Source organism: Kitasatospora sp. P5_F3 (genome assembly GCF_054049135.1).
The window spans coordinates 113,501-169,095 of sequence record NZ_JBFUMY010000004.1; the positions used below are offsets into that span (position 1 = coordinate 113,501).

The 55,595-nt window shown below is 70.3% G+C and carries 53 protein-coding genes and 1 pseudogene (2 of these 54 running past the window's edge); 31 read left to right on the plus strand and 23 right to left on the minus strand.

Features of this window, described 5'->3' with window-relative positions; genetic code table 11:
* The 12 genes and pseudogenes from ACXJMZ_RS03025 to ACXJMZ_RS03080 form a co-directional block, all read left to right on the plus strand.
* Positions 1 to 911, plus strand: partial view of an ABC transporter family substrate-binding protein gene (locus ACXJMZ_RS03025; RefSeq protein WP_457028396.1) — the 3' portion only. 814 nt of this gene lie to the left of the window's left edge; only the last 911 of its 1,725 coding nucleotides appear in the window; its start codon lies beyond the left edge, outside the window; it ends in the stop codon at positions 909 to 911.
* A gap of 233 nt (positions 912 to 1,144) precedes the next feature.
* Positions 1,145 to 3,013: a translational GTPase TypA gene (gene typA, locus ACXJMZ_RS03030; protein WP_457028397.1), complete on the plus strand. Its 1,869-nt coding sequence runs from the start codon at positions 1,145 to 1,147 to the stop codon at positions 3,011 to 3,013.
* Between the two features lie 412 nt (positions 3,014 to 3,425).
* Entirely contained in the window at positions 3,426 to 5,048 is a 1,623-nt protein-coding gene (locus tag ACXJMZ_RS03035) for a peptide ABC transporter substrate-binding protein (RefSeq protein WP_457028398.1), read from the plus strand.
* 139 nt (positions 5,049 to 5,187) lie between these two features.
* Positions 5,188 to 6,114, plus strand: a complete 927-nt coding sequence (locus ACXJMZ_RS03040; protein ID WP_457028399.1) for an ABC transporter permease — start codon at positions 5,188 to 5,190, stop codon at positions 6,112 to 6,114.
* On the plus strand, positions 6,107 to 7,048 hold the full coding sequence (locus ACXJMZ_RS03045) for an ABC transporter permease (protein ID WP_457028400.1): 942 nt from the start codon (positions 6,107 to 6,109) through the stop codon (positions 7,046 to 7,048). The genes ACXJMZ_RS03040 and ACXJMZ_RS03045 overlap by 8 nt, the downstream gene beginning before the upstream one ends.
* Before the next feature lie 15 nt (positions 7,049 to 7,063).
* Positions 7,064 to 8,113, plus strand: coding sequence for an ABC transporter ATP-binding protein (locus ACXJMZ_RS03050; RefSeq protein ID WP_457028401.1), 1,050 nt, complete (start codon positions 7,064 to 7,066; stop codon positions 8,111 to 8,113).
* Positions 8,106 to 9,119, plus strand: a complete 1,014-nt coding sequence (locus tag ACXJMZ_RS03055) for an ABC transporter ATP-binding protein (protein ID WP_457028402.1) — start codon at positions 8,106 to 8,108, stop codon at positions 9,117 to 9,119. Before ACXJMZ_RS03050 ends, ACXJMZ_RS03055 begins: the two co-directional genes overlap by 8 nt.
* Before the next feature lie 152 nt (positions 9,120 to 9,271).
* Positions 9,272 to 10,903: a peptide ABC transporter substrate-binding protein gene (locus ACXJMZ_RS03060; RefSeq protein ID WP_457028403.1), complete on the plus strand. Its 1,632-nt coding sequence runs from the start codon at positions 9,272 to 9,274 to the stop codon at positions 10,901 to 10,903.
* Positions 10,904 to 10,918: 15 nt separating this feature from the next.
* Positions 10,919 to 11,761, plus strand: a pseudogene (locus ACXJMZ_RS03065) (ABC transporter permease); the annotation flags it as partial.
* A gap of 28 nt (positions 11,762 to 11,789) precedes the next feature.
* Complete coding sequence (locus ACXJMZ_RS03070) at positions 11,790 to 12,782, plus strand: ABC transporter permease (RefSeq protein ID WP_457028447.1); 993 nt, start codon at positions 11,790 to 11,792, stop codon at positions 12,780 to 12,782.
* Between the two features lie 25 nt (positions 12,783 to 12,807).
* Complete coding sequence (locus ACXJMZ_RS03075) at positions 12,808 to 13,863, plus strand: ABC transporter ATP-binding protein (RefSeq protein ID WP_457028404.1); 1,056 nt, start codon at positions 12,808 to 12,810, stop codon at positions 13,861 to 13,863.
* Positions 13,850 to 14,944: an ABC transporter ATP-binding protein gene (locus ACXJMZ_RS03080; RefSeq protein ID WP_457028405.1), complete on the plus strand. Its 1,095-nt coding sequence runs from the start codon at positions 13,850 to 13,852 to the stop codon at positions 14,942 to 14,944. Before ACXJMZ_RS03075 ends, ACXJMZ_RS03080 begins: the two co-directional genes overlap by 14 nt.
* 43 nt (positions 14,945 to 14,987) lie before the next feature.
* On the opposite strand, the gene ACXJMZ_RS03085 is transcribed toward ACXJMZ_RS03080, so the two are convergent.
* From ACXJMZ_RS03085 to ACXJMZ_RS03125, 9 genes are all read right to left on the minus strand, one after another.
* A complete protein-coding gene (locus ACXJMZ_RS03085; RefSeq protein ID WP_457028406.1) occupies positions 14,988 to 16,052 on the minus strand; it encodes an ABC transporter ATP-binding protein in 1,065 nt (354 codons plus the stop codon).
* Between the two features lie 18 nt (positions 16,053 to 16,070).
* Positions 16,071 to 17,144, minus strand: a complete 1,074-nt coding sequence (locus tag ACXJMZ_RS03090) for an ABC transporter ATP-binding protein (RefSeq protein WP_457028407.1) — start codon at positions 17,142 to 17,144, stop codon at positions 16,071 to 16,073.
* A 64-nt stretch (positions 17,145 to 17,208) separates the two neighbouring features.
* Positions 17,209 to 18,186, minus strand: a complete 978-nt coding sequence (locus ACXJMZ_RS03095; protein WP_457028408.1) for an ABC transporter permease — start codon at positions 18,184 to 18,186, stop codon at positions 17,209 to 17,211.
* 140 nt (positions 18,187 to 18,326) lie between these two features.
* Complete coding sequence (locus tag ACXJMZ_RS03100) at positions 18,327 to 20,093, minus strand: ABC transporter substrate-binding protein (RefSeq protein WP_457028409.1); 1,767 nt, start codon at positions 20,091 to 20,093, stop codon at positions 18,327 to 18,329.
* Positions 20,094 to 20,206: 113 nt separating this feature from the next.
* On the minus strand, positions 20,207 to 21,232 hold the full coding sequence (locus ACXJMZ_RS03105; protein ID WP_457028410.1) for an ABC transporter permease: 1,026 nt from the start codon (positions 21,230 to 21,232) through the stop codon (positions 20,207 to 20,209).
* A 540-nt stretch (positions 21,233 to 21,772) separates the two neighbouring features.
* Entirely contained in the window at positions 21,773 to 23,878 is a 2,106-nt protein-coding gene (locus tag ACXJMZ_RS03110; RefSeq protein ID WP_457028411.1) for a peptidoglycan binding domain-containing protein, read from the minus strand.
* 260 nt (positions 23,879 to 24,138) lie between these two features.
* The gene (locus ACXJMZ_RS03115) at positions 24,139 to 24,567 is read right to left on the minus strand and encodes a DUF6113 family protein (RefSeq protein ID WP_457028412.1); all 429 of its coding nucleotides are present in this window, start codon (positions 24,565 to 24,567) and stop codon (positions 24,139 to 24,141) included.
* Positions 24,564 to 25,463, minus strand: coding sequence for an N-acetyl-1-D-myo-inositol-2-amino-2-deoxy-alpha-D-glucopyranoside deacetylase (gene mshB / locus ACXJMZ_RS03120; protein ID WP_457028413.1), 900 nt, complete (start codon positions 25,461 to 25,463; stop codon positions 24,564 to 24,566). The genes ACXJMZ_RS03115 and mshB overlap by 4 nt, the downstream gene beginning before the upstream one ends.
* Before the next feature lie 36 nt (positions 25,464 to 25,499).
* On the minus strand, positions 25,500 to 25,694 hold the full coding sequence (locus tag ACXJMZ_RS03125) for a DUF2304 domain-containing protein (protein ID WP_457028414.1): 195 nt from the start codon (positions 25,692 to 25,694) through the stop codon (positions 25,500 to 25,502).
* 230 nt (positions 25,695 to 25,924) lie between these two features.
* On the opposite strand from ACXJMZ_RS03125, the gene ACXJMZ_RS03130 reads away from it, so the two are divergent.
* The 5 genes from ACXJMZ_RS03130 (at position 25,925) to ACXJMZ_RS03150 (ending at position 31,676) form a co-directional block, all read left to right on the plus strand.
* Positions 25,925 to 28,030, plus strand: coding sequence for an alpha/beta fold hydrolase (locus ACXJMZ_RS03130; RefSeq protein WP_457028415.1), 2,106 nt, complete (start codon positions 25,925 to 25,927; stop codon positions 28,028 to 28,030).
* Between the two features lie 136 nt (positions 28,031 to 28,166).
* Positions 28,167 to 29,099, plus strand: coding sequence for an ABC transporter ATP-binding protein (locus tag ACXJMZ_RS03135; protein WP_457028416.1), 933 nt, complete (start codon positions 28,167 to 28,169; stop codon positions 29,097 to 29,099).
* Complete coding sequence (locus ACXJMZ_RS03140) at positions 29,096 to 29,821, plus strand: ABC transporter permease (protein ID WP_457028417.1); 726 nt, start codon at positions 29,096 to 29,098, stop codon at positions 29,819 to 29,821. Before ACXJMZ_RS03135 ends, ACXJMZ_RS03140 begins: the two co-directional genes overlap by 4 nt.
* 8 nt (positions 29,822 to 29,829) lie before the next feature.
* On the plus strand, positions 29,830 to 31,074 hold the full coding sequence (locus ACXJMZ_RS03145) for a histidine kinase (RefSeq protein ID WP_457028418.1): 1,245 nt from the start codon (positions 29,830 to 29,832) through the stop codon (positions 31,072 to 31,074).
* Positions 31,071 to 31,676 (plus strand): response regulator transcription factor, encoded by a 606-nt coding sequence (locus tag ACXJMZ_RS03150; RefSeq protein WP_057227157.1) that lies wholly within the window; start codon positions 31,071 to 31,073, stop codon positions 31,674 to 31,676. Before ACXJMZ_RS03145 ends, ACXJMZ_RS03150 begins: the two co-directional genes overlap by 4 nt.
* 95 nt (positions 31,677 to 31,771) lie before the next feature.
* On the opposite strand, the gene ACXJMZ_RS03155 is transcribed toward ACXJMZ_RS03150, so the two are convergent.
* Together ACXJMZ_RS03155 and ACXJMZ_RS03160 are read right to left on the minus strand one after the other, a co-directional pair.
* Positions 31,772 to 32,644: a transglutaminase family protein gene (locus ACXJMZ_RS03155; RefSeq protein WP_457028419.1), complete on the minus strand. Its 873-nt coding sequence runs from the start codon at positions 32,642 to 32,644 to the stop codon at positions 31,772 to 31,774.
* A 21-nt stretch (positions 32,645 to 32,665) separates the two neighbouring features.
* Entirely contained in the window at positions 32,666 to 33,676 is a 1,011-nt protein-coding gene (locus ACXJMZ_RS03160) for a GNAT family N-acetyltransferase (protein ID WP_457028448.1), read from the minus strand.
* Between the two features lie 134 nt (positions 33,677 to 33,810).
* On the opposite strand from ACXJMZ_RS03160, the gene fdxA reads away from it, so the two are divergent.
* Entirely contained in the window at positions 33,811 to 34,143 is a 333-nt protein-coding gene (gene fdxA / locus ACXJMZ_RS03165; protein WP_057227153.1) for a ferredoxin, read from the plus strand.
* A gap of 3 nt (positions 34,144 to 34,146) precedes the next feature.
* Positions 34,147 to 35,292, plus strand: coding sequence for a succinyldiaminopimelate transaminase (gene dapC, locus ACXJMZ_RS03170; RefSeq protein ID WP_457028420.1), 1,146 nt, complete (start codon positions 34,147 to 34,149; stop codon positions 35,290 to 35,292).
* Between the two features lie 209 nt (positions 35,293 to 35,501).
* Here the strand turns inward: dapC and ACXJMZ_RS03175 are convergent, their stop codons facing one another.
* On the minus strand, positions 35,502 to 36,242 hold the full coding sequence (locus tag ACXJMZ_RS03175) for a hypothetical protein (protein ID WP_457028421.1): 741 nt from the start codon (positions 36,240 to 36,242) through the stop codon (positions 35,502 to 35,504).
* A gap of 316 nt (positions 36,243 to 36,558) precedes the next feature.
* Positions 36,559 to 37,497: a hypothetical protein gene (locus ACXJMZ_RS03180; RefSeq protein ID WP_457028422.1), complete on the minus strand. Its 939-nt coding sequence runs from the start codon at positions 37,495 to 37,497 to the stop codon at positions 36,559 to 36,561.
* A gap of 99 nt (positions 37,498 to 37,596) precedes the next feature.
* Between ACXJMZ_RS03180 and dapE the strand changes: the two genes are divergently transcribed.
* On the plus strand, positions 37,597 to 38,685 hold the full coding sequence (gene dapE, locus ACXJMZ_RS03185) for a succinyl-diaminopimelate desuccinylase (protein WP_457028423.1): 1,089 nt from the start codon (positions 37,597 to 37,599) through the stop codon (positions 38,683 to 38,685).
* Between the two features lie 64 nt (positions 38,686 to 38,749).
* Positions 38,750 to 39,556 (plus strand): LOG family protein, encoded by an 807-nt coding sequence (locus tag ACXJMZ_RS03190; protein WP_457028424.1) that lies wholly within the window; start codon positions 38,750 to 38,752, stop codon positions 39,554 to 39,556.
* Between the two features lie 165 nt (positions 39,557 to 39,721).
* On the opposite strand, the gene folP is transcribed toward ACXJMZ_RS03190, so the two are convergent.
* Positions 39,722 to 40,534 (minus strand): dihydropteroate synthase, encoded by an 813-nt coding sequence (folP, locus tag ACXJMZ_RS03195; RefSeq protein ID WP_057227982.1) that lies wholly within the window; start codon positions 40,532 to 40,534, stop codon positions 39,722 to 39,724.
* A gap of 161 nt (positions 40,535 to 40,695) precedes the next feature.
* On the opposite strand from folP, the gene ACXJMZ_RS03200 reads away from it, so the two are divergent.
* A complete protein-coding gene (locus ACXJMZ_RS03200) occupies positions 40,696 to 41,115 on the plus strand; it encodes a DivIVA domain-containing protein (RefSeq protein ID WP_457028425.1) in 420 nt (139 codons plus the stop codon).
* Positions 41,112 to 41,681: a DNA-3-methyladenine glycosylase I gene (locus ACXJMZ_RS03205; protein WP_457028426.1), complete on the plus strand. Its 570-nt coding sequence runs from the start codon at positions 41,112 to 41,114 to the stop codon at positions 41,679 to 41,681. Before ACXJMZ_RS03200 ends, ACXJMZ_RS03205 begins: the two co-directional genes overlap by 4 nt.
* A 198-nt stretch (positions 41,682 to 41,879) precedes the next feature.
* Here the strand turns inward: ACXJMZ_RS03205 and ACXJMZ_RS03210 are convergent, their stop codons facing one another.
* Positions 41,880 to 42,668 (minus strand): enoyl-CoA hydratase-related protein, encoded by a 789-nt coding sequence (locus ACXJMZ_RS03210; protein ID WP_457028427.1) that lies wholly within the window; start codon positions 42,666 to 42,668, stop codon positions 41,880 to 41,882.
* A 292-nt stretch (positions 42,669 to 42,960) separates the two neighbouring features.
* On the opposite strand from ACXJMZ_RS03210, the gene ACXJMZ_RS03215 reads away from it, so the two are divergent.
* Complete coding sequence (locus ACXJMZ_RS03215; protein ID WP_082597987.1) at positions 42,961 to 43,128, plus strand: DUF3117 domain-containing protein; 168 nt, start codon at positions 42,961 to 42,963, stop codon at positions 43,126 to 43,128.
* A gap of 108 nt (positions 43,129 to 43,236) precedes the next feature.
* On the opposite strand, the gene ACXJMZ_RS03220 is transcribed toward ACXJMZ_RS03215, so the two are convergent.
* Positions 43,237 to 43,869 (minus strand): O-methyltransferase, encoded by a 633-nt coding sequence (locus ACXJMZ_RS03220; RefSeq protein WP_057227980.1) that lies wholly within the window; start codon positions 43,867 to 43,869, stop codon positions 43,237 to 43,239.
* Between the two features lie 291 nt (positions 43,870 to 44,160).
* Between ACXJMZ_RS03220 and sigE the strand changes: the two genes are divergently transcribed.
* The 4 genes from sigE to ACXJMZ_RS03240 all read left to right on the plus strand — a co-directional run bounded on the left by sigE (position 44,161) and on the right by ACXJMZ_RS03240 (position 47,051).
* Positions 44,161 to 44,865 carry an RNA polymerase sigma factor SigE gene (gene sigE / locus ACXJMZ_RS03225; RefSeq protein WP_457028449.1) on the plus strand — a complete coding sequence of 235 codons (705 nt, stop codon included), beginning with the start codon at positions 44,161 to 44,163 and terminating at the stop codon, positions 44,863 to 44,865.
* On the plus strand, positions 44,862 to 45,698 hold the full coding sequence (locus ACXJMZ_RS03230) for a zf-HC2 domain-containing protein (protein WP_457028428.1): 837 nt from the start codon (positions 44,862 to 44,864) through the stop codon (positions 45,696 to 45,698). The genes sigE and ACXJMZ_RS03230 overlap by 4 nt, the downstream gene beginning before the upstream one ends.
* A gap of 129 nt (positions 45,699 to 45,827) precedes the next feature.
* On the plus strand, positions 45,828 to 46,268 hold the full coding sequence (locus ACXJMZ_RS03235) for a sec-independent translocase (protein WP_457028429.1): 441 nt from the start codon (positions 45,828 to 45,830) through the stop codon (positions 46,266 to 46,268).
* 114 nt (positions 46,269 to 46,382) lie between these two features.
* Positions 46,383 to 47,051 (plus strand): hypothetical protein, encoded by a 669-nt coding sequence (locus ACXJMZ_RS03240; RefSeq protein WP_457028430.1) that lies wholly within the window; start codon positions 46,383 to 46,385, stop codon positions 47,049 to 47,051.
* A 1-nt stretch (position 47,052) separates the two neighbouring features.
* Here ACXJMZ_RS03240 and ACXJMZ_RS03245 read toward each other — a convergent pair whose 3' ends face one another.
* The 4 genes from ACXJMZ_RS03245 to ACXJMZ_RS03260 all read right to left on the minus strand — a co-directional run bounded on the left by ACXJMZ_RS03245 (position 47,053) and on the right by ACXJMZ_RS03260 (position 50,605).
* Complete coding sequence (locus ACXJMZ_RS03245; protein ID WP_457028431.1) at positions 47,053 to 47,403, minus strand: hypothetical protein; 351 nt, start codon at positions 47,401 to 47,403, stop codon at positions 47,053 to 47,055.
* 58 nt (positions 47,404 to 47,461) lie between these two features.
* Complete coding sequence (locus ACXJMZ_RS03250) at positions 47,462 to 48,622, minus strand: Mrp/NBP35 family ATP-binding protein (protein WP_057227126.1); 1,161 nt, start codon at positions 48,620 to 48,622, stop codon at positions 47,462 to 47,464.
* Positions 48,623 to 48,678: 56 nt separating this feature from the next.
* Complete coding sequence (locus ACXJMZ_RS03255) at positions 48,679 to 49,224, minus strand: DUF1003 domain-containing protein (RefSeq protein WP_457028450.1); 546 nt, start codon at positions 49,222 to 49,224, stop codon at positions 48,679 to 48,681.
* A gap of 94 nt (positions 49,225 to 49,318) precedes the next feature.
* Entirely contained in the window at positions 49,319 to 50,605 is a 1,287-nt protein-coding gene (locus ACXJMZ_RS03260; RefSeq protein ID WP_457028432.1) for a magnesium transporter MgtE N-terminal domain-containing protein, read from the minus strand.
* A 119-nt stretch (positions 50,606 to 50,724) separates the two neighbouring features.
* Here ACXJMZ_RS03260 and ACXJMZ_RS03265 point away from each other — a divergent pair, with 119 nt between their 5' ends.
* Positions 50,725 to 51,123 (plus strand): VOC family protein, encoded by a 399-nt coding sequence (locus ACXJMZ_RS03265; RefSeq protein ID WP_457028433.1) that lies wholly within the window; start codon positions 50,725 to 50,727, stop codon positions 51,121 to 51,123.
* Between the two features lie 39 nt (positions 51,124 to 51,162).
* On the opposite strand, the gene ACXJMZ_RS03270 is transcribed toward ACXJMZ_RS03265, so the two are convergent.
* Entirely contained in the window at positions 51,163 to 51,987 is an 825-nt protein-coding gene (locus ACXJMZ_RS03270) for a MerR family transcriptional regulator (RefSeq protein WP_457028434.1), read from the minus strand.
* 186 nt (positions 51,988 to 52,173) lie between these two features.
* On the minus strand, positions 52,174 to 52,722 hold the full coding sequence (locus ACXJMZ_RS03275) for a hypothetical protein (protein ID WP_457028435.1): 549 nt from the start codon (positions 52,720 to 52,722) through the stop codon (positions 52,174 to 52,176).
* Between the two features lie 130 nt (positions 52,723 to 52,852).
* Between ACXJMZ_RS03275 and ACXJMZ_RS03280 the strand changes: the two genes are divergently transcribed.
* The gene (locus ACXJMZ_RS03280; RefSeq protein ID WP_457028436.1) at positions 52,853 to 53,794 is read left to right on the plus strand and encodes a DMT family transporter; all 942 of its coding nucleotides are present in this window, start codon (positions 52,853 to 52,855) and stop codon (positions 53,792 to 53,794) included.
* Here ACXJMZ_RS03280 and ACXJMZ_RS03285 read toward each other — a convergent pair.
* Entirely contained in the window at positions 53,791 to 54,918 is a 1,128-nt protein-coding gene (locus ACXJMZ_RS03285; RefSeq protein ID WP_457028437.1) for a magnesium and cobalt transport protein CorA, read from the minus strand. The two genes, ACXJMZ_RS03280 and ACXJMZ_RS03285, sit on opposite strands and share 4 nt — an antisense overlap.
* A gap of 438 nt (positions 54,919 to 55,356) precedes the next feature.
* On the opposite strand from ACXJMZ_RS03285, the gene ACXJMZ_RS03290 reads away from it, so the two are divergent.
* On the plus strand, positions 55,357 to 55,595 hold the start of the coding sequence (locus ACXJMZ_RS03290) for a suppressor of fused domain protein (protein ID WP_457028438.1). It continues 379 nt past the right edge of the window; only the first 239 of its 618 coding nucleotides appear in the window; its start codon is at positions 55,357 to 55,359; its stop codon lies beyond the right edge, outside the window.

The window sequence follows — 55,595 nt, forward strand, 5'->3', positions numbered from 1 at the left end:
ACGCCACCCCGGCCACGAAGACCAACGCGGCCCCACCCGACGCGGCCGCCGTCGCCGAGGCGTCCGCCCAGGCGCTGCGCCGGGCCGAGGCGCTGCCGGGCCTGAAGCTGCACCGGGCCGCCGCCCCGGCCTTCGCCCAGCTCACCCTGAACGGCAGCCGGGGCCCGCTCGCCGACCCCGCCGTCCGCCGGGCGGTGGCCCGCGCGGTCGACCGGCAGCGGATCGCCGAGGCTGCGGTCACCCCGCTCGGTCTGACCGCGGTACCGCTCGGGCACCACCTGCTGATGGCGGGTCAGGACGGCTACCAGGACAACAGCACCGCCGTCGGCGCGACCTCCGCCGCCGAACTGCTCGACCGGGCCGGCTGGCACACCGGCGGCGCGGCCCGGGCCAAGGACGGCAAGGAGCTGGTCCTCGGCCTGCTGATCCCGGAGGGTTCGGCCGGGGCCCGCCGCGCGGCCGACGCGCTGACCGCCAACCTGGCCGAGGCGGGCATCACGCTGCGCCCGCAGGCCGTCCCGGCGGAGGGCTTCCTGCGCGACCACCTGGCCACCGGCGAGTACGACCTGGCCCTGTTCTCCTGGCCGGCCACCCCGGACGCCACCGGCGCGGCCGCCCGCTACAGCAAGCCCCGGCCAGGACCGGACGGTCTGCTGGTGGTCGGCCGCAACTACGCCAGGACCGGCAGCGAGGAGATCGACCAGCTGCTCGCCGAGGCGGACGCCGAGCTCGACCCGGCGGCCCGGCAGGTGGTGCTGCAGAAGGCCGACGCCCGGATCTGGCAGCTGGCCCACTCCGTCCCGCTCTACCAGCGCCCGGACCTGGTCGCGGTCCGTACCGGGGTGGCCAACGCGGGCGCCTTCGGCTTCGCCGCGCCGCGCTTCCAGGACCTCGGCTTCCGCCGCGGCTGACGCCCCAGCAGGGCGGCGAAACCCGTCCGGCCTGCCCGTTTCGGTGGCGCTGGGTGGTTCCACGTACCATAGGAGGAAGCCGTGGCATGTCGTGCCCGGCGGGTGGACCGGTAGTAGCAGGCGGAACGGGTGGCAGCGATCAATCGGATCGCAGGTCGCCCGCGGCGAAGACGCTGATCAACGCTGAACGCAGCCGGGCGCCGTAACCCACGATCCGGGAGATTTCGCTCAGCATGCCCACGCGCAGTGACATTCGTAACGTTGCCATCGTCGCCCACGTCGACCACGGCAAGACGACCCTCGTCGACGCCATGCTGAAGCAGGCCGGTGCTTTCGCCGCCCACCAGCACCTCGACGACCGGATGATGGACTCCAATGACCTGGAGCGCGAGAAGGGCATCACCATTCTCGCGAAGAACACGGCGGTGAAGTACCACCCCAAGGAGGGTGGCGCGCCGATCACCATCAACATCATCGACACCCCCGGCCACGCCGACTTCGGTGGCGAGGTCGAGCGCGGCCTGTCCATGGTCGACGCCGTCGTGCTGCTGGTCGACGCGTCCGAGGGTCCGCTTCCGCAGACCCGCTTCGTGCTCCGCAAGGCACTGACCGCCAAGCTTCCGGTCATCCTCTGCATCAACAAGACGGACCGCCCGGACTCCCGGATCGACGAGGTCATCAACGAGACCTACGACCTCTTCCTGGACCTGGACGCGACCGAGGACCAGATCGAGTTCCCGATCGTCTACGCCTGTGCGCGTGACGGTGTGGCCTCGATGACCAAGCCGGAGAACGGCACCGTGCCGCCGGACAGCGACTCGCTGGAGCCGTTCTTCTCCACCATCCTGGAGCACGTCCCGGCCCCGGTGTACGACGAGGCCGCCCCGCTCCAGGCGCACGTCACCAACCTGGACGCCGACAACTTCCTCGGCCGTATCGCGCTCTGCCGTGTCGAGCAGGGCGAGCTGCGCAAGGGCCAGCAGGTCGCGTGGATCAAGCGCGACGGCTCGATCCAGAACGTCAAGATCACCGAGCTGCTGATGACCGAGGCGCTCACCCGCAAGCCGGCCGAGGTGGCCGGCCCCGGCGACATCTGCGCCGTCGCGGGTATCCCGGACATCATGATCGGCGAGACCCTGGCCGACCCGGAGAACCCGATCGCGCTGCCGCTGATCACGGTGGACGAGCCGGCCATCTCGATGGTCATCGGCACCAACACCTCGCCGCTGGTCGGCAAGGGCGGCAAGGGCCACAAGGTCACCGCCCGCATGGTGAAGGACCGCCTGGACCGCGAGCTGATCGGTAACGTCTCGCTCCGCGTGCTGCCGACCGAGCGTCCGGACGCCTGGGAGGTCCAGGGCCGTGGTGAGCTGGCGCTCGCCATCCTGGTCGAGACCATGCGCCGGGAGCTGTTCGAGCTCACCGTCGGCAAGCCGCAGGTGGTCACCAAGATCGTCAACGGCAAGGTGCACGAGCCGGTCGAGCGGATGACCATCGACAGCCCCGAGGAGTACCTCGGCGCCATCACCCAGCTGATGGCGACCCGCAAGGGCCGCATGGAGACCATGACGAACCACGGCTCCGGCTGGGTCCGGATGGAGTTCATCGTCCCGGCGCGTGGCCTGATCGGCTTCCGTACCCAGTTCCTCACCGACACCCGTGGCACGGGTATCGCGCACTCCATCTTCGAGGGCCACGAGCCGTGGGTCGGCGAGCTCCGGATGCGCAACAACGGTTCGCTGGTGGCCGACCGCGCGGGCGTCGTGACGCCGTTCGCGATGATGGGCATCCAGGAGCGTGGCACGCTCTTCGTCGAGCCCACCACCGAGGTGTACGAGGGCATGATCGTCGGCGAGAACTCGCGCCAGGACGACATGGACATCAACATCACCAAGGAGAAGAAGCTCACCAACATGCGTGCCGCTTCCTCCGACACCACCGAGAACCTGGTGCCGCCGCGCAAGCTCTCGCTGGAGCAGAGCCTCGAGTTCTGCCGCGAGGACGAGTGCATCGAGGTGACCCCGGAGACCGTGCGTATCCGCAAGGTCGTCCTGGACGCCAAGGAGCGTGGCCGTACGGCCTCGCGTGCCAAGAAGAACTGACGCTGCACCACCGGCCCGGCCGGGCACCCTTCTTGGGGGTGCCCGGCCGGGCTTTTTCGTGACGCTGCGCAGTCAACGCGCGTAGCGAGCTCCTCGGGGAGATGTTCGTTAATCGGACGTGACGAGCTGTCATTCATGACAACTGTCCGTTTAGTACCTGTCTGGGTATGTCTGCTATGTCCGATTTTCGAAACTCAGCGTCCGTTCATGTGACCAAATTGAGATCAGTAATGGCCTGGTTCGTATCCGAGCGTGACGGATAGTGGGTGCATCGAGCTCGGGTCAAAGGTTTGCGCAGGGGTGCGCGCCGAACCTGAGCGAGGAAAGCACCGTCTGACCCACGGCGACGACGCCGGTCAGTCCCCCCCGCGGTGCGCTCCCCGTTTGCAACAGGAATTCAGGAGGCACACCCATGCGCGGTGCCAGCCAGGCCAAGTGGGTCGTCGCAGCTGTCGCGGTCGCCCTTGCGGCCACTGCTTGCGGTAGCGGTTCTTCGTCCAGCGAGGGCGGTGCGGCCAACGCAGCCGGGACGTTCAGCTACCAGAGCACCGAGCCGCAGAACCCGCTGCAGCCCGCGAACGCCATGGAGGTCGGTGGCGGTCGCATCATCAAGACCCTGTTCAAGGGTCTGGTCGACTACGACCCCGCCAACGGGCAGCTGCGCAACCAGGTCGCCGACAAGATCGAGACCACCGACGCGCAGAACTACACCGTCACCCTGAAGTCCGGCTGGACCTTCCACGACGGCACCCCGGTGACCGCCGCGTCCTTCGTCGACGCGTGGAACTGGGCCGCCAACACCAAGAACAACCAGATCAACTCCGACTGGTTCTCCGACATCGCCGGCTACGACGCGGTGCACCCGGAGAAGGGCGACCCGACCACGGACAAGATGTCCGGTCTGAAGGTCGTGGACGACACGCACTTCACCATCGCGCTGACCGGTCCGGTCTCGTACTTCCAGTACAAGCTCGGCTACACGGCCTTCTCGCCGCTGCCGAAGGCGTTCTTCACCGACCCGGCGGCCTTCGGCCAGAAGCCGGTCGGCAACGGCCCCTACAAGTTCGTCTCGTGGGAGCACAACCAGGCCATCACCGTGGCCTCGTTCGACAAGTACGCGGGGACGGACAAGCCGAAGAACGGCGGCATCGTCTTCAAGAACTACTCGCAGGCCGAGGCCGCTTACAAGGACCTGGTCTCCGACAACCTGGACGTGCTCGACCAGGTCGACCCGGCCGACCTGGCCTCGTACAAGAACGACCTGGGCGACCGCGCGGTCGACCAGGCCCAGGGCGCCATCCAGAACATCTCGTTCGCGATGTACCAGGACGGCTGGAAGGGCGTCGACAAGGCGAAGGTCCGTCAGGGCCTCTCCATGGCGATCGACCGCGACACCATCACCAAGACGGTGCTGAACGGTTCGCGCCAGGCCGCCGACAGCTGGGTCGCCCCGGGTGCCATGGGCTACAAGGCCGGCACCTGCGGCGAGTTCTGCAAGTACGACCCGGCCAAGGCCAAGCAGCTGGTGACCGAGGGCGGCGGCGTCCCGAACAACAAGGTGACCATCACGTACAACGCCGATGGCGGCCACAAGGAGTGGGTGGACGCGGTCTGCAACTCCATCCGCCAGGCCACCGGCGTGGAGTGTGTCGGTGACGCGAAGCCGGACTTCAAGACCGCTCGCGACGTCATCAAGAAGAAGCAGGTCCCGAGCATGATGCGGACCGGCTGGGTGCAGGACTACCCCCTGAACGCCAACTTCCTGCGTGACGTCTACGGCACCGGTGCCGCGGCCAACGACGCCGGCTACTCCAGCGCCGACTTCGACAAGTTCGCCGCCGAGGCGGACAAGGCGACCTCGGTCGAGAAGACCGCCGAGCTGTACCAGCAGGCCGAGGCCCAGCTGGCCAAGGACATGCCGGCCATCCCGCTCTGGTACTACAAGACGACCGCTGGCTTCTCGAAGAAGGTCCAGAACGTCAAGTACGACTCGTTCGGCGACCCGGTGTTCACCCAGGTCGAGGTCAAGAAGTAAGTCAAGCCCGCACCGCACGGCTTGAACCGACACGGCCGGTGCCCTGCCCGCCTCACAAGGGCGGATCGGCACCGGCCGTTGTCACGCCGAACCTCTGAAATCGGGATGACGGCCCGTCAGAGCACTAATTGGAGGCACGATGGGGCGCTTTGTCGCGAGGCGACTGCTCCAAATGATCCCGGTCTTCGTGGGCACGGTCACCCTGATCTTCTGCATGGTGCACCTGCTCCCCGGTGACCCGGTCGCCGCGATGTGGGGAGACAAGGCGCCGGACCCGGCCCAGCTCGCCGCGTTCAAGCACGAGCGGGGTCTCGACCAGCCGCTGATCAAGCAGTACATCGACTACATGGGCAACCTGTTCACAGGTGACTTCGGTAAGGCGATGGACGGCCGCCCGGTGATCGACAAGATCTCCGCAGCCATGCCGGTGACGATTCGCCTGGCGCTGCTGGCGTTCGCGATCGAGATCGTCGTCGGTGTGACGATCGGTCTGTTCGCGGGGCTCAAGCGCGGCAAGACCTTCGACAAGGGCTCGCTGGTCTTCACACTGCTGCTGATCTCCATCCCGGTGCCAGTGCTCGGTTTCATCGTCCAGAACTTCTTCGCCATCCAGTTGAACTGGACCACCGCGACCGTCCAGGACTCAATGAACCTGGGGCAGTTGCTGCTGCCCGCCATCGTGCTCGGCTCGCTCTCGCTGGCGTATGTCGCCCGGCTCAGCCGGACCTCGATCGTGGAGAACATCAAGGCCGACTACATGCGTACGGCGGTGGCCAAGGGCCTGCCGAAGCGCAGGGTGATCGGTACGCACCTGCTGCGGAACTCGATGATCCCGGTGGTCACGTTCCTGGGTACCGACCTCGGCGCCCTGATGGGCGGCGCGATCGTCACCGAGGGCATCTTCAACGTCAAGGGCGTCGGCAACGAGCTGTACCACGCGATCAACCTCAAGGAGGGCGCGACCGTCTCCGGTTTCGTCGTCGTCCTGGTGCTCGTGTACCTCGCCGCCAGCCTGATCGTCGACCTGCTCTACGCGGTCCTGGACCCGAGGATCCGGTATGCCTGACCTGATCGAGAAGAAGACCACCGAGATCCCCGCGCAGCGCGCGGCCGGTACGGCGGAGTCCAAGCCGGAGAAGGCTCGTAGCCTCGGTCTGGACGCTTGGCACGACCTGCGCAAGCGCCCGATCTTCGTGATCTCCGCGGTACTGATCGTGCTGCTGATCGCCATCGCCATCGCGCCGAGCCTGTTCACCTCGGTGGACCCGCGCGCCGGCGACCTGCGCAACCACTACCTGACCCCGCCGAACTACAGCCACCTCTTCCAGGTCGACTGGTTCGGCTACGACGGTCAGGGCCGCTCGATCTACGCCCGGGTGATCTACGGTGCCCGCGCCTCGGTCGTGGTCGGCATCTGTGTCACCACCGGTGTGACCCTCCTCGGTGGCGTGGCGGGCATGCTGGCCGGGTACTTCGGCGGCTGGGTGGACGCGGTGATCTCCCGGATCACCGACATCTTCTTCGGTATCCCGCTGCTGCTCGGCGCCCTGGTCGTGCTCAACGCCTTCTCGGTGCGCACCATCTGGAGCGTGGTCTTCGCGCTGGTCGCCCTCGGCTGGACCCAGATGACCCGCGTCATGCGCGGCGCGGTGATCACCGTGAAGCAGGCCGACTACGTCACCGCCGCCAAGGCGCTCGGCGCCGGTACCGGCCGGATCATGCTCAAGCACATCCTGCCGAACGCGATCGCCCCGGTGATCGTGGTCGCCACCATCGCGCTGGGCGGCTACATCGCCACCGAGGCGACGCTGAGCTTCCTGGGTATCGGTCTGCAGGACCCGACCATCTCCTGGGGCATCGACATCAACTCGGCCCAGAAGGTGATCCGCACCGCCCCGTTCGCGCTGTTCTTCCCGGCCGGGATGCTCAGCCTCACGGTGCTGGCCTTCATCATGATGGGCGACGCCGTGCGTGACGCCCTCGACCCGAAGCTGCGCTGAGAGGCGGTAGGCACCATGACCACTGTGATCGAGAAGGCTCAGGCGACCGACCGCCTCGTCCCGGGCACCCCGCTGCTCGAAGTCCGGGACCTGCACGTCGAGTTCAAGACCAAGGACGGCATCGCCAAGGCCGTCAACGGCGTCAACTACAGCGTCAGCGCGGGCGAGACGCTTGCTGTGCTGGGTGAGTCCGGCTCCGGCAAGTCCGTCACCGCGCAGACCATCATGGGCATCCTGGACATGCCGCCGGGCCGGATCACCTCCGGGGAGATCCTGTTCCGCGGCCAGGACATGCTCAAGATGAGCAACGAGGAGCGCCGGAAGCTGCGCGGCCGGAAGATCGCGATGATCTTCCAGGACGCGCTCTCCTCGCTCAACCCGGTGCTCAGCGTGGGCTACCAGCTCGGCGAGATGTTCCGGGTGCACGAGGGCGCCTCCCGCAAGGAGGCCAAGGCCAAGGCCATCGAGCTGATGGACCGGGTCCGGATCCCCGCCGCGAAGCAGCGGGTCGGCGACTACCCGCACCAGTTCTCCGGCGGTATGCGGCAGCGCATCATGATCGCGATGGCGCTGGCTCTCGAGCCCGACCTGATCATCGCGGACGAGCCCACCACCGCGCTGGACGTCACCGTCCAGGCCCAGGTGATGGACCTGCTGGCGGAGCTTCAGGCCGAGTACCACATGGGTCTGATCCTGATCACCCACGACCTCGGCGTGGTCGCCGACGTGGCGGACAAGATCGCCGTGATGTACGCCGGCCGGATCGTCGAGACCGCCCCGGTGCACGAGCTGTACGCCAACCCGGCGCACCCGTACACCGAGGGCCTGCTCCGCTCGATCCCGCGGTTGGACCAGAAGGGCCAGGAGCTCTACGCGATCCAGGGCCTGCCGCCCAACCTGCTGAAGGTGCCCGCCGGTTGCGCCTTCAACCCGCGCTGCGACAAGGCCACCGACCTGTGCCGCACCGAGATCCCCGCGCTGCACCAGGTGCTCGACCGGGACGGCGCCGAGCTCGCCGGCCGGAAGAGCGCCTGCCACCTCTGGAAGGAGACCCTCCATGGCTGAGCCCATCCTGGAGGTCAAGGACCTGGTCAAGCACTACCCGCTCAGCCAGGGCGTCCTCTTCAAGAAGCAGATCGGCGCGGTCAAGGCGGTCGACGGCATCTCCTTCGAGCTGATGCGCGGTGAGACCCTGGGCATCGTCGGCGAGTCGGGCTGTGGCAAGTCCACCCTGGCCAAGGTGCTGATGAACCTGGAGCGGGCCACCGCAGGCCAGGTGCTCTACAAGGGCGAGGACATCTCCAAGCTCTCGGGCGCCGCGCTGAAGGCCGTCCGCCGGAACATCCAGATGGTCTTCCAGGACCCGTACACCTCGCTGAACCCCCGGATGACGGTGGGCGACATCATCGGCGAGCCGTACGAGATCCACCCGGAGGTGGCGCCGAAGGGCGACCGCCGCAAGGCGGTTCAGGACCTGCTCGACGTCGTGGGTCTCAACCCGGAGTACATCAACCGGTACCCGCACCAGTTCTCCGGCGGCCAGCGCCAGCGGATCGGCATCGCCCGTGGCCTCGCGCTCAAGCCCGAGATCATCATCTGCGACGAGCCGGTCTCCGCGCTGGACGTCTCGGTGCAGGCCCAGGTGATCAACCTGCTGGAGCAGCTCCAGACCGACTTCGATCTGTCGTACATGTTCATCGCGCACGACCTCTCGATCGTCCGGCACATCTCCGACCGGGTCGGCGTGATGTACCTCGGCAAGATGGTCGAGATCGGCACCGACGAGGAGATCTACGAGCACGCCACCCACCCGTACACCCAGGCACTGCTCTCCGCGGTGCCGGTGCCCGACCCGACCGCGCGGGCGACCCGCGACCGGATCGTGCTGGTGGGCGACATCCCGTCGCCGGCCAACCCGCCGAGCGGCTGCCGCTTCCGCACCCGGTGCTGGAAGGCGGAGGAGCGCTGCTCCACCGAGCTCCCGCTGCTCGCGGTGCCGTCCCTGGACGGTGCGGCGGCGCACGAGTCGGCCTGTCACTTCGCTGCCGAGCGGGTGCTCAGCACGGTCTGACGCCACCTCAGTCTGACGGCCCCACAGCTTCGGCGGTGGGGCCGTCGGCGTTGTGGCCTCCACCCATCCGGCCGTACCACGGTCGCGCCGTCGGGCTGCTGCCCGTCGAATGGGGTGTGATGCGTCACAGACCTTCTGAGGAGGAGCCCTCGATGCCCGCAGCCACCAGAACCCGCTGGGCCCTGATTTTCGTGACAAGTGCGGCCCTCATGGCCACCGGGTGTGGCAGCGACGGGGGAGGAGGCGGGGGAGGAAGCTCGTCCGGCATCGTCACGGCATGGTGGGGCGACCCGCAGAACCCGCTCGAGCCGGTGAACACCAATGAGGTCAACGGTGGCGCCGTGCTCAACATGATCTTCACCGGTCTGGTCGTCTACGACCCCAAGACCAGCGCGCCCAGCAACGCCAACGCCCAGTCGATCACCTCGGACGACCAGCAGAACTGGACCGTCAAGCTCAACCCGGGCTGGAACTTCAGCGACGGTACCCAGGTGACCGCCAAGTCCTACGTCGATGCCTGGAACTACGGCGCGCTCTCCACCAACAAGCAGCTGAACAGCAGCTTCTTCTCGTACATCCAGGGCTACACCGACGTGGCGCCGTCTTCCGGCGCCCCGAAGGCGCAGACCATGTCCGGACTGAAGGTCGTCGACGACAACACCTTCACCGTCGCGCTGACCCAGAAGTTCTCCACCTGGCCGGCGACCCTCGGCTACTCGGCGTTCTACCCGCTGCCGGCGAGCTTCTTCTCCGACCACGCGGCGTACCTGAACAAGCCGATCGGCAACGGCCCGTACGCGATCAGCTCGTGGACGAAGAGCCAGTCGATGCAACTGCGGCCCTTCGCGAACTACAGCGGTTCCGACAAGCCCAAGAACGGCGGCATCGACCTCAAGGTCTACACCGACACCAACGCCGCCTACGCCGACCTCCAGGCGGGCAACCTGGACGTCGACAACGGCCTGCCGAACGCCGCGCTGAAGACCGTCGAGAGCGACCTGAGCGGCCGGTTCCTCAACACCCCCGCGGGCATCATCCAGACCGTCTCCTTCCCGCTGTACCAGGCGAACTGGAGCACCCCGGGCGCCCAGATGGTCCGGCAGGGGATCTCCATGGCGATCGACCGGCCCACCATCACCAAGGTGGTCTTCAACAACACCCGGACCCCCGCCACCGACTGGACCTCGCCGGTGCTCGGCGCCGCGGGCGGCTACAAGGAAGGCCTCTGCGGTGACGTCTGCACCTACAACCCGCAGAAGGCCAAGCAGCTGATCGAGCAGGGCGGCGGCATCCCCGGCGGCCAGCTGACCGTCAGCTACAACGCCGACGGTCCGCACAAGGAGTGGGTCGATGCGGTCTGCAACAGCATCAACAACGCGATGGGCAACACCACGGCCTGCGTCGGCAACCCGATCGGCACCTTCGCGGACTTCCGCAACCAGGTGACCACCAAGAAGATGACCGGCATGTTCCGCACCGGCTGGCAGATGGACTACCCGCTGATCCAGAACTTCCTCCAGCCCGTGTACTACACCGGCGCGTCCTCCAACGACTCCGGGTACAGCAGCTCGCAGTTCGACAACCTGGTGAATCAGGCCAACGGGAACGCGAACCAGTCCGCGGCGGTGGGCCAGTTCCAGGACGCGGAGAAACTGCTGGCGACGGACCTGCCGGCGATCCCGCTCTGGTACCAGAACGGCACCGTCGGCTGGTCCTCCAAGGTCGACAACGTGATGCTCAACCCGTTCAGCGTCCCGGTCTACACCCAGATCACCGTCAAGTAGCCGTCGTCGGCGGCAGACGCGCTCGGCGACCCGGTGAACGCGCTGTTCGGCGACCGGGCTCCGGACCCGACCGTCGCGGCGCAGATCCGTAAGCAGTACAACCTCGACGACCCCCTCTGGCTTCAGTACCTCAAGTACATGGGGAACCTGTTCCGGTGGGACTTCGGTACCACCTTCAACGGACAGCCGGTCACCTCGCTGCTCGCGACCGCCTACCCGGCGACGATCAAGCTCACCGCGGTGGCCTTCACCATCGAGGTGGTCTTCGGCGTCGGCTTCGGCCTGATCAGCGGACTCCGCCGCGGTGGCTGGTCGGACAGCACCGTGCTGATCTTCACCCTGGTGGTCATCTCCATCCCCACCTTCGTCACCGGCTTCGTGCTCCAGTACCTGGTCGGCGTGAAATGGGGAATCCTTCCCGCGACCGCCGGCACCGACCTGACCTTCGAGTCGCTGCTGCTGCCGGGCATGGTGCTGGCCTCGGTCTCACTCGCGTACGTCGCGCGGCTCACCAGAACCACCGTCGCCGAGAACTCCAAGGCCGACTACGTGCGAACCGCGGTGGCCAAGGGCCTCCCACGCCGCAGGGTGGTGATCAACCACCTGCTCCGCAACTCGCTCATCCCGGTCGTCACCTTCCTCGGCGCCGACCTGGGCGCGCTGATGGGAGGCGCGCTGGTGACCGAGCGGATCTTCAACATCCACGGGGTGGGCTACAGCCTGTACCAGGGCATCGTCCGTCAGAACACCGCCACCGTGGTCGGCTTCGTGACTGTCCTGATCATCATCTTTCTGGCGGCCAACCTTCTCGTCGACCTGCTCTACGCGGTCCTGGACCCGAGGATCCGTTATGCCTGACCAGGAGAAGTACAACAAGGCGGACCCGATGGCGGACGCCGGAACCGAAGAGGAGGAGATGCAGAGTGCCGTCGAGAGCCGCACCTTCGACCTCGGCACCATGGAAGCGCAAACTCTCATCAAGAACGAGCGGTTGGACGACGACCCCGAGACCACCGCGGCAGACGAACGGGTCGAACCCCGGAGCCTCTGGCAGGACGCCTGGCAGGATCTGCGCCGCAACCCGATCTTCATCGTCTCCGGGCTGCTGATCATCTTCCTGGTCGTCGTCGCGATCTGGCCGGGGCTGTTCACCTCGACGGACCCGCTGAAGTGCGATCTGTCGAAGTCCCAGCAGGGCGCTGAGTCCGGGCACCCCTTCGGCTTCGACGGCCAGGGCTGTGACGTCTACTCGCGCACGATCCACGGCGCCCGCGCGTCCATCACCGTGGGCGTCTGCGCCACCGTGGGCGCAGCCCTGCTCGGCACCGTGCTGGGCGGCCTGGCCGGCTTCTTCGGCGGCTGGGGCGACTCGGTCATCTCCCGGGTCGCCGACATCTTCTTCGGCATCCCGATCCTGCTCGGCGGTCTGGTCTTCCTGTCGGTGATCCCCACCCGGTCGATCTGGATCGTGGTGGCCTTCATCGTGATCCTCGGCTGGCCACAGATCGCGCGCATCGGCCGAGGCGCCGTGATCACCGCCAAACAGCAGGACTACGTGACCGCGGCCAGAGCCCTCGGCGCCGGCAACTCCCGGCTGATGCTGCGCCACATCCTGCCGAACGCCGTCGCACCGGTGATCGTGGTCGCCACCATCGCGTTGGGCACCTACATCGCGCTGGAGGCCACCCTGAGCTTCCTCGGCGTGGGTCTCAGGCCGCCGACGGTCTCCTGGGGCATCGACATCTCCTCGGCCTCCGCCAGCTTCCGCAACGCCCCACACATGCTGCTCTACCCGGCCGCCGCACTGAGCATCACCGTCCTGGCGTTCATCATGCTCGGCGACGCGGTCCGCGACGCTCTCGACCCCAAGCTGCGCTGAGAAAGGCGATCCATTGAGTACCAGCGTGAGCAGCAGCCAGACCGATCCCCTCGGGCTGGCCGAGCAGGTCCCGGAGGGGATCCTGCTCGACGTCCGCGGCCTGGAGGTGGAGTTCCGTACCCGGGACGGCGTGGCCAAGGCCGTGAACGGCGTGAACTACTCGGTCGCCGCCGGCGAGACCCTGGCGGTCCTCGGTGAGTCCGGATCCGGCAAGTCCGTCACCGCTCAGGCGATCATGGGCATCCTGGACAGCCCGCCCGGCCATGTCACCGGTGGCGAGATCATGTTCAAGGGCCAGGACCTGCTCAAGCTCGGCGCCGAGGACCGCCGGAAGGTCCGTGGCGAGCACATGGCCATGATCTTCCAGGACGCGCTGTCCTCGCTGAACCCGGTCCACACCGTCGGCGCCCAGCTGGGCGAGATGTACCGCGTGCACCGGGGCAGCTCGCGCAAGGACGCCAAGACGAAGGCCATCGAGCTGATGGACCGGGTCCGCATCCCGGCGGCGAAGGAGCGGGTGAACGACTACCCGCACCAGTTCTCCGGCGGTATGCGTCAGCGGATCATGATCGCGATGGCGCTGGCCCTGGAGCCCGACCTGATCATCGCGGACGAGCCGACCACCGCCCTGGACGTCACCGTCCAGGCCCAGGTGATGGAGCTGCTGGCGGAGCTTCAGGCCGAGTACCACATGGGTCTGATCCTGATCACCCACGACCTTGGCGTGGTCGCCGACGTCGCGGACAAGATCGCGGTGATGTACGCGGGCCGGATCGTCGAGACCGCGCCGGTGCACGAGCTGTACGCGCGCCCGGCGCACCCGTACACGCGCGGGCTGCTGGACTCCATCCCGCGCCTGGACCAGAAGGGCCGGGAGCTGTACGCGATCAAGGGCCTGCCGCCCAACCTGCTGCGGATCCCGTCCGGCTGTGCCTTCAACCCCCGCTGCCCCCGCGCCCAGGAGATCTGCCGGCAGGAGATCCCCAAGCTGTTCCAGGTCACCGAGAACGACGGGACGGAGCTCGCCGGGCGCGGCAGCGCCTGCTTCTTCTGGAAGGAGACCCTCCATGGCGACGAGTAACGGAGCCAGCGCACTGGGTGCCACCGTGCCGGAGGAGGCGGTCTTCGCCAAGGAGGTGGCGCCCGGCGAGCCGATCCTCCAGGTCCGTGACCTGGTCAAGCACTTCCCGCTGACCAAGGGCATCGTCTTCCGGAAGCAGATCGGCGCGGTCAAGGCGGTGGACGGCGTCTCCTTCGACCTGAGGCAGGGTGAGACGCTGGGCATCGTGGGGGAGTCGGGCTGCGGGAAGTCCACCCTGGCCAAGGTGCTGATGAACCTGGAGCCCGCGACCAGCGGTTCGGTGAAGTACAAGGGCGAGGAGATCTCACGGCTCTCCGGCGCCGGCCTCAAGGCGGTGCGCCGGAACATCCAGATGGTCTTCCAGGACCCGTACACCTCGCTGAACCCCCGGATGACGGTGGGCGACATCATCGGGGAGCCGTACGAGATCCACTCGGAGGTGGCGCCGAAGGGTGACCGCCGCAAGGCGGTTCAGGACCTGCTGGACGTGGTCGGGCTGAACCCGGAGTACATCAACCGGTACCCGCACCAGTTCTCCGGCGGTCAGCGGCAGCGGATCGGTATCGCGCGGGGTCTGGCGCTCAAGCCGGAGATCATCATCTGTGACGAGCCGGTCTCCGCGCTGGACGTCTCGGTGCAGGCCCAGGTGATCAACCTGCTGGAGCAGCTCCAGACCGACTTCAACCTCTCCTACATGTTCATCGCGCACGACCTCTCGATCGTCCGGCACATCTCCGACCGGGTCGGCGTGATGTACCTCGGCAAGATCGTGGAGATCGGCACCGATCTGGAGATCTACGACCACGCCACCCACCCGTACACCCAGGCACTGCTCTCCGCGGTGCCGGTGCCCGACCCGGCGGCCCGGGCCGACCGGGACCGGATCGTGCTGGTGGGTGACGTCCCGTCACCGGCCAATCCGCCGAGCGGCTGCCGGTTCCGCACCCGGTGCTGGAAGGCGCAGCCGAAGTGCGCGGAGGAGGTGCCGGCGCTGATGGCGCGGGACTGGCTACGGGACCTCGCGGTGCACGACTCGGCGTGTCACTTCGCTGCTGAACGAGAAGCGGATCTGGAGAAATGACGAAGGGCCGCCCCMGCGGGGCGGCCCTTTCGCCTTGCTACAGCTACTTCGCGGCCCGGGGCTCCGGCACCGCGGTGCTCGGGTCCTCCGGGAAGTGGCAGGCCGTCAGGTGGCCGTCCAGGTTGCCGGAGAGCTGCACCAGCGGCGGCTCCTCGGTCGCGCACTTGTCCTGCGCCTTCCAGCACCGGGTACGGAAGCGGCAGCCGGTCGGCGGGTTGATCGGCGACGGGACGTCACCGACCAGCCGGATCCGCTCGCGGACGTCGTCCGGGTCGGCCTCGGGCACGGCGGAGAGCAGCGCGTGGGTGTACGGGTGCCGGGGGCTCTCGTACAGCGACTTGCGGTCCGCGATCTCGACGATCTTGCCCAGGTACATCACCGCGACGCGCTGCGAGAAGTGCCGGACGATCGAGAGGTCGTGCGCGATGAACAGGAAGGCGATGCCCAGGTCCTTCTGCAGCTGCTGCAGAAGGTTGACCACCTGGGCCTGGATCGAGACGTCGAGCGCGGAGACCGGCTCGTCGGCCACGATCAGCTTCGGGCTCAGCGAGAGGGCGCGGGCCACGCCGATGCGCTGGCGCTGGCCGCCGGAGAACTCGTGCGGGAAGCGGTTGTAGTGCTCCGGGTTGAGACCGACGGTCTCCAGCAGCTCCTGCACCCGGTTCTGGACGCCGCCCTTGGGGTTGATCCCGTTGATCTCCATCGGCGCACCGATGATGGCGCCGACGGTGTGCCGCGGGTTCAGCGAGGAGTACGGGTCCTGGAAGATCATCTGGATCTCGGACCGGATCGGGGCCAGCTGCTTGCGCGAGGCGTGCGTGATGTCCTGGCCCGCGTAGGTGAGCTTGCCGTCGGTCGGCTCCAGCAGGCGGGTGACCACCCGGCCGAGGGTCGACTTGCCGCAGCCGGACTCGCCGACCAGGCCGACCGACTCGTTGGCGTGCACGTCGAGGTCGATGCCGTCCACCGCGTGGACGGCGCCGACCTGACGCTTGAACAGCAGACCGTCCATCACCGGGAAGTGCTTCTTCACTCCGGAGAGCTGGAGCAGCGGCTCACCGGTGGCCGGGGTCGCGGAGGGCTTGTCGAGGGTCAGTTCGTTGCTCATGGTGTGTAACCGTCCCTCTCAGCCGAGCCGCGGCTGGATCTGGTCAATGAAGATGCTCTGCTTCTGCCCGACGGACAGGTGGCAGGCGGTGGCGTGCCCGGTCTCCGGGGCGAGCGGCGGACGCTCGGTGGTGCACTTGCCGCCGACCACCTGCTCCCGGTGGTCGCAGCGCGGGTTGAACGGGCAGCCGGTGGGCAGGTTGATCAGGCTGGGCGGGGTGCCCCGGACCGGCCGGAGCGGGACGTCCACCGGGCCGGTGAGGCTGGGCATCGAGGACAGCAGGCCCCAGGTGTAGGGGTGCTGAGGGTTCTTCAGCACCTCGCGCACGGTGCCGCGCTCGACCGCCCGGCCCGCGTACATCACCATGATGTCCTGCGCCGTCTTGGCCACCACGCCGAGGTCGTGGGTGATCAGGATGATCGCCGTGCCCATCTCCTGCTGGAGGTCCTTGAGCAGGTCGAGGATCTGGGCCTGGACGGTGACGTCCAGCGCGGTGGTCGGCTCGTCCGCGATCACCAGCTTCGGGTTGCAGACCAGCGACATGGCGATCATCGCCCGCTGGCGCATACCGCCGGAGAACTGGTGCGGGTAGTCGTCCACCCGGGTGGTCGGCTGCGGGATGCCGACCTTGGTGAGCATCTCGATCGAGCGGTCCCGGGCTTCCTTCTTGCTGGCCCCGGTGTGCTTCTGGAAGACCTCGCCGATCTGCTTGCCGATGGTGTGGAACGGCGACAGCGCGGTCAGCGGGTCCTGGAAGATCATCGACATGGTGGCACCGCGGAGCTTCTCCAGCTCCTTGCTCGGGGCGCCCACCAGCTCCTGGCCGGCCAGCCGGATCGAGCCGGTGATCTCGGTGCTGTCCGGGTTGTGCAGACCGAGCACGGCCAGGTTGGTCACCGACTTCCCGGAGCCGGACTCGCCCACGATGCCGAGCGTGGTGCCCGGCTCGACCGAGAAGGACAGGTTGTCCACGGCCCGGACCACGCCGTCCTCGGTGCTGAAGCGGACCGAGAGGTCGCGGACGGAGAGGAAGGGCGTGCTGCTGCCGCCGCGGTCGGCGGCCGCCTCCTCGGGCTTGGCCAGGGTGCTCATGGACGGGGCTCCTCGGTGTGGTACGTGAGGTCGGGCGGGCTGGAACGGCCAGGGGTGTCGGCCGTCAGGCCAGACGGATGCGCGGGTCGATCAGGGCGTATGCGGCGTCCACGATGATGTTGAAGAGCACGATCAGGGTGGCGGCCACCATGGTGACACCGACCAGCATCGACAGGTCGGAGTCGATGTACGCGCCGATCGCGAGCTGGCCGAGGCCGTGCAGACCGAAGACGGACTCGGTGATGATCGCACCGCCGAGCAGGACGCCGAGGTCGATGCCGAAGACGGTGACGATGGTGCCCATCGCGCCGCGCCAGGCGAACCGGAGGAAGACCGAACGGCCCGACATGCCCTTGGCCCGCGCGGTCCGGACGAAGTCCTCGGACAGCTGCTCGACCATGGAGGAGCGCGTCATGCGGGTGTAGTTGGCGGTCCAGATCAGCGAGAGCACGATCCAGGGGACCAGCAGGCCGCTGAACCAGGCGATCGGGTCCTCGGTGATCGGGGTGTAGGACGGCTGCTTCAGCCAGTCGGTGGCGTAGACGAACACGTACAGGGCGAGCGGGCCTGCCACGTAGATCTGCATCGAGGAGGCGATCAGCGAGGCGGAGCTGGCGATCTTGTCGGCGGCCTTGCCCTGCTTGTGGGCGGCCAGCATGCCGGTGCCGATGCCGAAGATCAGGAAGACCAGGACCGAGCCGACGGTCAGCGAGAGCGTGGTGGGGAAGCGGTCCAGCAGGACGTCGGTGATCATCTCCTGCTTGACGAAGGAGTAGCCGAAGCAGGGGGCGTCGCAGTGGCCGGCGGAGTAGTCACGACCGGTGAAGATCCCGCTGAACCAGTGCCAGAACTGCATGATCGTCGACTCGTCGAGCCCCATGCTGTGCCTGATCATGGCGAGGTTCTCGGGGGTGCAGACCTTGCCGCAGGAGAGGCGGGCAGGGTCCTGCGGGATGGCGAAGAACAGCTCGAAGGTGACCATGCTGATGACCAGCAGGATGACGAGTGCGCCGAGGGAACGACGGACGAGGAAACGGAGCATGGGGTCGGGCTCTCCTGGTCGGGGCGCCGGCTGCGAGTGCGGTGGGCGGAGCAGGGCGGGTGGGGCGGTGGGCTGGACCACGGGGCGCCGGTACTCGGGTATCGAGACCGGCGCCCCACGGAACTACCGCTTGGTGCTGACTACTTGACGTAGATGTTCAGCGGGTACTGCAGGCCGAACAGGCTGTCGAACTTGACGCCGCCGAGGCCCGAGCCGTAGAGGCTGAGCGAGCGCTGGTAGACGTCCGGGATCGAGTAGGCCTTCTTCTGCAGCTCCTTGTCGATCGCGGCCCACGCCTTGCCCTGCGCGACCGGGTCGGCGATCTTGACCGCGTCGTCCATCATCTTGTTGATGGCCTCGTCGTTGGTGTGCGCGTAGTTCGACGCACCGTCAGCGATCGCGCGACCGTCCCAGACCGGCTGGAGCGAGGTGTAACCGGTCGGCCAGTCGGCACCCCAGCCACCCCAGTACAGGTCGTACTCGTTGTTGACGAGGCCGATGGCGTCGTAGTAGGTCTTGGCGTCGAGCGGCTTCGGGACGAACTTGAAGCCGGCCTTCTCCAGGGCGACGCGGATCGCCTCGGTGACCTTCTGCTGGGTCGGGGTGTTGTTGTACGCGTAGACGATCGTCTGACCGGTGGCGCCGGCGTCGGCGAGCAGCTTCTTGGCCGCCTCCGGGTCACCCTCGGGCTTCTTCATGATGTCGTACAGGTCGTTCGCCTCGTAGCCGAGGACGGTCGGGCTGGTGTAGCTGGTCGCGTAGTCGCCGTAGCTGGTGCCGCCCTGGAGCTGGCGGGTCTGCTGGTGCGGGAACGCGCGGACCAGCGCCTCGCGGACCTTCTGGTCCTTGATGCGGCTGTTGTTGATGTAGTAGTAGTCCACGTACGGGGTCAGGCCCTCGAGCGTACGGGGCTTGAGCGCCGCGTCGTTCTTCACCTTGTCGATGAAGGTGGGGTGGACCTGGTTGTGGAAGCTGAAGGTCGTCTTGTCAGCACCGTTGTCGGCGATGAAGCGCTCGGTCGACTGCTGCGACTGGACGCCGAACTCCATGTGCCACTTGTCCGGGTACGCGTTCCGGATCGGGTCGGTGGCCGGGTCCCAGTTGGGGTTGCGGACCAGGTCGAGCGACTTGTCGGTGACGTGCTCGGCGATCTGGTACGGACCGGAGGAGAACGGCTTCTTGTCGTACGCCTCCTTGGTGTCCTGGGCCTTCGGCACGACGCCGTAGCCGGTCATCGCCACGGTGAAGTTGGCGTCCGGGTGGACGTCCGTGAAGTTGAAGACGACGGTCTTGGCGTCCGGGGTCTGGATCGCGTCCAGCTCCTTGCCCTCGTACGGGCCCGGGTACGCCGCGCGGTAGTCGGTGGCGGTCAGCCAGGTCTGGATGTAGGTCGGACCGGACTTGATGAACGGCGCGAAGGTGCGCTCCACCGAGTACTTGACGTCCGCCGAGGTGATCGGGGTGCCGTCCTGCCACTTCACCCCGTCCTTCAGGGTGAACTTCCAGGTCTTGCCACCGTCGGCGGTGGTGCCGGTGTCGGTGGCGAGGTCACCGACCAGCTTGGAGGTGCCGTCGGCCTGGAGCTTGTAGCCCGTCAGCTGACGGGTGAGCAGCAGCGAGACCTCGCTGTTGTAGTTCATGTAGACGTTGCCCGGGTCAAGGTGCGAGAAGTCGTCGCGGTCGATCATGTTGACCGTGCCGCCCTTCTTCGCGCCGGGCTCAGCGATGGCCGGACCGGTCGAGTCGGCGGCGGTGCCGACCGTGATGGCGGTGGCGGCAACCTTGGACTTCGAAGCCTCCGGCTTGGAACCGCTGTTGCTGTTGCCGCTGGAGCATGCCGTGGTGACGGTGAGGGCCCCGACAACCATGACGGCCGCGGCGAGCTGCCGTGACTTACGAACGTTCATGTTCTTCCTGCCTGTTTGAGTGCCAGATAGGTGGTGGGTTGCCCGGGGCGGGCATGCCGATCCCCCCGGAGTCTGTGGGTCTTGGTGCGCGGCTCACCGACGACGGGCGACGGTCATCGCTTCGTCTTCGGGTCGAAGGCGTCGCGGACGGAGTCCCCGAGCAGGTTGAAGGCGAGGACGAACAGCACCATCGCCAGGCCGGGGAAGAGCAGGAAGGTCACGTCGGTGCGCAGGTACTCGGCCGCGAGCGCGATCATCCGGCCCCAGTCCGGGGTCGGCTCGCCGACGCCGACGCCCAGGTAGGACAGGCCGGCCTCGGCGGTCACGAAGGCCGGCAGCGCCAGGGTGGACTGCACCAGGATCGGCGTCCACAGGTTGGGCAGCAGCTCCTTGAAGATGATCCGGAGCGGCGAGGCCCCGGTCACCTTCGCGGCCTCGATGAACTCCCGCTCGCGCAGCGACAGCGTGGTTGCCCGGAGGATGCGGGCCAGGCCCATCCAACCCAGCAACGTGAGCACGATGGTCACCGCGACGAACGGCAGCCAGGCCGGCTGCGCCTCGTCGCTGGCCACCAGCAGGCTCACCACGATCGGCATGGTCGCGATCAGGAAGATCTGTGACGGGAACGACATCAGCACGTCGATGATCCGGCCGATGAAGTAGTCGATCTTGCCGCCGAGGTAGCCGGCCGCGATGCCGATCATCACGCCCAGCACGGTGGTCAGCACCGAGGTGAGGAAGGCGATGAACAGCGAGGTCCGCATGCCGTAGATCAGCTGCATGAACACGTCGCGCCCGAGCCCGGGCTCGACGCCGAACCAGAAGTCGGCGCTGATCCCGCCGTTGGGCCCGGTCGGCAGACCGGAGTCGGTCAGCAGGTCGACGCTGTCCTGGCCGTAGTGGGTGCCCGGGTCCTTGCCGTAGATCATCGAGATCAGCGGCGCACAGGCGGCGATCAGGATGAACAGCAGCACGATGGCGGCACTGACCACGCCGGTGCGGTCGCGCAGGAAGCGACGCCACATCAGCTTGCCGGGCGAGAGCCCGCGGAAGACCGGAGCCGACGTGGCGTCGGTCGGCGCGAGGGTGTCGGCCGTTCCGAGTTCGTCGGCCTCGGGGGCCTTGGTGGGGTTAGTCATGGTGCTGGAGCTCCCGCCCGGGGTGTAGCGGCTGCAAAAAGGTGATCGCACGGACTCTTGCAAGTCGTTTATCGAACGTCAAGAGTTCCTCAGTTGCTGGCCGTGCATTTCTTGGTTCGTGTTGGAATGTCAACCACTTCGTAGTTCTAGACATCTTGACAAGCGCCCAGCGATACCGTCATAAGCGGACATACTGCACCAAAGCGAGTTCACGCGTCCGTAACCCGAACTTGGTAACTCCGGTATCAGGACAGAACGTTCGCACGTTCGACAATGTGATGCGCGTAGACCCAGTGTCCGTTATGGCGGTTATCGCGGGTAATGTCCAGTGAAATTGCATGTCCGATAATCGGACGCTACCGCTTTGTTGAGCCCACCAGGGAATTTGGGGGCCATCGACCCAATTCAACCGGGGTAGTTGTCACGCACGGTTGCTGGCAATTTCACGCCACTGGCGAGTATTCGCCGCCCGAGGGGAGCGGAAAGCGCGGGCCGGGACCGTGATGGTCCCGACCCGCGCCGTGTGGAGCCGAGGGTGCGTCAGGCGAACTTGTAGGCCCTGGTGCCGGTCTTCTCCAGCATCGAGGCGATGCCGTCCGCGACGTCCTGGGTGGTGATCGGGACGAGGGCGGTGCCCTTCTTGGTCTTGCTCTTGGCGAAGGCGCCGTCCAGCTCGGCGGTCAGCTTGTCCAGGTCCCAGGTCAGCACGATCTTGCCGGAGGCATCCGGGGCCAGCGTGAGCACCTTGGCGGCGGTCGCCTTGGTGAAGTCCCAGCGCTTGGTGCCGGCGGTGACCGAGACCGGTCCGCTGGTCACCTGCTTGCCGAGCGACTCGGCGGCGGCCTTCAACGCCTCCTCGGAGACCTTCGGCTGAGCCGCCGTCACCGGGACGGCGAGCACCGCGTCCGGCTGCCCGGCGGCCCGGGCCCGGAAGGCCTGCTCGACCTGGTCCATCGCGGCGGCGGCGTCCACCCGCTGCCCGGCCCGGCCCGGCACCACCTCGGCCTTGCCGTCCGGGGTGAAGCGGACGAAGCCCTCCTGCAGGCCCATGCTGGACTTGGCGCTCAGGCCCTCCAGCGCGGCCTTCAGCTTGGCCCGGTCGACCCGTACCTCGGGGGCCACCGCCTTGCTGCCGCCGGCCAGCGAACCGATCACCTCGACCGGGTTGTAACTGTGCTGCGTCAGCCCGTCCACCGTCGCGGTGGTGTCGAAGCCGAGCCCGGCGGCGGTCGGGTCGAGGTCCACGGTCTGGTCGCCGAGCTTGAGCTTGAGCGGCTGCTGACCGGTCTTGGCCACCGTGCCGTCCAGCGTGGTGACCGCCTGGTCCCTGGTGTCGCCGCCGATGTCGGTGCCGAGCACCGTGGTGCCCTTGGGGATGTCGGCCTGATTGAGCATCAGGCCGGTGCCGTACGCGGCCGCGCCGACGAACAGCAGGCCGACCACGGCGTACGTGACCAGCTTGCGGCCCTTGCCGCGGCGCGCGGGGGCGGCCGGAGCCTTGGCGGCGGGCTTGGGGTCGGACTTGGGTGCGGGCTGCTCGGCCTCGGCGGCCGGCTTGGGTGCGGCGGTGCCGAACGGGTCGGCTGCGGCGGCGAACGGGTCGGCCACGGGCGGGCGGTTGCCGGCCGGGCGGGTGCCGGGGAACGGCTCGGCCGGCTCGTACGACACGTCCGCGAACCGGCCCGGTGCGGGGGACGGGCCGGAGCCGAACGGGTCGCTCGGCGGCTGCGGGGCGGCCGCCGGAGCGGAGCCGAACATCGCGGCACCGCCAGGTATGGCACCGGGTCGGGCGGAGTGGTCCTCGTAGTCGTCCTGGATCGGGTCGAAGCCGCCGATCTGGGTGTCCTCCGGCTCGCCGGGGCGCCTGACCGCGAACGGGTCGGCCACCGGCGGGGCCTGACGGACCGGCTCCTCGCGGAACGGGTCCGCTCCGTACGGATCCGCTCCGTACGGGGACGCCGCGTAAGGATCGTTGGCGAACGGGTCGTTGGCGGCCGGCGGCCGCTGGTCGGCGTACGGATCGTCGGACCGGCCCTTGGCCACCGGCGGCCCCGAGGGCGCGAACGGCGAGGCCGGGGCCCCGGAGGGGAGCGGCCCGGAGGGCATCCCGGGCCCACTCGGCCGGGGCTGCCGGTCGGCCGCCTCGGCCCGCGGCGCACCGGCGGTCACCGGGGCCTGCGGGCCCTTCTGGCGGGGGCGGAACCACTCGCCGGTGGACTCGCCCTCGGCCGGTGCCGCCGGGCTCTCCTGCTGCCACTCCGGCGGCAGGTTGGCCGGGGTGCTGCTCGGGGCGGTCGCGTCGACCACGCCGAGCACCGGGGAGGAGGGGGCGGCCGAGCGGTGCCGGGGCCCTGCGGGCTCGGCCGGTTCGGCGTTCTTCACCGGGCTGCGCATGACCACAGGCGGGATCGGCCGGGAGCCGGGGATGTTGATCCGGACCCGGGTGGTCAGGGTGGTCTCGGTCTTCGGGACCCCGTCGGCCTCGGCCGGCTGGGCGGCCGCTGGCTGACCGGCCGTCGGGCCGAACGGGTCGGCACCGGAGCCGTTCGGGATGCCCGTGCCGTACGGCGGGGTGCCCGACGGGTAGGCATCCGGCCCGGTACGTCGGGACGACGGATGCGCGCTGTCAGATTCGCGGCTGCTCAATGCTGCTCTGCTCCGGGTTCGCGGCCGCGCCGTGGGACGGCGGTCGCGGGTTGTGGGATGGCGGTCTGTTCGGCGGTGGCTGCTCCACCGGCGGACGGGACCGAACACCCCTCCGACACCAGCTCTTCACATAGCTTCGGCAGGCCAGCGGGCCTGTCGCGGCACCACCTTACTGGGCAAACGTGAGTGGCGAACTGGTTCGGATAGAACCCGTTACGTCCGGTTCCTCCGGGAAAGGTGGGGCGACCGCGCCGGATCCGTCAGCGCGTCAGAGTGCCGTAGCCGAAGCCGGACCTGGTCGGCAGGGTGGCGCAGATCACCCCGCCGACCGCACCCAGGAACAGGTAGGCGTACGAGGTGAACCCGGCCGCCAGCACGAAGTCACCCTCCGGGCGCGGGGCCATCAGGGCCAGCAGCAACAGGAACCAGCCGGCCAGCGGCACCCCGGCGCCGAGCTTGGTGCCGGTCACCCGCAGGCCGCCGTAGAACACCGCGAAGCTCGCGCCCAGGGCCAGCAGCAGGCCGACCGGCGGCCAGAGCGACTGGACGAAACAGCCGCAGATCGAGACCAGGCCGCCCAGCACGAACAGCAGCGGGTAGGCCACCAGCCGTCCGGTGCGGGACGGCTGACGCTCCGCCAGTCGTTCCTCGCGGCTGCCGAGTACCCGGGCGGGCAGGGTGCGGATCATCGGTGCGCCTCCAGCCCGAGACCGGCGAACAGGTCGGTCTCCGGCAGCTCGGGCCCGGGCTCGCCCCGGACCAGCTGGTAGTACTCGGTGGCCACCAGCGGCTGCCCGAGGTCGTTGCTCAGCGCGAAGTACTCGCCGGACACGGTGATCTGGGTGGCGTGCGCCGCCATCGCGGCCGCCTTCGCCCCGGCGTACGCCGCGCCGTCCAGCACGGTGGTGACCAGCTCGTCGGGCACCACCCCCGGCACGTCGGCCGGTACGGCGACCCCCGGGAAGGGCGCGGCGGCGGCGGTCGCGGCCAGGCCGGCCTCGATCACCGAGCGCGGCATCCGGTTCCAGTACACCTTGGCGATCCGCCAGGCCGGGCCGAGCTCAGGCCGCCAGGCCGGGTCGGCGGCCAGCTCGTGGGCCCGCATGGCGACCTGATGGGCCTTCACGTGGTCCGGGTGCCCGTAGCCGCCCTGCTCGTCGTAGCTGACCAGCACCTGCGGCCGCAGCTCGCGGACCACCGCCACCAGGTGCCCGGCGGCCTCGTCCAGCGGGGCCTGCCAGAAGCAGTCGGGGCGGTCGTTCTCCGGCAGGCCCATCATCCCGGAGTCCCGGTAGCGGCCCGGGCCGCCCAGGAAGCGGACGTCGGTGACGCCCAGCTCGCCCATCGCGGCGGTCAGTTCGCCGATCCGGTACTCGCCGAGGGTGTCGGTCCGGTCCGCGGTCAGCTCCGCCAGCTCCGGCGGGATCACCTCACCGCCCTCGCCGAGCGTGCAGGTCACCAGCGTGACGGCGGCACCCTCGGCGGCGTACCTGGCCATGGTCGCGCCGTTGCCGATCGACTCGTCGTCGGGGTGGGCGTGCACCAGCAGCAGCCGGCGCCGGGGCCGGTCGGAGGCAGCGGTCATACCGGGCAGCCTACCGACCGGCCGATGCCTGCTGACTCAGAGCTTGATGCCGTTGATCATGCCGGCCACGTTGCTGGTCACCTGCTGGATCGAGGGGGCGATCGAGCTGGACGCCAGGTAGAAGCCGAGCAACGCACAGATGACCGCGTGCGCCAGCTTCAGTCCGGAGCGGCGGATCAGTACCACCACGATGACCAGCATCAGCAGGGCTGCGGAGATGGAGAGAGCCATCAGGCTCACACCCTTTCTCGGGTGCACCGCCCTGGGTGGGCGGCGGGGGGACGTGATGGCTCAAGCAATACCCGATCGGTGAGCGGAGCATTACGGTCCGTGAGTCCTCCGGCCCGTTCGGAGCAGCCCGTCACCCGCCCGCCGGGCCGGTGGGAGAGGGCCCGAGGCCCCCGGCGACGCCGGTGACGAACCCTGCTCCGAACGAGTGATCACCATCTAGGGTTTGTGCCATGACCACCGACACTTTTCCCCGGCAGTACGCGCGCACCCAGCGCTTCACCGTCGGCGCACCCCGGTCGTTCGCCGTCGCACCCGACGGGTCCCGGGTCGTCTTCCTCCGTGCCAAGAGCAGCGAGGAGCGCGCCAATCTGCTCTGGACCCTCGACCCGGCCACCGGCCTGGAGCGGATCGCCGCCGACCCGGTGGCCCTGCTCGGCGGCGGCGAGGAGAGCCTGTCAGCGGCCGAGCGGGCCCGCCGCGAGCGCAGCCGTGAGGGCTCGGCCGGCATCGTCGGCTACACCCTGGACGGCTCCGGTGCGCTGGCCGCCTTCGCACTTTCGGGACGCCTGTTCGTCGCCGACCTGACGGGGGCCGGGCCGACCCGCGAGCTGCCCGCCGCCGGGCCGCTGGTCGACCCCCGGTTCTCGCCCGACGGGCAGTACGTGGCGTACGCGACCGTCGAGGGCGAGCTGCGGGTGACCCGGGCCGACGGCTCCGGGGACCGTGCGCTGGCCACCCCCGAGCAGGCCGGGGTGACGTGGGGCCAGGCCGAGTTCATCGCCCAGGAGGAGATGGACCGGGACCGCGGCCACTGGTGGGCCCCGGCCGGTGACCGGCTGCTGGTGGCGCGGGCGGACGACACCCCCGTGCAGCGCTGGTTCATCGCCGACCCGGCCAACCCCGGCACCGTGCCCGCCGAGGTGGCCTACCCCGCGGCCGGCACCGCCAACGCCGAGGTCGGCCTCTGGCTGCTCGGCTTGGACGGCTCCCGCACCGAGCTGGACTGGGACCGCGAGGCGTTCCCGTACCTGGCCCGGGTGCACTGGTCCGAGCAGGAGCTCACCCTGCTGGTGCAGGCCCGCGACCAGCGCAGCCAGCGGTACCTGACGGTCGACCAGGCCACCGGTGCCACCGGCACGGTGCTGGAGGAGAGCGACCCGGTCTGGCTGGACCTGTTCTCCGGTGTCCCGGCCAGGGCCGCCGACGGCCGGCTGGTCCGGATCGCCGACCAGGACGGCGCCCGGGTCCTGGTGGCCGGGGAGCAGCAGCTGACCGACCGTCGGCTGCACCTCAGGTCGGTGCTCTCGGTGGGCGCCTCGACCGTGCTGTTCACCGCGAGCGGCGGCACCGAGGAGACCGACCCCGTACCCGGCTGGATCGGCACCTTCGAGATCGGACTGGACGGCTCGGGCCTGAACCGGCTCGGCGCGGCCGGTGTGGTCTCCGCCGTCCGGGGCGGCGACGTCACGGTGCTGGTCAGCACGGACCCGTCCTGGACCGGGGCCCGGGTCGAGGTGCTGGTCGACGGCGAGCCGCTGGCCACCGTCGCCTCGTACGCCGAGACGCCGCTGATCACCGCCCGGCCGGAGTTCGTCTTCGCGGGCGAGCGCCGGATCCCGACCGCCGTCCTGCTGCCGACCGGCTACGACCGGGACCGGGACGGGCTGCTGCCGGTGCTGATGGACCCGTACGGCGGCCCGCACGGGCAGCGGGTGGTGCAGTCGCAGAACCCGCACCTGACCTCGCAGTGGTTCGCCGACCAGGGCTTCGCGGTGATCGTGGCGGACGGCCGGGGCACCCCCGGGCGGAGCCCGGAGTGGGAGAAGGCGATCGCCTTCGACTTCGCCGGGGCCACCCTGGAGGACCAGGTGGACGCGCTCCGGGCGCTGGCCGGGCAGTACCCGCTGGACCTGGAGAAGGTCGCCATCCGGGGCTGGTCGTACGGCGGTTACCTGGCCGCGCTCGCGGTGCTGCGCCGCCCGGACGTGTTCCACGCGGCCGTCTCGGGTGCGCCGGTCACCGACTGGCGGCTCTACGACACCCACTACACCGAGCGCTACCTCGGCCACCCGGACCAGCGTCCGGAGGTCTACGACGCCAACTCGCTGACCGCCGACGCCGCCAAGCTGGAGCGGCCGCTGATGCTGGTGCACGGTCTGGCCGACGACAACGTGGTGGCCGCGCACACCCTGCGGCTGTCCTCCGCGCTGCTCGCCGCCGGGCGCCCGCACACCGTGCTGCCGCTCTCCGGGGTCACCCACATGACTCCGCAGGAGCAGGTGGCGGAGAACCTGCTGCTGCTCCAGGTCTCCTTCCTGAAGGAACAGCTGGGCTAACTGACGCCCTGTCACGGGCCCCGTCATGCGGGGCCCGTGACATCCGTCATGCGGAGCACACGACGGTGCACACTGACGGCGAAACCCCCCTTCCCGGGATTCTTGAGGAGTCAGAACGACGGGGAGAGGGACACAGATGAGTACCGAGGTGGCTGCCTTCCGGCAGGTGAGCAAGAGCTACGGCGCGGTCCGGGCGGTGAACGGTCTCGACCTGGTGCTGCGGCCCGGTGAGACGGTCGCGCTGCTCGGCCCGAACGGGGCGGGCAAGTCCAGCAGCCTGGACCTGCTGCTCGGTCTGCGGGAGCCCGACCAGGGCACCGTCTCGCTGTTCGGTGGCAGCCCGCGGGCCGCGATCGAGGCCGGCCGGGTCGGCGCGATGCTGCAGAGCGGTGGCCTGCTGGGCGAGGTCAAGGTCCGCGAACTGGTCAGGTTCGCCTGCGACGTGCACCCCCGGGGCCACAGCCCGGCGAAGGTGATGGAGCAGGCCGGGATCACCGAGCTGGCCGAGCGCAAGGTCGACAAGCTCTCCGGCGGGCAGGAGCAGCGGGTCAGGTTCGCCCTGGCGATCGCCGGGGCGAACGACCTGATCGTGCTGGACGAGCCGACCACCGGTATGGACGTCTCGGTCCGCCGGCAGTTCTGGGCCGCGATGCGGGCCGAGGCGGACGCGGGCCGCACGGTGCTGTTCGCCACCCACTACCTGGAGGAGGCGGACTCGATCGCCGACCGGGTGCTGGTGCTGCACCGGGGCCGGCTGATCGCCGACGGCACCTCGGCCGAGATCAAGGCCAAGGCCGGCGCCCGCCGGATCTCCTTCGAGCTGCACCCCGCCGACGGGGCCGCCGAGGAGAGCGTGCTGCGCGCCCTGCCGGGCACCGTGGGGCTGGATCTGACGACCCGTCCGGACGGCGTACGCAGCGTCCGGATCCGCAGCACCGACGCCGACGCCGGGGTGGCCGGCCTGTACCGGGCCGGGCTCTACCCCCGGGCCCTGGAAGTCACCAGCCTGGGCCTGGAGCAGGCCTTCCTGACCATCACCGGCGAGGCCGACGAGGAGAACGCGCGATGAAGACCCTGGTGCAGCTCGAGATCCTGCGGACCCTCCGGAACAAGCGCTACCTGATGTTCACGGTGCTCTACCCGGCGCTGCTCTACGTCTTCTTCATCAACGCCTACGGCAGCTCCGACACGGTGGCCGGCGGGGTGTCGGTGAAGACGTACTTCATGGTCTCGATGGCCACCTTCGGTGCGGTCGGCGCGGTGCTCACCGGCAGCGCGCAGCGGATCTCGCTGGAGCGGAAGAGCGGCTGGGTCCGGCAGTTGAGGCTGACCGCACTGCCCGGACGGGCGTACACCATCGCCAAGATCGCCTCCTGTGCGGTCACCACGCTGCCCGCGATCGTGGTGGTCTTCGTGATCGGCGCGTTCGAGGGCGTCTCGCTCTCGGCCACCGAGTGGCTCGGCCTCGCCCTGGCGCTCTGGCTCGGCAGTTTCGTCTTCGCGGCGCTCGGGGTGGCGCTGGGCTACGCGGCCCAGCCCGACGCGGTGCAGCCGATCGTGATGATCGTCTACATGCTGATGGCGCTGCTCGGCGGCACCTGGTTCCCGGTCGGGGACTCGCTCAAGGCGGTGGCGCAGTTCAACCCGGTGTACCTGTACAACCAGTTGGCCACCTTCGTGCAGCCGGGCAAGTCGCTGGACCTCGGCGCGGTGGCCGGTCTGCTCGGTTTCCTGGTGGTCTTCGTCGCAGGGGCGGCCTTCCTCTACCGCAAGGACACCAAGCAGGCATGATGGCCGGCATGTCGAAGTTCCTCCCCGCCCGCTTCCGTCCCACCGGGACGGGGGCGGGCGGTGTCGCCGAGTCGTTCGCCGTGGTGCCCGGCGCCCGGGTCGAGAACGTCCGCCAACTGGTGGTCAAACTCGCCTGGATGCTGCTCTGGATGGTCTACCTCTACTACCCCGTGGAGGACCTGCTCGGCGACGAGCACACCCTGGCGGGCAAGATCGCCGGCTGGATCGCGCTGACCCTCTTCCTGGCCGCCTACCTGGGCATGGTGGCGGTCCGCTCGATGGCCTCCCCGCACTGGCACGGCGGGCTGGCGGTGGCGGCGGTGATGCTGCTGATCGCCCTGGTCACCTCGCTCTCCTTCGGGGTGCCCTGGCTGGTCCTCTTCACCTACACCTCGGTCTGCGTCGGAGCGGTGCTGCCACCCAGACTCGGTCTGATCGGGGTGGCCGGGATCACCGCGATCGCGGTCCTGATCGCCCTGCTGATCCACACCGAGCGGGACACCATGGCGGCGATCGTGCTGCCCTGCTTCCTCAGCGGGCTGGCCATGAACGGCCTGCAGCGGCTGATCAGCACCATGCGCGAACTCCGCGAGGCCCGGGCCACGGTGGCCCACCTGGCGGCCTCGGAGGAGCGGCTGCGACTCGCCCGCGACCTGCACGACCTGCTCGGCCACTCGCTCTCGCTGATCACCATCAAGGCCCAGTTGGCCGGCCGGCTGCTCGACCAGGAGAAGGGCGAGGCGGGCCGGGCCCAGGTGGACGACATCGAACAGGTCGCCCGGCAGGCCCTGACCGACGTCCGGGAGGCGATCGGCGGCTTCCGGCGCCCGACCCTGGCGGTCGAACTGGCCGCCGCCCGCAGCGCCCTGACAGCGGCTCAGATCACCGTCGAGGCCGACCCGGCGATCGCCGACCCGCAGCCCGGCCTGGAGGCCCCGGAGGCCGCCGTGCTGGCCTGGGCGCTCCGGGAGGCGGTCACCAACGTGGTCCGGCACGGCCAGGGCGCCACCAGGTGCGGCATCGGACTCGACCGCACCTGGGAGGAGGACGGCAGCCGGTTCGCCGTCCTGGAGGTCAGCGACAACGGCCGCGGGCCGGGCAAGTCGGCGGCGGGGAACGGACTTTCGGGCCTGCAGGAGCGGCTCGCCCTGGTCGGCGGCCGCCTCGAGACCGGCACCGGGGTGCGGGGGAGGGGATTCCGCTTGCGGGCCCTGGTCCCGGTCCGGGCGGTGGCCGATAGTGTGCCCGAATGATCAGGGTGCTGCTGGCCGAGGACCAGGGAATGGTGCGGGAGGCGCTGGCCGCGCTGCTCTCGCTCGAGGGCGATATCGAGGTGGTCGCCCAAGTGGCGCGTGGCGACGAGGTGGTGGCCGCGGTGCTGGACCATCAGGTCCAGGTCGCCGTACTGGACATCGAGATGCCCGGGATGACCGGCATCGAGGCGGCGGCGGAGCTCCGCCGGGCCGCCCCCGGGACCCGGGTGGTGATCGCCACCACCTTCGGACGACCCGGCTACCTGCGCCGGGCGATGGAGGCCGGGGCGGACGCCTTCCTGGTGAAGGACGCCCCCGCAGCGGAGCTCGCGGAGGCGGTCCGGCGGGTGCTCCGGGGTGAGCGGGTGATCGACCCGACGCTGGCCGCAGCCGCACTGGCCGAGGGCGCCAACCCGCTGACGGCGAGGGAGCGGGACGTGCTCGGGGCGGCGGCGGACGGGGCGGTGAACGCGGAGATCGCGGCGCGGCTGCACCTGTCGGAGGGGACGGTGCGGAACTACCTCTCGATGGCGATCCAGAAGACCTCGGCGCGGAACCGGGCCGAGGCGGTGCGGGTCGCGCGGGAGAAGGGGTGGCTCTAGGGAAAGCGAAAGTGCCTGACCGTTTACGTGCGGATCACCTGTTTCGAGGTCGGCGTCGCAGTTCCCCGAGCCCCTGACTCCGTAGCGGGCTGAGCTCAGTTGAGACGGTGCCTTGCGGCGCGGGCTTCGTGGCGGGTGCGGGTGGCGCCGTCGGGGTCGAAGGCGTCGAGGATCTCCGCGTAGGCGTCCATCTCGGCCGCGCCTGCGATGAAGTCTCCGGTGCGGACCAGGAGTTGGGCGCGTTCCAGGCGGAGCTGGGCGGGGTGGCGGGGGAGCAGCAGGGAGAGTTCGGTGGCCCAGAGCTGGGTGCGGGCGTGTTCGGGGCGGTCGGCGGCCCAGCTGCGGATGTTGCCGAGGATCCGCAGGACCACGTCCAACGGCTGTGCCGGGCTGAGCATTTCGGGGGAGAAGTGGTGCCCGGCGGCGGTGGCCAGCCGGGCCACGTCGGGCAGGTCGAGCAGCCGACCGCCGTGGTACGGGTCCGCCAGGACGTACTCCTCGCCGCCGGCCGGGTCTCCCACCGCGACGATGAAGTGGCCGGGCAGCGCCACGCCGTGGGCGGTCAGCCCGGCCCGGCGGGCCACGGTCTGCCAGACCAGCGAGAGCATGATCGGCAGGCCGCGCCGCCGCCGCAACACGTCCGGCAGCAGCGAGGACTCCAGCCGCCCGTAGTCGGCCGGCCGCCCGTGGAACCGTTCCCGGCCGCCGAGCACGGCCGCCAGCAGCGCGGCGACCTCGTCGGCCCCGGCCGGCGCCCGCTCGCGTACGGCCAGCCGGACGGCGGTGGCGTGCCGGTCGAGGGCGGCCTGACAGGCCGCCACCAGCTCGTCCAGGGTGGGCGGTTCGGAGCCGTCGGGGGGCGGCTCGGCCAGCGTGTGCTCGGCGGCGGCGAGCACACAGAGCAGCACCGGGTCGGGGTGGTCGGCCCTGGCCTCGGTGCGGAAACGTGTACGGCTCTGCTCGGTCACAGTCCACACTCTCCGGTGACGCTACCGCCGGGGCAGGCCGGCGTAGTGGTAAGTGTGACTGGTGGTGAAGCCCAGTCGATCGTAGAGCGCGATTGCGCCGGTATTCGTCACCTCGACCTGGAGGTAGGCGCCGGTGGCGCCCTCCTCGGCGGCGCGGGCCGCCAGCACGGCCATCATGGTGGAGGCCAGCCCGGTCCGGCGGGCGTGCGGGTCCACCTCGATCGCGCCGAAGCAGGCCCAGGGGCCGTCGATGACGCACCGTCCGATCGCGATCGGCGGCTGTCCCGGCAGGCCGGGCACGGTGCCGAACCAGACCGAGGGCCCGCCGTGCAGCACCTGGCGGGCGGCCAGTTCGACCTCGGGGTCGCCGGTGACCCGGCGGTACCGGGAGAGCCAGTCGGCGTCGGCGGTCCGGGAGAGCCGCACCCGGTCGTGCCCCGAGCCGAGCTTCACCAGCCCGGCCAGCGGTGCGGTGCGGACCGTGGTCGGCGCCTCCTCGGCACCGAGCCGGGCGAGTTCGGCGGCCAGCTCGGGCGGTGAGCCCGGAGTGGTCACCTCGAAGAAGGCGGGCAGGCCGCGCGCGGCGTACCAGTCCTGGACCGCGCGCAGTGCCTCGGGCAGCGGCAGGCCCGGATCGCCGAGCGTCTGGACCGAGTTGGCCCGCCGGGTGAAACCGGCGGAGGCACGCAGGGTCCACTCGCCGAGCGGCTCCTGCTCGACCGCGGGCCAGCCCCGGGCAGCGATCCGCTGGAGCTCGACCGGGGAACTGACGGGCAGTGGGGCGCGGCGGGCCGGGAACAGTGGCACCGGCTTGCCTGCCACCAGCAGCTTCTCCGGAAAGGAGACCTCAGGGCCGGTCCTGGGCACGACGGTGAGGCCGTGATCGTCCCAACGGGCGAGCACGCCGATCACATCGCGGAACACCGGACGGTCGTTCACGAGCTCCGAAATACGCCGTACGGAGACCCGTCGCCCCACGTCAGAGCGGTTGAGCCGGACCTCGGGACGGCCTCCGGCGACGGTTCCATCCATCATCAAGGGCACCTCCTGTGCATTTGCGGTCTCTGACCCGCGATACTAGGGGCGGGCATCGACGACGCCGCGCGTATCCGCGCACGCAAGCAATTAGTTTGGGCTGCCACGCCCAACCGAGGAGGAACGACAGCGTGACCTACGTCATCGCGCAGCCTTGTGTCGACGTCAAGGACAAGGCGTGTATCGAAGAGTGCCCTGTTGACTGCATCTACGAGGGTCAGCGTTCGCTCTACATCCACCCGGACGAGTGTGTCGACTGCGGCGCCTGCGAGCCGGTCTGCCCGGTCGAGGCGATCTTCTACGAGGACGACACCCCGGAGGAGTGGAAGGACTACTACAAGGCCAATGTGGAGTTCTTCGACGACCTGGGCTCCCCGGGCGGCGCCTCGAAGCTCGGCCTGATCGACTCGGACCACCCGTTCATCGCGGCCCTCCCGCCGCAGAACGCCGACAGCGGCCACTGAGCAGTGAGCACCGAAGACACCACGCACGCGCCGCTTCCGGGTCACCCGGGGGCGGCGCGCCGCGTCTCAGACCTGTTGCCCACGTTCCCCTGGGACAAGCTGGAGCCGTACAAGCGGACGGCCTCGGCGCACCCGGACGGACTCTGCGACTTCTCCGTCGGCACCCCGGTCGACCCGGTCCCCGACGTGATCCAGAAGGCGCTGGCGGCTTCCACCGACACGCCCGGCTATCCGACGGTCTGGGGCCCGGTGGAGCTCCGCGAGGCGATCGCCGGCTGGCTGCGCCGCCGGCTCGGGGCCGAGATCGGTCCGGACGCGATCCTGCCGACCATCGGCTCCAAGGAGCTGGTGGCCTGGCTGCCCGGCCAGTTGGGGCTCGGCCCCGGCGACCAGGTGGCCTACCCGACGCTGGCCTACCCGACCTACGAGGTGGGCGCCCGGCTGTGCGGGGCCGAGCCGGTCGCGTACGACTCGGTGGACGAGCTCGACCCTGCCCGGGTCCGGCTGCTCTGGCTCAACTCGCCGTCCAACCCGACCGGTCGGGTGCTGACGGCGGACCAGCTCCGGCACGCCGTGGCCTGGGCCCGGGAGCACCGGGTGCTGCTGGTCAGCGACGAGTGCTACCTGGAGCTCGGCTGGGAGGCCGACCCGGTCTCGGTGCTGAACCAGGACGTCTGCGGCGGCGACCACGAGGGCCTGCTCGTGGTGCACTCGCTCTCCAAGCGGTCCAACCTGGCCGGCTACCGCGCCTCCTTCGTGGCCGGAGACCCGGTGGTGGTCCGGGAGTTGCTGGAGATCCGCAAGCACGGCGGGATGATCGTGCCGGCCCCGGTGCAGGCCGCGACCGTCGCGGCGCTGGCCGACGACGCGCACGTGGCCGAGCAGCGCGAGCGGTACGCGGCTCGCCGGTCGGCGCTGCGGGCGGCGCTGGAGGCGTACGGCTTCCGGGTCGAGCACTCCGAGGCCAGCCTGTACCTGTGGGTGACCCAGGACCGGCCGTGCTGGGACACCGTGGCGGAACTGGCCGAACTGGGCATCCTGGTGGCGCCCGGGGACTTCTACGGCCCTGCGGGTGACCGCTTCGTCCGGGTGGCCTTCACCGCCACCGACGAACGCGTCGCATCCGCCGTGGCCCGCCTCAAGCACTAGGCACACGCTTCGGAAGACAGGGGCTCGGGGAACTGCGACGCCGACCTCGGAAAAGGTGATCGTCGCGTAGGTGGTCGGGCACTTTCGCCTGTGACCCCGGCGCCAGATCTCCTCGCAGTTCCCCGAGCCCCTGGGCCGTAGAACTGGAGCATCTGCAAAAAGTGAGGGGCCCCTACCGAAGTCGGTAGGGGCCCCTCGCTGATGGAGGGTCAGCCGCCGATCGGCAGGCCACCGAGCGGGAGGCCGCCGCCGAGCAGGCCGGTCACCGAGCCGAGCGGGTTGCCCGCGCCGCCGAGGCGGTTGCTGCCGTCGGTCGGGTCCTGGGTGTCGATCGGGAGCTTGCCGGTGTCGGGCAGGGCGTTGCCCAGGCCGGCCGGGAGGGCGCCGGTGATCTGGTGGGTGTCCGGCATGCCGCCGGTCGGCAGGGCGCTGGAGGCGAGGCCGGTGAGCGAGCCCGAGGTGAGCTGGCCGAGCGGCAGGCCGGGCATGGCAGCGCTGCGGGTGCCGGCCGCCGGGGAGCCCGGCAGGTGCGGCACCTTGTCGGTGACGGCGGGGGCGAGCCGGTCGACCAGGGCGGGGGCGGCCTTGCCCGCGACGGCGGCCAGGACGCCCGCGGTCTCGGTGGTCTTGGCGGCCGGGGCGGCCACCTTGCCGAGGGTCTGGTCGGCGTCCGGCAGAGCGCCCGCGACGGCCTTGCCCGCGACGTCCGCGGTGGCCGGGACGCCGGTCTGCACGGTGGCCGCGGTGGTGTCGGCGGCGGCGTGGCCGGCGTCGTGGGTGGCCCCCTGGAGCGTCGCGTTCGGGTTGTCGAGCTGGCTCAGCCCGGCCCCCAGGTCGGTCGGCGGCACCAGGTCGGCGGCGGACGCTGCGCCTGCTGCGGCCATCGGGGTCGCGACGGCGGCAACGAGCAGCGCGGCCTGGGCGATCCGGCGCGTGAGGGGGAGAGACATGGTGCTCCTAAGAGGTGAGGTCCCCCCGGCTGTGCACGTGCTCGGGCCAGGGGTGTCCGTCGGGCGGACGACGTTATTACCGCTGGAGCCGCCAGAAGGTTTCGCCACCCGAAGGTCAAGCGTCGGCAAAGATCGGACGATCCTCTTTGGGATATTCAGGACATTTCGTCCAGCTTGCACCGGGGTGGCGAAACGTCACACCTCTTGGCGCACAAGGAAAGTACGGAGTCGGCCGGTCAGGCCGCCAGGCTGCCCGGTACCGTCCACCGGGATTGACCGGAATCACCCGGTCGGCCGGTGGTAGCTCACCAGTGCGTCAACCGGCTTTCGGGGCACCCAGGGTGACCAGCACCCGGTCCGCGCCGACGCCCTCGGCCCCCTTCGACTGCCAGCCGTCGACGGGCTTGTCGACCTTCCAGACCTTGCCGTCGTAGGACACCTGACCGATCCCCAGGTCTCCGGCCTGGGCCACCGCCCACTGGGCCAGCGCCCAGCCGGTCTGCCGCTGCGCGGCACCGGTCTGCGGGGTCATCGCCAGCACCGTCCGGGTCTCCTTGCCGGCCGGCGGGACCGGCGTGGTGGTGACCAGCTTGCCGAACTCGCGGCGGGCCCGGTCGGCCAGACTCGGCTGCTGCTGCACCTCGTTGGCCGCCGCGGTGGTGGCCGCCAGGTCGTGCACCACGCAGTTCAGCGCGGCGGGCTCCCGGCCGGTCAGGGCCGAGGCGAGCAGGGTCGCGTTGGTCTCGTGCTTGGCGTACGCCTGCGGAAAGCCGCTGCGCTGCACCTCCTGGGCCGCGTCGGTGAGCGGCAGCCGGGCGTAGCCGTTCACCTTGACCAGGCCGTCCAGGAACTTGTTGGTGGCGTACACCGGGTCCTTGATCTGCTCGACGGTGCCCCAGCCCTGCGACGGGCGCTGCTGGAACAGGCCGATCGAGTCGCGGTCGCCGCCGTCCAGGTTGTGGATCTTCGACTCCTGCATCGCGGTGGCCAGTGCGATGGTGACGGCCCGCTCGGGCAGGCCGCGGGAGAGCGCCACGGCGGCGATGGTGGCCGCGTTGGCGGCCTGGGCGAGTTCGAGGTCGCCCTTGCCCGTTCCGGTGGCCACCGTGCAGCCTTCGGGAGGCGGCATCAGCTTGTCCCGGTTGAGGAAGAGCACGGTGCCCGCGAGCACCGCGAGCGCGGTGAGCCCGATCAGCACCCGGCCCACCGGCCGGCGCCGACGGCCCGTCGTCTCCTCTGCCGCAGTCTCGGTCACCACTACCCCTCTCGCTTCGCGTTCCCGCCCGGACACCGTACCCACTCGGACGGCTGTGCGGTGGCGGTGGTTGCAGCGGCGGATACTACGCTGGCCGCCATGACCAGCCCTGACATCTCCCTGCACCAGAGCCTCGACCTCGGCCTCGACGGCGGCACGCTGACCGCCAGGCTGGTCGACTTCCCCTCCGTGAGCGGGAGCGAGGGGCCGCTCGCCGATGCGGTGGAGGCGGCGCTCCGGGCGTACCCGCACCTGACCGTCGACCGGTTCGGCAACAACGTGGTGGCCCGGACGAACCTGGGCCGGGCCGAGCGGGTGCTGCTGGCCGGGCACCTGGACACCGTGCCGATCGCCGACAACGTGCCCTCGCACGTCGAGGGCGACCTGCTCTACGGCTGCGGCACCTCCGACATGAAGTCCGGCGTCGCCGTGCAGCTCCGGCTGGCCGCCACTCTGCCCGACCCGAACCGCGACCTCACCTTCGTGTTCTACGACTGCGAGGAGATCGAGGCGTCCCGGAACGGCCTCGGCCACCTGGTGGCCCGTCACCCCGACTGGCTGGCGGCCGACTTCGCGGTCCTGCTGGAGCCCAGTGGCGCGATGGTCGAGGGCGGTTGCCAGGGCACCCTGCGGGTGGACGTGAAGCTGACCGGCACCCGGGCCCACTCGGCCCGCAGCTGGCTCGGCGACAACGCCATCCACAAGGCCGGCGAGGTGCTGCGGCGGCTCTCCGAGTACCAGCCGCGCTCCGTCGAGATCGACGGCCTGGAGTACCGCGAGGGCCTGAACGCCAACCTGATCAGTGGCGGGGTGGCCGCCAACGTGATCCCGGACGAGTGCGTGGTGCACGTCAACTTCCGCTACGCGCCGGACCGTTCGGAGGAGCAGGCCGAAGCGCACGTCCGGGAGGTACTGGCGGGCTTCGACGTGGTGGTCGCCGACTCCGCCCCCGGCGCGCTGCCCGGTCTCGACCAGCCCGCCGCCCGGGCCTTCCTGGCGGCGGTCGGCGGCCAGGCCAGGGCCAAGTTCGGCTGGACCGACGTGGCCCGGTTCAGCGCTCTCGGCGTCCCGGCGGTCAACTACGGCCCCGGCGACCCGAATCTGGCGCACAAGCGCGAGGAGCACTGCTCGCTCACCGCCATCGCCGAGGTCGAGGACCGGCTGAGGGCCTGGCTGACGGCCAACTGACCGTCACCCGGCGTACCTTCCGTTGTTCCCCGAAAACGGGGAACAACGGGCGTAGGGTTTCGTCATGACAGGCACTGGAGACGAAAAGCACTACGGGGACAGCCCTGACCAGGGCCAGGACCCCGAGCGGAAGAACGTTCCGGAGAAGCGGAAGGGCCCGGTCCTGCTCCGCCGCGACCAGGTCGGCACCAGCACCACCGACCAGCGGCTGCTGGACACCACGGGCCCGACCGACTGGCTGCACACCGACCCCTGGCGGGTCTGGCGGATCACCTCCGAGTTCGTCGAAGGTTTCGGCGCGCTGGCCGAACTCCCGCCCGCGATCAGCGTGTTCGGCTCGGCCCGGACCGCAGTCGACTCCCCCGAGTACGCGGCCGGGGTGGCCATCGGCCGGGCCCTGGTGGACGCGGGCTACGCGGTGATCACCGGCGGCGGGCCCGGCGCCATGGAGGCGGCCAACCGAGGCGCGTCCGAGGCCGGCGGCCTCTCGGTCGGGCTCGGCATCGAGCTGCCCTTCGAGCAGGGGCTGAACGAGTTCGTCGACCTCGGGCTGAACTTCCGGTACTTCTTCGTCCGGAAGACGATGTTCGTGAAGTACGCGCAGGGGTTCGTGGTGCTGCCCGGCGGCCTCGGCACGCTGGACGAGCTCTTCGAGGCGCTCACCCTGGTGCAGACGAAGAAGGTCACCCGGTTCCCGGTGATCCTGTTCGGCTCGGCGTACTGGGGCGGGCTGGTCGACTGGCTGCGGGACACGTTGGTGGCGCAGGGCAAGGCGAGCGCGCACGACCTGGAGCTCTTCCAGGTGGTGGACGAGATCGACGAGGTCCTCAAGATCATCGCGGAGAACCGGCGGCCGGCGGACGAGATCTGAGGCCCTTGGCAGATGCTCAGCCGTCTACGGTCAGGGGCTCGGGGAACTGCGAGGAGATCTGGCGCCGGGGTCACGGACGAAAGTGCCTGACCACCTACGCACGGATCACCTTGCACGGGGCCGGCGTCGCAGTTCCCCGAGCCCCTGGTCGGCTCCGGCTGAGCGTCAGGCGAGGCCGCGGCGGGCGACGGCCGGGGGGCGGGTGCCCTGGATGGCGGCGACCATGTCGAGGACCTGGCGGGTCTCGGCCACCTGGTGGGCTCGGTAGATCCGGGCGCCGAGCCAGGCCGAGACCGCGGTGGTGGCCAGGGTGCCGAGCAGGCGTTCGTCGACCGGGCGGTCCAGGGTCTCGCCGACGAAGTCCTTGTTGGAGAGCGAGACCAGCACCGGGAAGCCGGTCGCGGTCATCTCCGGCAGGCGGCGGGTGGCCTCCAGCGAGTGCCGGGTGTTCTTGCCGAAGTCGTGCCCCGGGTCGATGATCAGCGCGTCCCGCCGCACCCCGAGCCCGGCGGCCCGCTCGGCCAGCCCGACGGTGACCCGCAGGATGTCGGCCATCACGTCCTCGTACCCGACCCGGTGCGGCCTGGTCCGGGGCTCCGCCCCGCCCGCGTGGGTGCAGACCAGCCCGACGTCGTACCGGGCCGCGACCTCGGCCAGCTTCGGGTCGACCCCGCCCCAGGCGTCGTTCAGCAGGTCGGCGCCGACCTCGCAGACCGCCTCGCCGACCTCGTGCCGCCAGGTGTCGACGCTGATCACGGCCTCGGGGTGACGCTTCCTCAGCTCGGCGACGAACGGGACGGTCCGGCGCAGTTCCTCCTCGACCGTCACCTCCTCGCCGGGCCCGGCCTTCACTCCGCCGATGTCCAGGATCGCCGCACCCTCGGCCACCGCCCGGTCCGCGGCGGCGAACGCGGCCTCGTCGGCGAAGGTCGCGCCGCGGTCGAAGAACGAGTCGGGAGTGCGGTTGACGATGGCCATGATCACCAGTTCGTCCTCGCCGAATTCGCGTGGGCCCAGACGGAGTGCCACCGGTGTCTCCTCCACAGCTCGCCCGGGTGCAATGATGGGCCCCGGTCTGTTCGGGGACCATGATCCCATCTCTCTGGCTAGGTCCACTGGAAGGTACTGGAGGACAGCTCGTGTTCTGGTTGGTCGTGGTGGCGATGGCCGTGGTGGTCGGTGGAACCGCACTGGTGGCGCTGGGTGGTGGCGGGACTCTTCCCGAGGCGGTGCACGACCGGATCGCGGCGCGGCTGCCGGAACGGCCGCTGAGCCGGACGGACGTGGACGAGATCCGGCTGCCGATGGCGGTGCGCGGCTACCGGATGGACGAGGTGGACGACGTGCTCGACCGGCTCGGCGCCGAGCTCGCGCTCCGCGACACCCGGATCTCCGAGCTGGAGGCCGCCGCGGTGCTGGTCGGCGCGGTGGTGGCGAACACGCCCGAGGGCGAAGAGCCGTTGCCCGGCCTGGAGGAGTTCGCCAAGGTGACGCACGGGACGCCCGCGACCGACGTGGTGGACGTGACGAAGCGCCAGGACGGCGAGGCCGGGCAGTGACCGGAGCGGTGCTGGGCGCCGACGGCCTGCTGCGCTGCGGCTGGGGCGACTCGACGGACGACTACCGGGTCTACCACGACACCGAGTGGGGCCGTCCGGTGCACGGCGACGACGCGCTGTTCGAACGGGTCGCCCTGGAGGCGTTCCAGTCCGGGCTGTCCTGGATCACCATCCTGCGCCGCCGGGAGGGCTTCCGGGCCGCGTTCGCCGGCTTCGAGATCGCCGAGGTGGCGGAGTTCGACGAGGCGGACGCCGAGCGGCTGCTCCAGGACCCCGGCATCATCCGGAACCGCGCCAAGATCGCGGCCACCATCGCCAACGCCCGGGTCGCCCGCGAGCTGGACGGCGGACTGGACGCGCTGATCTGGCAGTTCGCGGTCGAGCCCGGCTCCCGGCCGGCGCCGCGGATCCTTGCGGACGTACCGGCGGTGACGCCGGAGTCCACGGCGCTGGCCAAGGAGCTCAAGAAGCAGGGCTTCCGCTTCGTCGGGCCGACCACGGCGTACGCGCTGATGCAGGCCTGCGGGCTGGTCAACGACCACCTGATCGACTGTCACGCGCGCTGAACTTTTCGCAGGGCGTCCAGGAGGCACACGCCAGGGGCTCGGGGCTCTGCTGATGGGCGGCTCCGCCGCGGGGCGACGCCGACCCCTGGAGCGTTCAACGTGCGTACTGGGTCAGGCACTTTCGCAGTGACCCGCACGCCAGACCTCCTCGCAGTTCCCCGAGCCCCTGGACCGTAACCGGCTGAGCCCTTGCCGAAGTTAGCGGCCGAGGTAGACCGGCTGTTGCTTGGCGACGAAGGCGTTGACCGCGATGCGGTGGTCCTCGCTGGCGCCCGCCAGGGTCTGGAGTTCGTCCTCCTTGTCGAGGAGTTCGCTCAGCGTGTGGGTGGCCCCGTACGCCAGGGCGGTTTTGATCGCGCCGAGCGCGACCGTCGGCCCCTGGGCCAGCCGCTGGGCGAACTCCCGGGCGGTGGCGGCCAGTTCGGCGGACGGGACGACCTTGGTGGCCAGCCCGAGTTCGGCCGCCTCGGCCGCCTTCACGGTGCGCGGGAACATCAGCAGCTCGGTGGCCCGGGCGTGCCCGACCAGTCGGGGCAGGGTCCAGGAGGCGCCCGAGTCGGCGGTCAGCGCGACCCCGGCGAACGAGGTGTTGAAGCCCGCGGTGTCGGCCACGATCCGGAAGTCGCAGGCGAAGGCCAGCGAGGCCCCGGCGCCGGCGGCGACCCCGCCGACCGCCGCGACGGTCGGCTTGTTCATCCCGGCCAGCGCCCGGACCAGTGGGTTGTAGTGCTCGGCGACGGTCTTCAGCGGCGCGTCGCTGGTGCCCAGCAGCCCGAGGTGCTCCTTGAGGTCCTGGCCGACGCAGAAGGCCTTCTCGCCCGCACCGGTGAGCAGCACCGCCCGGACGGCACTGTCCTCGGCCGCCGCGATCACGGCGTCCCGGAGTGCCACCTTGGTGGCGATGTCCAGGGCGTTCATCGCCTCGGGCCGGTTGATGGTGATGACGGCCAGGCCGCCGTCGAGTTCGAACAGCACGGAGTCGGACATGGGCGAGGGCTCCCTGGGGGTCGAGGGTGGGACGAAGTCAGCATGCCCGAGCGCCACGGGTGCCGGGGAGTGTGAGGTCGGGCACCTTTTGGCGGTGTCGCCGGAGCAGTGCCGCCGGGGCTTCTGGCGGGTAATGCGGTGCTCTGGGCGGGTGTGGTCGGTGGTGCGGAGAGAGTGACGTTGGTCATCAAGCCATCTGATGCGGGATAATGGCTTCCGATCAATGCGTTCGATACCGGCGGTGGACGGACTGCCGGGACGTAGCTGAGCGGTTGCAGGAAGGGGAACGAGCATGGCGGCCATGAAGCCGCGGACGGGTGACGGCCCGCTCGAGGTCACCAAGGAGGGGCGGGGCATCATCATGCGAGTGCCGCTCGAAGGCGGCGGACGCCTCGTAGTGGAGCTCACGCCGGATGAGGCGAGCGCCCTGGGTGACGCCCTGAAGGCGGCCACCGGCTGACCCAGCGGGTGCCCTGCGTTCTCCCTGGAGACACGCGTACGACGCCGAGCCCGGCTCCGGATCACCGGAGCCGGGCTCGGTGCTTTCCGGGGCCGGATCGGGCCGGCGTCAGCGCTTCACGGCGCAGAGCAGGCCGTCGCTGACCGGCAGCAGGGCGGGCAGCAGCAGGTCGCTCTCCCGGACGTCCCGGACCAGTTCTCGGACGGCCCGGGTCTGCGGGTCGCGGTGGTTCGGTTCGGCCAACCGGCCCTCCTGGAACACTCCTTCGAAGCAGACCACGCCGCCCGGTCGGAGCAGGCGCAACGATTCTGCAAGGTACGACTGCGATTCAGCCGGGTCGCCGTCGCAGAAGACCAGGTCGTACTGACCGTCCGCCAGCCGGGGCAGCACGTCCAGGGCCCGGCCGGGGATGAAGCGCGCCCGGTTCGGGGCGAAGCCGGCCGCGTGGTACGCCTCCCGGGCGTACTGCTGGCGGACCGGCTCCAGGTCGACGGTGGTCAGCACGCCGTCAGGACGCATCCCGCGGAGCAGGTAGACCCCGGAGACGCCGGTGCCGGTGCCCACCTCGGCGATCGCCTTGGCGTCCACGGCGGCGGCCAGCAGCCGTAGCGTGGCGCCGCCACTCGGCCCGATCGCCCGGATGCCGGCCCGCGCGGACTGGGCCCTGGCGTAGGTCAACACCGCGTCCTCGCCGACGTAGGTGTCGGCGAGAGCCGCGTGCGCGGGCCCGAACTCGGTGATGGCTGCCTCTTCCGGAGCGCCTGATGTCGATATTTCCAGCCACAGATTACTGGCCGGGCGGGAACCGCGTTCGAAGACCGGCCGTTGACCCTGAAGGGAAGTGGTGATCGGCCCATGGAGCGGGTGCTCCGCGGGCGGGAATCGGTGCTTTATCCGGAGCTGACGGGTGAGGTGGATATGGTGGTGGCCCTGCTGGGCAGAAGAGCCGACCGAGGAGGTGTGGCTGAGGACGACGTCCTGACGCTGTGGCACCTGAGCGGCTCTACGTCGGCCCGTACGCCGAAGCCCGTGATGAACCAGCCTGTGCACTCCCCCCTGGACAAGTCGACCGCAGCCGACACCGTGGTGGCCGACGCCCCCGCCCCGCTCGCGACCTTCGCCGAGGGCCCCGATGCGCAGACCTGGACGCCGCCGAGTTGGGCGGAGATCGTCGAGGCGCACAGCGCTCGGGTGTACCGGCTCGCCTACCGCCTGACGGGCAATCAGCACGACGCCGAGGACCTGACCCAGGAGGTCTTCGTCCGGGTGTTCCGCTCGCTCTCCACCTACACCCCCGGCACCTTCGAGGGCTGGCTGCACCGGATCACCACCAATCTGTTCCTGGACATGGTGCGCCGCCGCCAGCGGATCCGGTTCGACGCGCTCGGCGACGACGCGGCCGAGCGGCTGCCCAGCCGTGAGCCGAGCCCGGCCCAGCACTTCAGCGACACCCACTTCGACGCCGACGTCCAGCAGGCGCTGGACACCCTGGCCCCCGAGTTCCGCGCTGCCGTGGTGCTCTGCGACATCGAGGGCCTCAGCTACGAGGAGATCGCCGCGACCCTGGGCGTCAAGCTCGGGACGGTGCGCAGCCGGATCCACCGCGGCCGTTCGCACCTGCGCGCCGCGCTCAAGCACCGCGCTCCGGGGTCCGCTCCGGGCCGGGTGCGCCGGGGCGGGGCCGAGCCGGTGGCGGTGGGTGCCGAGCCCGCCGGGGCCGATCGGGGGTCGGCGTGACCTCCGCCGAACCCACCGGCCGGGCCAGGCGAGGCACCGGCTGGGCCCAACTCGGCCGTCGGGCCGAGCCGGTGACGGAGCTTCGGGCGGTCCCGCTGCGGGCCGCCGCCGAGCCGCTCGCCGAGCAGCACCACCTCGGTGACCGGCTCTCCGCCTTCGTCGACGGCGAGCTGGACCACGACGCCCGCGAGCGGGTCCAGGCCCACCTGGCCACCTGCCCCGACTGCCTCGCCGAGGCGGACGAGAGCCGGGCCGCCAAGCAGCTGCTGACCCGCAGCGCCGCTCCCGACCCCTCCGCGCTGCTGATGGCCCGGCTGCTCGCGGTCGCCGCGCTGCCCGAGGACGACGAGCATCCCGGGGCCGGCGGCCCGGCCGTGCCCGGCGTCGGGACACTTGGCGGCTCCCGGCTGACCGGTGGTTCGTTCGGCCGGGGTGCCGGGTCCTCGTTCGGGGCCGGGGCACTTGGCGCCGGCGCCCCCCTGCCGGGGGTGGACCCGAGGGCCCGCCGCTCGTTCCGTCCGCTGGCGGCGGCGGCCGAGCCGCCGGTGGCCCGCTCCGCACCGCTCGGCCGGCGGTTCGTCTTCGCGGCGGCCGGGGCCTTCTCGGTCGCGGCGGTCACCCTGGGCGGGGTCTCCGCGGTCTCCGGCGAGGAACAGCACGGCACGGTCACCCCGGTGAGCGGTCCCGGCGGCGGCTCCGTGGTGCTTCCGGTGGACTTCCCCGCGGCGTACCCCGTGCGGACGCCCGGCGGGCTGATGGCGGCGCTGCCCAGTTGGCAGCCGAGCGCGGAGGCGGTCCGCAACCCCGTCGCGCCGCAGCACTACCTGCGCTGATCCACCGCGGCGGGCTGCCCGTGGCCTGCTTCTTTGCCACAGCTTCATCAAGCTGGGGCCCTGGGACACGCCGGTGGCCATTACTCTGTACTGACGCTGTCCAGATTTCATCAGGTGCCGGGAGCTCGGGTGTTCACAGACGTAGGCCCACTTGAGGTCGTGACACTGGTCATCCTGGCCATCGTGATCTTCGGCCCGGACAAACTGCCGAAGCTGATCCAGGACGTGATGGGCTTCGTCCGCAAGGTGCGTACCTTCGCGGACAGTGCCAAGGAGGACATCCGCTCGGAGCTGGGCCCGGACTTCAAGGACTTCGACTTCGAGGACCTGAACCCGAAGACCTTCGTCCGCAAGCAGCTGCTCGGCGGCAACGAGGACCCGCTGGGCTTCAAGGAGATCCGGGACGGCCTCGACATCAAGTCCGTGCTCAACGACGACCCGGCGCCGAGCCGGGCGGTCGCTGACCTGACCAAGTCGGCCTCGCCGCTCGCCTCCCCGATAGCCTCGCCGATCGCCGCTGATCCACTGCAGAAGGACGAGCGCCCGCCGTTCGACCCGGACGCCACCTGACCCCTGTTCGTCGCCCCGACGCCCCGCCCGGCCGCCACGCTGAGCGGGGCGTCGGCGTGTCCGCCGCTATTGTGCTGAGAGCCATTGATCAGTGCGGTACGAGGAGGCCCAGGGATGGACGCGAGTAGCCGTGCGGTGGGGACGGCCACGGTGGGCGCCACCGTGGGAGCGCAGACCCGGGCGGCGGTGGACCCGCTGGCGCCGTACCTGGCCGCCGACTTCCCCTGGTACGGCCTGGACGACGGCTGGACCGGGCGGCGCTGGCTGATGCAGGCCGGGGCGACGCCGGGCCGGGTCGAGCAGCCGATCGACTACGGCACCCTCGGGCACGGCGAGGAGCCCGCCAAGCACTACGAGGCCCGGGACCTCCGCAAGTTCGCCGTGGTGGTCACGGTGGCCCGCCGGGACAGCCGCCGCAGCGCCGACAACACCGGGATGCTCGAAGCCACCTCCGCCTCCTCCGCCGCCTGGCTGGCCGGCTCGGGACTACTCGCCGCCACCTGGCCCGGCCAGCTCGACCGCACCCTCCGCCAGGACTGGCTCGACCAGCAGAGCGCCCTCGCCTGGGACCTCGCCGACGACCTCGACGGCCCCGGCTGGTCCCCCCTCACCCTCCCCGTCAACGGCCTCCCGCAGCCCTTCCGCTACCGCGAGTCCGAATACGGCTGGGTGCTCGCGGGCGAGGCCCCCGGCGTCCTGCTCGGCGCCTACGGCCGCGGCATCAGCGCCTACGGCGCGGGCTTCGCCACCGTCCCCGACCTGACGGTCTACAACGGCCGCTGAGTCACCGATCGGCGCACCGGTAGGAGCCGTCCTCCTCGCGGCTGATCGCGGTGTGTCCCGAGCAGTGCAACATCGGAGCCAGCGTTACGGTGCGGCAGACCGCGCCGCCGAGCAGCAGCACGCCCATCACGCCCACCGAGATCAGCACCCACCGCGACCCCCGCACCGCCAGAGCCAAGGCCGCCACGGTGGCCAGCACCCCGACCACCAGCAGCACCAACACCAACGGCGCACGGTTCTCCCGCAGCCCGGGGAACAGCTCGGGCTGCTCGGCCTCGGTGGTGCCGGCCAGGCTCAGCAGCAGCGCCAGCGCCGCGATGGGTACCAGGCCGACGATCAGACATCCCCTCATGAGCCCGGGGACGCCGAAGGCCCCGGGAGTGGTTCCCGGGGCCTTCGGTGACGGTGCGTCAGAACTTGTTCTTCGGGGTCAGCCCCAGCGACAGGCCGGAGAGGCCGCGCTGGCGGCCGCCGAGCTTGCCCGCGATGGTGCGGAGGGCGGTGGCGGCGGGGGAGTCGGGGGCGGCCAGGACGACCGGGCGGCCGTCGTCGCCGCCCTCGCGGAGGCGGACGTCGATCGGGATGGAGCCGAGGACGGGGACGGTGGCGCCGACGGAGCGGGTGAGGGCGTCGGCGACGGTCTGGCCGCCGCCGGTGCCGAAGACGTCGATCATCTCGTCGCAGTGCGGGCAGGGCATGCCCGACATGTTCTCGATCACGCCGACGATCTTCTGGTGGGTCTGCAGCGCGATGGTGCCGGCCCGTTCGGCCACCTCGGCGGCGGCCATCTGCGGGGTGGTGACGATCAGGATCTCGGCGTTCGGGACCAGCTGGGCGACCGAGATGGCGATGTCGCCGGTGCCCGGCGGGAGGTCGAGCAGCAGGACGTCGAGGTCGCCCCAGTAGACGTCGGCCAGGAACTGCTGGAGGGCGCGGTGCAGCATCGGGCCGCGCCACACCACGGGGGCGTTGCCCGGGGTGAACATGCCGATCGAGATGACCTTCACGCCGTGCGAGGACGGCGGCATGATCATGTCCTCGACCTGGGTCGGGCGGCCCTCGACACCGAGCATCCGGGGGATGCTGTGGCCGTAGATGTCGGCGTCCACCACGGCGACCTTGAGGCCGTCGGCGGCCATCGCGGCGGCCAGGTTGACGGTCACCGAGGACTTGCCGACGCCGCCCTTGCCAGAGGCGACGGCGTAGACCCGGGTCAGCGTGCCGGGCTTGGCGAACGGGATCTCCCGCTCGGGGGCGCCGCCGCGGAGCAGGTGGGAGAGCTCCTTGCGCTGCTCCTCGCTCATCACGTCGAGCTCGACCTGAACCTCCGTCACCCCGGCGACGCCGGAGACGGCGGTGGTCACCCGTTCGGTGATGGTCTCGCGCATCGGGCAGCCCGAGACGGTCAGGTAGATCGCGACCCGGACGGCGCCGCCGTCACCGATCTCGACCGATTTCACCATGCCGATCTCGGTGATCGGACGGTTGATCTCCGGGTCGTTGACGGTCGCCAGCGCCTCGCGTACGGACTCCTCCGTGACGCCTGCCGCAACCTCTGTCTCGTTGGCCATGCCTTGATGGTACGGCGCGCCGAAACTCCGCCGACCCGGCGGTAACGTGCCGCCGGTCACAACCGGTCTGCGGCGCCCCGGCGTTCGTCCAGTTCCTTGAGCAGGGCCTGCAGTTCGGAGCGGACGAAGTCGCGGGTGGCGACCTCGCCGAGCCCGTGTCGCAGGGCCGCGACCTCGCGGGTCAGGTACTCGGTGTCGGCGATGTTGCGGTCGCTGCGGGCCCGGTCCTGCTCCATGTTGACCCGGTCCCGGTCGTCCTGGCGGTTCTGTGCCAGCAGGATCAGCGGGGCGGCGTAGGAGGCCTGTAGGGAGAGCATCAGGGTGAGGAAGATGAAGGGGTAGTCGTCGAACCGCCAGCTGACCGGACCGAGGGTGTTCCAGACCACCCAGGCGACGACCACCACCGTCATCCAGACGATGAACCGGCCGGTGCCGAGGAAGCGGGCGATCCGCTCCGAGAGCTTGCCGAACGCCTCCGGGTCGTACACGGGCAGCGTGATCAGACCGGGCCGGCTGGTCCGCGGCTGGTCCAGCCGGCTGCGGGCCGGGCCGCTCGGCTCGGGGCGGGCGGTGCGGCGCTGGGAGCCCTCGCGGGCGCGCAGTTCGCGCAGCTCCCGGAGCTCGCGCAGCTCGCCCTGGAGGCGCTGGCGCGGGGTCTCGTCCCGGCGGCCCTTCTCGTCCCGGCGCCCCTTGCGGTCAGCGTCCACCAGTCGCCTCGCTTTCGTGTGCGTCGCCCGTGTGCAGGGCGGCCTCGCGCCAGTCGTCCGGCAGCAGGTGGTCGAGCACGTCGTCGACGGTGACCGCGCCGAGCAGGTGGTCGGCCTCGTCCACCACCGGGGCCGCCACCATGTTGTACGCCGCCAGGTAGCTGGTGACCAGTTGCAGCGGGGTGTCCGGCGGCAGCGGGTCGAGGTCGTCGTCGACCAGCGAGCCGACCAGGGTGTACGGCGGTTCGCGGAGCAGCCGCTGGAAGTGGACGGTGCCGAGGTACTTGCCGGTTGGGGTCTCGTTCGGCGGGCGGCAGACGTACACCTGGGCGGCCAGCGCGGGCTTGTTGTCGGAGACCCGGACCCGGGCCAGCGCCTCGGCCACGGTGGCGTCCGGCTCCAGCACGATCGGCTCGGTGGTCATCAGACCGCCGGCGGTGTTCTCCTCGTAGCTGAGCAGGCGGCGGACCGAGGCGGCGTCCTCGGGCTCCATCAGGCGCAGCAGCCGTTCGGCCGCCTCCTCGGGGAGGTCGGAGAGCAGGTCGGCGGCGTCGTCCGGGTCCATCGCCTCCAGCACGTCGGCGGCGCGTTCGTCCTTGAGCTTGCCGATGATCTCGACCTGGTCGTCCTCCGGCAGCTCCTCCAGGACGTCGGCCAGCCGGTCGTCGTCGAGGGCGGCGGCCACCTCGGCGCGGCGCTTGGGGGAGAGGTGGTGCATCACGTTGGCCAGGTCGGCGGGGCGGAGCTGTTCGAAGGTGGCCAGCAGGTTGGCCGCGCCCTGGCCCTCCTCGACCAGTGCGAAACCGCTGACGGCGGACCAGTCCAGGGTGAGCGTCTCGCCCTTGGCCTTGCGCAGCCTGGAGACCTTGCCGGACTGGACGAAGACCTTGCTGATCTCCCACTCGCGGACCCGGGTCTGCACCATCGCCACGTCCAGCACGGTGACCTCGGCGCCGGTCTTGGTCCAGGTGACGGTGCGGTCCAGCAGCTCGGCCAGCACCAGGGTCTCGGACGGGCGTTGCTCGAACCGCCGCATGTTGATGACGCCGGTGGTGAGCACCTGGCCGGACTCCAGGCTGGTCACCCGGGTCATCGGCAGGAAGATCCGGCGGCGGCCGACCACCTCGACCACCAGGCCGAGTACCCGGGGCGGGCGTCCGCCGATCCGCAGCGAGACCACCACGTCGCGGACCCGGCCGACCTGGTCGCCGTTCGGGTCGAAGACCGCGATCCCGGAGAGGTGGGAGATGAAGACCCGGCTGCCTGGCCCTGCCATGGACTTCCTCTCTCGCGACGATCCGGGCCCAGGCTACCTGGCCGGGAACCGCGCAGCCCGCCGACCGGCGCCGGGTGGGTCGGCGGTACGGTCGGGGTTCGTCAACGGAGGGGAAAACCGTGAACGGGTCGTCACATGTCAGGATCGCCAGGCCGTCCGGGGACCTGGCGGCAGCGGAGCGGTTCTGGATCGACGGGCTCGGCCTGAGCGTGCTGTACCGCCACGAGGCCGACGGCACCACCGAGGAGCACTCGCTGCTGATGGCCGGCTGGCCGGACGCCGCCTGGCACCTGGAGCTGGTCGACGCCGGGGAGATCCGGCCCCGGCCGACCGTCGAGGACCTCTTCGTGGTCTACCTGGGCGAGGCCGTGCCGGAGGAGCTGGTGGCCCGGCTGGAGGCGCACGGCGGGCGCCGGGTGAAGGCGCACAACCCGTACTGGGACGAGTGGGGCGTGACGGTCGAGGACCCGGACGGCTACCGGCTGGTGCTCTCCACCCGGCAGTGGTCCAACGGCTGATGCCCAACGGCCGGTCGCCGTCCGGGTCCTGACCGTGGGTCAGCCTGTGGTGACCGGCTCCTGGAGCTCGGTCACCCAGGTGGACGGGTCGCCCTCGCACTGGATGTACAGCTCGCGGCTGTAGCCGAGCGAGCGGTGGCCGGTGGAGTCGATCCACCGGGCCAGGGTCTGCGAGGTCGGCAGGATGTCGTCCATCGCCCCGCGGTGCACGATGGTGGCCGCCACCGGCAGGGCGGGCAGGTCGGCGACCTCGAAGCCGTACGCCGGGTCGGGCTCGGCGTTGACCGGGATCGCCACGAACGCGCGGACCTGCTCGGTGCCGGGCCCGACCTCCTCGTAGTACGCCAGGCTCGGGCCGGCCGCGGTCAGCCCCGCCTCGGCGAGCAGGCCGCAGAGCCGCCCGAACAGCGGGCCGACCGCAGGGCCGATGTGCTCCGGTTCGAAGCTGTCCACCACGGTGGACAGTCGGGCCACCCGGACCGCCGGGATGCTCTTGACCACAACGTCGTCGGAAGGCATGTGCCCCTCACTCTCGATCGTCCGGAGCCTCGACTCGACCCGGGCCAGCCGGACGGCTGCCTCCTGCACTGCCGCCGCCAGTTCCGCCTGTCGCAGGCGGAGCATCCCGCGCAGCTCCTCCGCGCTCACCTGCTCGTCGACGATGGCGGTCACCTGCTGGAGGGTGAAGCCGAGGTCCTTGAGCGCGATGATGCGGTTGAGCCGGGCGAGTTGGGCCGCCTCGTAGCCCCGGTACCCGGTGAACGGGTCCACCCGGGCGGGGAGCAGCAGGCCGATGGCGTCGTAGTGGCGGAGCATCCGGACGGATACCCGGCCGTGCTTCGCGAAGTCTCCGATGTTGAACATGATGGGGCTACTCCAGAGCCTGACACGGTGTGAGGGTCAACCTGCGCACACGCTCAGCCATCAGGGGCTCGGGGAACTGCGAGGAGATCTGGCGTGCGGGTCACTGCGAAAGTGCCTGACCACACACGTACGTTGAACGCTTCCGAGGTCGGCGTCGCAGTTCCCCGAGCCCCTGACCGTAGCTGCTCAGCGCTTCTTGAAGAGCAGCTTCGGCAGCCCCGCCGGGATGGGCTTGCGGGTGGTGGCCGGGGTGGGCATCGGGGTGGTGGCGTGCGAGGCGTCGGGCATGCTGCCGGGCTGCTCGGTGAGCGGGCCGGTGGGCGTCAGCCGGAGGACACGGCACTCGCGGGCCCACCGCTCGGCGATGGTGTCGGTGTCGGGGGCGTTCAGGCGCTTGCCCTTGAGCTCCTCGACCGCGCCGAGCCAGGCGTCGCTGTCGGGGGCGAGCTCGGTGACGGTGGCGGGCCAGGCGGTGAGGCGGCCCCACTTGTCCTTGCTGCGGACGATGACCTCGGCGGGCTGACCGGCTGTCAGCCCGTGCAGGGGCTGTTCGATGCCGTCGCCGACCACCACCACCGCGCCGTCGTGCCAGGCGTGCCAGAGGGCCCGGCTCTGCGGCTGTCCCTCGGCCCGGACCCAGAGCAGACCGGACTTCTTCGCGGCCTCCTCCAGCAGTGCCCGGTCCAGCGTGGCCCGGTCGGGTCCGGTGGCGGCGTCGGTCGTCGTAGGCTCCATGGCCGACAGCGTAAGGCTTCACCGGCGGGTGCCGTCCGGGTGGTGTCTCACGGCTCAGGACGACAGTTTCATGGGTCTGTTACAGCCCTTACCGTGGTGTCCATCGGTATTCGACATCCTGAGGAGAGCTGTGCCCGCCGCCCGGCCCGACACCGCCACGCCCGCCCCGGCTGCGGCACCCGCGCTCACTGCCCAACCCACCACGCTGCCCAGGGTGGACCTGCTGCTGCTGGCGGTCTCGATCACCGGCATCTCGCTGTCCGCCCCGCTGATCAGTGCCACCGCTGCTCCGGCGCTGGCCATCGCGTTCTGGCGGAACGTCATGTCGGTCGGGGTACTCGGCCCGTACGCGCTGCTGCGGCACCGGGCCGAGCTGCGCGGGATCGGCCGCCGGGCGCTGCTGCTGGCGGTGGCGGCGGGGGTGCTGCTGGCGCTGCACTTCGCGCTCTGGATGCCGAGCCTGCGGATGACCTCGGTGGCGTCGGCGACCGCGCTGGTGACCACCACGCCGCTGTGGACGATCCTGCTGATGCGGCTGCTCGGGCACCGGCCGCCCCGGCTGGTCTGGATCGGTACGTGTGTGGCGTTCGCCGGTGTGCTGGTGCTGACCGGTGTCGACATGTCGCTCTCGCCGGACGCGCTGCTCGGTGACGCGCTGGCACTGGGCGCCGGGCTGGCCGCCGCCGGGTACATGCTGCTGGGCGCCGAGGTCCGACGGACCGTCAGCACCACCGCGTACACCCTGGTCTGCTACGCCACCACGGCCGTGGTGCTGCTGGCGGTCTGCCTGGTCGGCGGAGTGCAGATGGGCGGCTGGTCGGCCGGAGTCTGGTGGCAGATCGCGCTGCTGATGGTGGCCGCCCAACTGCTCGGCCACTCGCTCAGCAACCGGGTGGTGCGCACCCTCGGCCCGTCGGTCACCTCGACCGCGATCCTGCTGGAGACCCCCGGCGCCGCACTGATCGCGGCGCTCTGGCTCGGCCAGCTGCCGCCGGTCGCCGCGTACCCGGCGCTGGTGGTCATCCTGCTCGGTCTGGTCCTGGTCGCCCGGGGCGGCCGGAGCAACGGCTAGAGCCAGCCGTTGCGGCGGAAGCCCCGGTACATGCCGATACAGAGGACGGCGATGCCGGCCATCACGATCGGGTAGCCGTACCGGGAGTGCAGCTCCGGCATGAAGTCGAAGTTCATCCCGTAGACGCCGGTGACCATGGTGGAGACGGCGAAGATGGCCGCCCACGAGGTGATCTTGCGCATGTCCTCGTTCTGCGCGACCGAGACCTGCGCCAGGTTGGCCTGGAGCAGCGAGTTGAGCAGTTCGTCGAAGCCGTGCACCTGCTCGACCACCCGGGTCAGGTGGTCGGCGACGTCGCGGAAGTACTTGCGGATGTCCGGGTCGACCAGCCGCTGGCCGGGCTCGGAGAGCTGCTGCATCGGGCGGAGCAGCGGCGACACCGCGCGCTTGAACTCCAGCACCTCGCGCTTGAGCTGGTACACCCGGCCGACGTCCGCGCCCCGGCCGCCCTTGTTGGCGAAGACGTCGAACTCGATGTCGTCCACGTCGGTCTGCAGCCGGTCGGCGACCAGCAGGTAGTTGTCCACCACCTGGTCGGCGATGGCGTGCAGGACGGCGGACGGGCCCTTGGCCAGCAGGCCGGGGACGTCGCCGATCTCACCGGCGCTCTCCAGCCTGCGCCGCAGCTCGTGCAGTGAACTGTGCCCGCCGTGCCGGACGGTGATCACGAAGTCGGGCCCGACGAAGACCATCAGCTCGCCGGTCTCGACCACCTCGCTGGTCGGGGTGAGCTGGTCGTGCTCGACGTAGCGGATGGTCTTGAAGACCGCGAACAGCACGTCGTCGTAGCGCTCGACCTTGGGGCGCTGGTGCGCGTGCACCGCGTCCTCCACGGCCAGCGGGTGCAGCCCGAAGCGCTGCGCGATGCCCTCGAACTCGGCCTCGGTGGGCTCGTGCAGGCCGATCCAGCTGAACGATCCTGCATCCGTCTCCCGGGCCGCGCGGACCCGGCGGGCGGCCTCCCGGGGGCTGCACCGCTCACCGTTGCGCTTGCCGTCCTGGTAGACCGCGCAGTCCACCACGGCGGACGGGGTCTGGCTGTCGTGCGCCGGGTCGAAGCCGTTCAGCTCCGCCCGGCGGGGACGTGGACGGACGGCGGCACGCAGGTTGTTGATCATCGACATGACGGACTCCTCGGGCAGGAGGCGTCGCAGGACGGCACGTGGGTGACGGACCGTGGTGCGACGGCAAGGCGGCACGTTCATGGCCGGCCGTGGCCGGTGTTCCGGAGCTGCGGAAAAAGTCCAGGTGCCTTGCTGGGGCGCGGTTTGGACGCTGCGACTCCGGGGAATGTGCTCTCCCGGTCGGACGTGACGCTGCCTCAGGAACTCCGTCGAGGAGTGGGCCCGCCGCTCAGACGAGGGCGGGGTGAAGGCGACGCGGCCGGGCAGAGCTGCCGGTACTGCATGGTCGGCTGGTATCCACCGCGAACCACCTCCTTCACGTCGCGGCCCTGTGGGCGGAGACTCCCCAGTGGCCAGCTACATACCCTAACAGTTGACGGGGTGCCAGCGCTGTGGGTAAGCACCGGCCGGACACCGGCGGCGGGTTAGGGTCTGGCCATGGCGCACGACTTCCACGACCCCGCCGAGCTCTCCCGCACGTCCGTGCTGGCCGCCGTCGAGGCCCGTCTGCTGGCAACTTTCGGTGAACCGAGCGGCCGGGCCGCCGTCACCTTCCTCGGCGCGGACCGGATCGAGGTGCTGCGCTTCGGCCCGGATGCCGACGCACTGGTGAGGTATGTCACGCTCGGGATGTCGGCCGCACCGATGGCCGACCCCACCTCGGTGGTCGCCGATCC

What these genes read in the sequence shown, in the direction of transcription:
- typA (WP_457028397.1), top strand. Translation starts at nt 1,145, where the DNA reads ATGCCCACGCGCAGTGACATTCGTAACGTTGCCATCGTCGCCCACGTC.
- ACXJMZ_RS03035 (WP_457028398.1), top strand. Translation starts at nt 3,426, where the DNA reads ATGCGCGGTGCCAGCCAGGCCAAGTGGGTCGTCGCAGCTGTCGCGGTC.
- ACXJMZ_RS03040 (WP_457028399.1), top strand. Translation starts at nt 5,188, where the DNA reads ATGGGGCGCTTTGTCGCGAGGCGACTGCTCCAAATGATCCCGGTCTTC.
- ACXJMZ_RS03045 (WP_457028400.1), top strand. Translation starts at nt 6,107, where the DNA reads ATGCCTGACCTGATCGAGAAGAAGACCACCGAGATCCCCGCGCAGCGC.
- ACXJMZ_RS03050 (WP_457028401.1), top strand. Translation starts at nt 7,064, where the DNA reads ATGACCACTGTGATCGAGAAGGCTCAGGCGACCGACCGCCTCGTCCCG.
- ACXJMZ_RS03055 (WP_457028402.1), top strand. Translation starts at nt 8,106, where the DNA reads ATGGCTGAGCCCATCCTGGAGGTCAAGGACCTGGTCAAGCACTACCCG.
- ACXJMZ_RS03060 (WP_457028403.1), top strand. Translation starts at nt 9,272, where the DNA reads ATGCCCGCAGCCACCAGAACCCGCTGGGCCCTGATTTTCGTGACAAGT.
- ACXJMZ_RS03070 (WP_457028447.1), top strand. Translation starts at nt 11,790, where the DNA reads ATGGCGGACGCCGGAACCGAAGAGGAGGAGATGCAGAGTGCCGTCGAG.
- ACXJMZ_RS03080 (WP_457028405.1), top strand. Translation starts at nt 13,850, where the DNA reads ATGGCGACGAGTAACGGAGCCAGCGCACTGGGTGCCACCGTGCCGGAG.
- ACXJMZ_RS03085 (WP_457028406.1), bottom strand. Translation starts at nt 16,052, where the DNA reads ATGAGCAACGAACTGACCCTCGACAAGCCCTCCGCGACCCCGGCCACC.
- ACXJMZ_RS03090 (WP_457028407.1), bottom strand. Translation starts at nt 17,144, where the DNA reads ATGAGCACCCTGGCCAAGCCCGAGGAGGCGGCCGCCGACCGCGGCGGC.
- ACXJMZ_RS03095 (WP_457028408.1), bottom strand. Translation starts at nt 18,186, where the DNA reads ATGCTCCGTTTCCTCGTCCGTCGTTCCCTCGGCGCACTCGTCATCCTG.
- ACXJMZ_RS03100 (WP_457028409.1), bottom strand. Translation starts at nt 20,093, where the DNA reads ATGAACGTTCGTAAGTCACGGCAGCTCGCCGCGGCCGTCATGGTTGTC.
- ACXJMZ_RS03105 (WP_457028410.1), bottom strand. Translation starts at nt 21,232, where the DNA reads ATGACTAACCCCACCAAGGCCCCCGAGGCCGACGAACTCGGAACGGCC.
- ACXJMZ_RS03115 (WP_457028412.1), bottom strand. Translation starts at nt 24,567, where the DNA reads ATGATCCGCACCCTGCCCGCCCGGGTACTCGGCAGCCGCGAGGAACGA.
- mshB (WP_457028413.1), bottom strand. Translation starts at nt 25,463, where the DNA reads ATGACCGCTGCCTCCGACCGGCCCCGGCGCCGGCTGCTGCTGGTGCAC.
- ACXJMZ_RS03125 (WP_457028414.1), bottom strand. Translation starts at nt 25,694, where the DNA reads ATGGCTCTCTCCATCTCCGCAGCCCTGCTGATGCTGGTCATCGTGGTG.
- ACXJMZ_RS03130 (WP_457028415.1), top strand. Translation starts at nt 25,925, where the DNA reads ATGACCACCGACACTTTTCCCCGGCAGTACGCGCGCACCCAGCGCTTC.
- ACXJMZ_RS03135 (WP_457028416.1), top strand. Translation starts at nt 28,167, where the DNA reads ATGAGTACCGAGGTGGCTGCCTTCCGGCAGGTGAGCAAGAGCTACGGC.
- ACXJMZ_RS03140 (WP_457028417.1), top strand. Translation starts at nt 29,096, where the DNA reads ATGAAGACCCTGGTGCAGCTCGAGATCCTGCGGACCCTCCGGAACAAG.
- ACXJMZ_RS03145 (WP_457028418.1), top strand. Translation starts at nt 29,830, where the DNA reads ATGTCGAAGTTCCTCCCCGCCCGCTTCCGTCCCACCGGGACGGGGGCG.
- ACXJMZ_RS03150 (WP_057227157.1), top strand. Translation starts at nt 31,071, where the DNA reads ATGATCAGGGTGCTGCTGGCCGAGGACCAGGGAATGGTGCGGGAGGCG.
- ACXJMZ_RS03160 (WP_457028448.1), bottom strand. Translation starts at nt 33,676, where the DNA reads ATGGATGGAACCGTCGCCGGAGGCCGTCCCGAGGTCCGGCTCAACCGC.
- ACXJMZ_RS03175 (WP_457028421.1), bottom strand. Translation starts at nt 36,242, where the DNA reads ATGTCTCTCCCCCTCACGCGCCGGATCGCCCAGGCCGCGCTGCTCGTT.
- dapE (WP_457028423.1), top strand. Translation starts at nt 37,597, where the DNA reads ATGACCAGCCCTGACATCTCCCTGCACCAGAGCCTCGACCTCGGCCTC.
- ACXJMZ_RS03190 (WP_457028424.1), top strand. Translation starts at nt 38,750, where the DNA reads ATGACAGGCACTGGAGACGAAAAGCACTACGGGGACAGCCCTGACCAG.
- folP (WP_057227982.1), bottom strand. Translation starts at nt 40,534, where the DNA reads ATGGCCATCGTCAACCGCACTCCCGACTCGTTCTTCGACCGCGGCGCG.
- ACXJMZ_RS03210 (WP_457028427.1), bottom strand. Translation starts at nt 42,668, where the DNA reads ATGTCCGACTCCGTGCTGTTCGAACTCGACGGCGGCCTGGCCGTCATC.
- ACXJMZ_RS03215 (WP_082597987.1), top strand. Translation starts at nt 42,961, where the DNA reads ATGGCGGCCATGAAGCCGCGGACGGGTGACGGCCCGCTCGAGGTCACC.
- sigE (WP_457028449.1), top strand. Translation starts at nt 44,161, where the DNA reads ATGAACCAGCCTGTGCACTCCCCCCTGGACAAGTCGACCGCAGCCGAC.
- ACXJMZ_RS03240 (WP_457028430.1), top strand. Translation starts at nt 46,383, where the DNA reads ATGGACGCGAGTAGCCGTGCGGTGGGGACGGCCACGGTGGGCGCCACC.
- ACXJMZ_RS03245 (WP_457028431.1), bottom strand. Translation starts at nt 47,403, where the DNA reads ATGAGGGGATGTCTGATCGTCGGCCTGGTACCCATCGCGGCGCTGGCG.
- ACXJMZ_RS03250 (WP_057227126.1), bottom strand. Translation starts at nt 48,622, where the DNA reads ATGGCCAACGAGACAGAGGTTGCGGCAGGCGTCACGGAGGAGTCCGTA.
- ACXJMZ_RS03260 (WP_457028432.1), bottom strand. Translation starts at nt 50,605, where the DNA reads ATGGCAGGGCCAGGCAGCCGGGTCTTCATCTCCCACCTCTCCGGGATC.
- ACXJMZ_RS03270 (WP_457028434.1), bottom strand. Translation starts at nt 51,987, where the DNA reads ATGTTCAACATCGGAGACTTCGCGAAGCACGGCCGGGTATCCGTCCGG.
- ACXJMZ_RS03275 (WP_457028435.1), bottom strand. Translation starts at nt 52,722, where the DNA reads ATGGAGCCTACGACGACCGACGCCGCCACCGGACCCGACCGGGCCACG.
- ACXJMZ_RS03285 (WP_457028437.1), bottom strand. Translation starts at nt 54,918, where the DNA reads ATGTCGATGATCAACAACCTGCGTGCCGCCGTCCGTCCACGTCCCCGC.